The sequence below is a fragment of the Vibrio sp. TBV020 genome (assembly GCF_046056895.1).
Taxonomy (GTDB): Bacteria; Pseudomonadota; Gammaproteobacteria; order Enterobacterales; family Vibrionaceae; genus Vibrio.
In genome coordinates this window covers 2,998,276-3,055,946 of record NZ_JBEEAQ010000003.1, presented here as the reverse complement: position 1 = coordinate 3,055,946, position 57,671 = coordinate 2,998,276, and the positions used below count along the sequence as shown (strand labels likewise).

Below are 57,671 nucleotides of genomic sequence, written 5' to 3'. Positions count from 1 at the left end.
TTAGAGCTTTAATACAGTTACTTATCGAACTAGAAAATGTAGTCATATTGTTCACCTTTATCGACGGCCGTTTCAGGCTCTAAGATAGAGTGAAAACTTAAAATAATTCAGTCTGTTTTATTGTTATTGACAGACGATCACACTCTTTAAGTCAAATTCCATTTAATGATAAAAACCAAGTAGATAACTCAATGGTGAATGCTTGTAATAGCTAGTTTTATGTTGTTTTTTATGTGTTACGATACGTTGGAAAGGTATGGGTAGTTCGTGTGTGATGGGCTGCTGGTCTTGGAATTAATTTCGAGGGATAATGATGCAAACTGAGTGTGATAAACAGCTTCCCCAGTTGGAACAATTTGATTTAGAGAACGTAGTATTTAAAGTTGTCGACCCGACGCAACTTCCACCTCGGACGTTTGCAGCATTTGAGGAGTTTTTGGCGGGCTCAACAGTTCCGCATCGTACTTACGTCTATTCACATGACTATTCGAGGTTTTGTTCACTCGTTCGCGAAGGGCATATTACAATCGACGACGATTAGCTTATGTTGTTTGAAAACGTCATACCAAAGCGACGCCTGTAACGCTCGAATTCTCATCGTAAACTCAATTAAAAATGACGACTAATCAAGATCCCTTGGAGTGGGAGATCCCCTAGCAGAGGCTCATTTATGGTTAACGTCGCTCTTGGCTAATTGCTTTTCTAAATTTTCTTTGATTTGTACTAATTCTGCGTACCCTCGATCGCCGCAGAATCCATCCATTTCATTTTTGATTAGGTGTAACAATATTTTAATTTGGTCGTCGTTTAGTTTCATTGTTTCAGCCCTTGATTTGAGGTGTTTTATCTTAGCAGACGTCTATAAAGCTAGGGCATATGCCGCGAACAACTGGAGCCAAGCCACACTGAATGCAATAAGGGAAAGCTGGCACGTTGTGGCGGCTATTGCTGTTCCAATTACAGTTGTCCTGATTACCACAGTTATTGCGCTAATTTTGAGCTTAACTTAAGGTAATAGGGAAGTCCAAAGCTAACTAGAGTTAATGGTGTATCCAGCCATAGTTAATCATACGAAATGATACTCTCAATTGAAGCGACAGCCTTCTTAGCTAGAATTTCTCTCTCCATCTCCACAACCGCATCTTCACCAAGTTTGTCAACGAGGTGCTTGCGAGCTATATCATCAAATGGCCCATTCGAGCCAGACTCCCTTTCTTCCTCAGTTTCCCTCCAATCAATTGCAATAGATACGTAATGCATCATGTTACCGACACTCACATGCCCAGTAAGCAACGTTATGCGTTTCAAAATAATTTTAGCAAGCTCATGTGAACCCTTACTGGCCTTTTGCGACTTTAATTCTTGATAGACTAACAGTGTGATATAGCGGTGCCTGAATAGGTGAGGATGACGTTTATACTGGCTCTTATATTTTCTTGTGAAAATCTCATAGAAATAACTTGAAATCATTTCACCAGTCATGGGGTCGTGGGAGTTTGGTTGAATAAACAACTTATTGAATTCGATGCGGTTTACGGGTGGTAACCCTTTACCTAGACGGTCGTTTTCTGTGACGATGTATTCATCGTAGAACTTTACGACTCTCTGAGCTACCTCAAATGGTATCGGAACAATCCTAACCTTACCTTTATTTCCCCCCTTGGTAGTTCGGAGGTTTAGCCAAGTCAATTCCCCTTGGGTTTGATATATTTTTGACTTGTTATAGATAGCTTCTGCTGCTGCAAGGCTTTTTCGGTCGAGGGTTAGTTGGTTTAGGCGTATGATCTCTTCAACGTCTATTTTGACGCCTCTAATCGCTGCGTTCGTTTGCGTTCGCAATAACTCAATTGTGTGTGTATCAATTGTAGCTATCTCACTGACGCGAGCACCTGTTGCCTCAAGTAGTTCAAGCAAAACAGACAAAAGCTCAAATGCATATACATCACCTGACTCTTCCAATTTATCTAGATCGTCATAGAGGCTCTCTATTGCCGCTTCCGTGATCGGATATCTCGACGGATAAGTCTCTGTATGGGGTATCGCATTGTGGTGAAGGTATGTTTTATTATATCTATTGTTGCGCCACTCAGCATTAACCTGTCCTTCTTTCACTTCAGAATCGAGTCCATTCGTCGATTTATCTGCTATTGCCAGAAGGGTGTAATCCAGCTTATAGGTATCCTGAATAAATTTCAGAAACTTGAGTGCTGCTTTTAGCCGTGCAGCGATAACATTACGTTCAAGTCCAAACTTCTCTTCCAAGTATTTTACATAGTCATAAATGTGCTCATCAGTTACAGATCCTATAGGAATGGATTGCCCTTGGATTCCCTCACCTTTCCAATTTTCATATTCATCTAGATACTCTAGAAAGAGTTCAATAAAGCCCTTAACTGTACTTTTGGAAGACGGGCTAACATCTTTTGATATTAGGAAGTCGGTAGCAAACCAGTTGATATCGCCATTCCTGTAAAAGAAGATTGAAGCATCTATTGCTTCGCCGTTAGCATCGGAAATAGCTTGTTTAACGTCGAGCTTCAAGTCACGGATCACAATTACTTCCCTTTAGCAGAGAAAGAAAAAACGTTACTCTCAACAGTTACATCACCAAGCTCATCCGCAATCTGCTCTAAGTTATCGATTACACTTTTGACATCAGGAACTATTGCTTTCCTGTCTTTGAGCAGGCTCTGGTGGTGCTTCTCATAATAACCTTTTAATGAGCGGCCACTTACGTCACGCTCTTTCAGAAGAGATGCTAAATGCAGATTTTCCGATCTTAGGGTTAACACCTCTCGTGCGAGGGACGCGACAATTTCTGATTGCTGTTTGATAATTGCATTAAGTTCCGCTTTGCTTTTAATCTTCGAACTCGACTTCTTTGAAGAAGCCTTCTTCGTAGTGGGATTAACCTCATCTTTCAAAAATGCAATTTTTTTTCTTAGGTAATCTTTGCAATCTACAACAGTATTTGGACTACCAGTGAATTGAGGATCGATGTCAACAACCTTAACCCCTTTTTTGGCATAGACAGCTGGGTATGTTCTCCTCTTGATCCCTCGTTCACTGTCCTCGTATTCAAGAAGAGCATTCATTGATTTGTGTGCCACGAACCCTTCTGGAACACCGTTACGAATAAATTCATTTAGCATCTCAATACGCAACTTCACCTGTGTAATAGTATCGCTACGTGCTTGCACACTAATATGATTTACCGAAATTTCTTTTTTATTATTCACCGGTTTTCTCATCTAAACCCTCCATGTATAAGATGACCTCACCATCCTCTGTTGTATACTGATGAATGGTTGCTCCGTCAGCTATCCGAACCTGTATAAACTGCTGAACCGACTCGTTTGATAAGTTGTTAAATAACTTTTTAGTTTTAGCCGTAATCGCAGATTCCACTTGCGATGTGTTGATATCTTTGTTGTAAAGTGCATCAAGAACGGCAAACGCTCGCTCTTCCGTTAACTCTTCATTGCCAACTTCTTCAAGCAGATAGTGCCATGTTTCTTCTGTGCTTCGGTGACCCATAAGCCAAGATAGTGCGGGGAAGTCTTCTAAATTTGAAAGGGAGTAATACGCCTTTGCGCCAAAACGTCGAAGTACATGTGTTCTCGTTATGTAAAACCTTGATTTTACTCTATTTACCATCATAGTGGGAACTTCTATAAAGTCGCCGAATTCACAGAGTAGGTTGATAAGCATATCTCGTGACATTTTTTTGTTTTTCGGTGGTTCACCACAACCATTAGAGGTGTACTTTGACGCGAAGATAAAAGGAGATTCATCTTCATCATAGTAATGGAGGTTTGATTCGGCCAGTAGAGTAACGGCATCAGCTACAACATTAGGCACAGGTCTACCAGTTACTAAATTAGACTTATCTGTTGGATCGGCCTTTCGAATACCAAAATGTAGTTCGCTTCCTCCCCATAACCCCTCATTTATTAAGTGGGATTCTTTAAGCTCAAGAACTTCGGAGTATCGTTTAATACAAAATGTATGAATGAGAATATATGATGCAGCCACTAGCATTCTGTATGCTTGTAGGACTGTGACATTGTTTCTGCGATCATGGGGCGTAGCACCAGAACCCAGCTCGTTGTATCGCGTAACGTTGTAGTAATTTGTAAAATCATTATTAGGAATGACTACTTTCTCGGGACACCTGTCTTCAAAAATATAATCTCTTCGGTACTTTGGGTTCTCTTGGTGAATACGCATTAGCTGCTCTTCGCAATCTCTTTTAGTATCAACAATGCTTTCACCATATTGAATCACAAGTGAAATTGCGGCATTCAAATAATATAGGGCTATGTCCGATGGAATGTTCGGGGTACGTGATTTTGCCTTAATGTACTTACCTTCGAATGCTTCAGTGATTTTAACTTCGGGGCAATGATACTCTGTTAATTCAGGTAAGTAGGTCGCGTAATTTGCGAGTAGCTTTGGGGCAGAAGTCAAGCTGTCAAATGTTGTTTTACCAATGCATAGATCATCCGAGTCATCTTTGCTGGGACAAGCATTGGGGAACTCTGTATGCTTGTTTCGACGCTTTTTGCCAGTCAACGCCAATGTCAATGTTGGGAATAATTCTGTGAGTTGATTTACAATTAATTTGCGAGTGAAGTCTGTAATTTTTGATTTTTTAATGGAGATATTTTCTAGAAATTTAGTAATAGAAATGCCGTCTCTTTGGTCTTCTTTGAGGCTACTGATCAGGAGTGCATCTTCAATCTCTTCTTGGCTGAGTGTTCCTAGTTTTGTAAAAACCTCATCAATAAAGCCAATAGCTTTGTCTGCTCGACCGATAGCGATGTCGAGATGGAATTGCTCTACATCTGCCTTGGTAAGCAGGTTGAATCCATGTTCAGCAACATTATCTTCGCCATACACCTTAATCAAAAATAGAGCTAGAGTTTTTAATGATACTGCCTGATCTCGCATGCTGGATGCTCTAGTTACAACAGATTCACCTTGCTCTAAAGCAAGGTGACCAGAGCGACTCATGCACAGTATTTTTTTTATTGTATTTACAACCTTTAAAAATTTAGGGTCTGCTAAATTACATTCAGAGTTTGGGATGTGAGCGTCAAATGGAATTGGTGTAGGTGTTTCACTACCGTTGTCAATTAGCCATTTGGAGTCAGGGAAATCGCTCAATAGCCATGAAAATCTCCACTCAGATATATCGTCGGAGAGGAAAGACCAATCGGCGCCTTCGAGTAACTTTAAATTTCTTATATTAATTAAACCCATCTTCACGCTCTCGCTTTAGTTATTTTCATGCTCTTAAAATCAGTTCGTTCATATAGCCGCTCCCCTTTTTGTGCAATCCGTTTCAGCCCTCTGCTGGCATTTTCATTAATCCAAGCTTTCAGGGGCAAGTAGAGGACTGACAGTTCTTTTATGTTATCACTGACGTCTCCGTTAAGAGAAAGCTCATAACACGCTTTTATTACTGCAATATTTTCGGGGCAGATGCTAAGAGTGATCTTTTGAGTAGTATCGGAAGACGATGGTCGAGACTCCATGCTTGCAATTTGACTCACTACAGTCCTCCAATGCGGTACACGTTTGTCTAATAGACCTAGGTATTTATTTAACTCTCCCTCATCTTTTAAATTAAGTGCGGCGATTTGAAACGGCTCAGTGTCAGTCGCAGCAGCAATAAGTACATTTTGAAAACGGCGAACTTTTTGATTGTACACAGCGATTCGTATTGGCTCGGGTATGTAGTTATTAAGCGCGACGACCTCTGAGTTGCCTAAGTATTTCGCTGCAACCCTAGGGTCTCCACCTGAGTTGAACCAACGTATCACTCCTTCTGTAGCTCTCAATTTTTTTGCATTTGGTTCATATTTCAATACTTCATCTATATCAGCTTGTGAGACTCCCTCGCACCAATCTGGGTTTTTCTCTAGGTAATCATTAGCGTTTCGAAGTAAATTTTTAAAACCCCACTTGAATGGGAGTGATGACATTGGAGCTACAAGGCCTGTTTGAGTAGGTGAGTGGTAAAGAAACAAGCTTTTCGTATCTGAACCATCAACCAAAGAACGATGGTGGGCTGTGGCATCTACAAGATAATTAAAGGCTTTTTGAATATATGGAGTCGCTACTGCATGGTCTAGTTTTCGAGATATATTGGCTTTGGCACGAGCTTTATGGTATTTGATCCGAAACCCACCATCACCGACTACTTCAAAAAAGTCACTCATACTAGCGAAGCTTGTAAGTTTCAGATTACGTAGTGAATCAACGTTAATTCCACTTTCAATTATTATAATATTACAAGCAGCAACGGCAGAAATGCTCGAAATACCAAAGTGTTCACGCAGTTCATGTTGGTTTCTTGTGAATCTATATAAACTGTTATTACCGCCGACAAAATTACGATTTATAAGACCGTTTTGGCAGTGTGCGATATAGGCAATTAGGTTTGTATAGCCGCATTCGCCGTCGCTTAAGTAGTCAGAAAATAAACTTAATTTCTGACCAGATTTATAGGCAGTTTGCGTTGGGTGCAGCAGATCGTCATTTTCCCAAAACTTTTCAGCACCAACTTTCTTCTTCGCTTCATTACCAAAATTCAATCTTTGGATTGCATCTTCTAAATACTGTTTAGAGATGTTGTAAATAACATCACGGTTATCGATCATTGTATCGACAAGGTGTTTTATAAAAGTATCTGGATCTGTTTCAAGTGTAAGGGTGACGCTCTCATTTCTTACTTCTTTTGAAAGGTTTAAGTCACCAAGTAATTTAGACTTTTCGTTTTCAATGTTGGTAAAGACATCCCTTGAGATACGTCGAGGTTTGGGGATTGGAGAGCCGCTCGGTAGACCTTTTACGGAGTTAGAGCTGAGTTTCCTGAGAGCTAGCCACAGCGCTCTGACTTCTGAAATTACGGTATTAGGACTTTTATCTTTTAGCTCATTCTCAATAAACTGCTCATTCCACGCGGAAAAGCAAACCGCGACATCAGCTCCACCTTTGATTGCAAGTTCGTTTTCGAAACAGAACTCAAAGAAATTGTTGATGACGCGAATCCCCCTCGACTTATAGCTTTCGCTTTTTCCAGAAAAAATTTTAACTAAATTTTTATTCATCTTAAATGCATAACTTTCACTTAAGACTGTATAGGTATGTATACCATTTTTTATGTATTCTTCATTATCCACTTAGAGTTCTTGCCTTATAGATTACTCGTACACTTACCTTATACATGAAAATGTGTTTTTGGCTGAGGTATGTTGCATTTTACCTATGTAAAGCTAAGATATATATAGAAAATTTTGATTTGTTGGTCTTAACTTATCGTTTTTGTTTTCCGATAAAATTTACAAGCTCGTATGCTTTCTCAAGCAATGCGTAAGCTAACAGGTAACCTAAAGCAGTCTAACTGTATGTGTATCTTCATTAACCAGATTCGTATGAAGATTGGTGTAATGTTTGGTAACCCAGAAACAACAACAGGTGGTAACGCACTTAAGTTCTACGCATCTGTTCGCCTTGATATTCGCCGTACTGGTTCTATCAAAGAAGGTGACGAAGTTGTTGGTAACGAAACTCGCATCAAGGTAGTTAAGAACAAGATTGCTGCACCATTTAAGCAAGCAGAAACTCAAATCCTATATGGCGCAGGCTTTAACCGTGAAGGTGAACTAATTGACCTAGGTGTTAAGCACAAGCTAGTTGAAAAAGCAGGTGCTTGGTACAGCTACAATGGCGACAAGATCGGTCAAGGTAAAGCGAACGCTGGTAAGTTCCTACGTGAGAACCCGCAAGCTGCTCAAGCTATCGATGCTAAACTACGTGAAATGTTACTTTCACCAGCTGAAATTCAACCAGACGATGCTGAGCTAGGCGAAATGCCAGAGCAAGAGCTATAAGCTAGCTCATTACTAATTATCTAAGCCCTGCCTATGTGCGGGGCTTTGTTGTATTTAGAATTTAGATATTTATTTCAGATGTTCCAAAGAAAGCCACCGACATTATCGAGCAAAGAAGCCGCTATTCAATTGCTAAGTCGCCGAGATCATGGTGAATACGAGCTATACCAGAAACTGAGCCTAAAAGGGTATGAAGAGGATGCCATTCAAGAAGCGGTGAACTTTTGCCTAGACCATAATTATTTGGATGATCTGCGTTATGCCAAAAGCCAAATTCGCCAACATGTTTATAAAGGACATGGGGAAAGACGTATTAGACAAGAGTTGAACCAAAAACGTGTGCCTGAATCCATGATCGAAAAAGCGATGGAAGAAGAACCACAGGACTGGTTTGAGTTAGCAAAAAGTGCTGCGGAAAAGAAATTTAAGGGAATTAAGGCTAAAGACCAAAAAGAGTACGCGAAACAAGTCCGGTTCTTGCAATATCGAGGCTATAGCTTTGAGCAAATCAGCTATGCACTCAGCACAGAAAATGAGGATTAACGCTAAAAATTCTCGCCAATTTGGCTATTTAGTTTCAATTCCTCATACAAAAAGCTCTTTTATGCAAGAAAACTAGTCGTAGCGTTAACCATGATCTACAATAGCGCAAAATTCTAACTCGACTATTTTCAGGAAGAGCTGCATGTACATGAGCACTGATGAGGTTCGTAACGCGTTCCTTAAGTTCTTTGAAAGCAAAGGACACCAAATCGTAGACAGTTCATCGTTGGTTCCACATAACGATCCAACCCTGCTATTCACAAACGCAGGTATGAACCAATTTAAAGATTGCTTTTTAGGCGCCGAAAAGCGTGCCTACACACGAGCAACTACGGCTCAGCGTTGTGTACGTGCGGGTGGTAAACATAACGACCTTGAAAACGTTGGTTTCACGGCTCGTCACCACACATTCTTCGAAATGCTAGGTAACTTCAGCTTCGGTGATTACTTCAAAGAAGACGCAATTGCGTTTGCTTGGGAGTTCTTGACTAAGACACTTGGTCTACCAGAAGAAAAACTACTGGTTACTGTATATGAAACAGATGACGAAGCATTCGAGATCTGGAACAAGAAAGTAGGCGTTCCTGCAGACAAGATCGTTCGCATTGGCGACAAAGAAGGTGGTAAGAAGTTCGAATCAGATAACTTCTGGACAATGGGTGACACAGGTCCTTGTGGTCCATGTACTGAAATCTTCTACGATCATGGTGAGCACATTTGGGGTGGTCGTCCGGGTACTCCTGAAGAAGATGGCGACCGTTTCATTGAGATCTGGAACAACGTATTTATGCAGTTCAACCGTCATGCTGATGGCACGATGGAAGCTCTACCTAAGCCTGCTGTTGATACAGGTATGGGTATTGAGCGTATTTCTGCAATCATGCAAGGCGTTCACTCAAACTACGAAATCGATGTATTCCAAAAGCTAATCAAAGCGACAGCAGAGGTCGTTGGTCACGAAGATCTATCGAACCAATCGCTACGCGTTATTGCTGATCACATCCGTTCTTGTTCATTCCTAATCGCTGATGGTGTAATGCCTTCAAACGAAGGTCGCGGTTACGTTCTACGTCGTATTATCCGTCGTGCAGTTCGTCACGGTAACAAACTAGGTGCACAAGGCGTATTCTTCCACAAACTTGTGGGCGTGTTGGCTGAAGTAATGGGCAGCGCAGCTGACGAACTTAAGAAGCAGCAAGCAGTTGTTGAAAAAGTACTTCGCATCGAAGAAGAAAACTTTGGTCGCACACTAGAGCGCGGCATGGTTATCCTTAACGAAGCACTAGATGTACTTGAAGGCAAAGAGCTGGATGGTGAAACAGTATTTAAGCTTTACGACACTTACGGTTTCCCGGCTGATTTAACTAACGATGTTGCTCGTGAACGTGATTTCACTATCGACGAAGCTGGTTTCGAGAAAGCGATGGAAGAGCAGCGTCAACGTGCTCGTGAAGCAGGCCAATTTGGTACTGATTACAACGCAACAATTAAGTCTGAAGTAGCTTCTGAGTTCTGTGGTTATACAGGTACTGAAGGTAAGAGCAATGTAGCTGAAATCTTCGTAGAAGGTGAAGCGGCTGAATCTCTATCTGCTGGCGATAAAGCGATTATCGTACTTGGTGAAACGCCATTCTACGCAGAATCAGGTGGTCAGTGTGGTGATGCCGGTGTGCTTAAAACAGAGTCGGGTCTTTTCAAAGTTGAAGATACTCAAAAGTTAGGTAACGCAATTGCGCACCATGGTGTTCTAGCTGAAGGCGTACTAGCGAAAGGCGATGAAGTTGAAGCGATTGTTGATGCAGAGCGTCGTGCTTCTGTTTCATTAAACCACTCAGCAACGCACCTTTTACATGCTGCATTACGTAAAGTATTGGGTGAGCACGTTGCGCAGAAAGGTTCTCTTGTTAAGCCTGAAAACCTTCGTTTCGACTTCTCGCATCTAGAAGCAGTAACACCTGCTGAACTGAAAGAAGTAGAGCGTCTAGTTAACGCTCAGGTTCGTCGTAACCACTCTATCGAAACCAACATCATGGACATCGAGTCTGCGAAGCAGAAAGGTGCAATGGCTCTATTCGGTGAAAAGTACGACGACGAAGTTCGCGTACTGTCTATGGGTGAGTTCTCAACTGAGCTTTGTGGTGGTATTCACGCAGAGAGCACTGGTGATATTGGCCTATTCAAGATTACTTCTGAAGGTGGTATCGCAGCAGGTATTCGTCGTATCGAAGCGGTGACGGGTGAAGCGGCGTTAGATGCTATCGAGGAGCAACAAGCTAAGTACGAAGAGAAGCTTGTTGAGTCTGCACAAAAAGCGAAATCTCTAGAGAAAGAAATCCAAAAACTGAAAGATAAGATGGCTGCGGCTGAAAGCGCAAACATCATGGGTAAAGTTCAGGATATCAACGGTACGAAAGTACTGATTGCTGCTCTAGAAGGTGCCGACAATAAGAACCTACGTACTATGGTTGATGACATCAAAAACCAAGTAGGTAGTGGTGTTATTCTACTTGCTAACATCAACGACGATAAGATTGGCCTGATTGCAGGTGTAACGAAAGATCTTATCGGCAAAGTTAAAGCGGGTGACCTAGTTAAGATGGTTGCTGAGCAAGTTGGTGGTAAAGGCGGTGGTCGTCCAGACATGGCTCAAGCAGGTGGTACTGATGTAGCAGCGCTACCTGATGCGATTCAGTCTGTACAACCATGGCTAGAAGAACGCCTATAAATCTAACTTTATAAAATATTACGCTCAATCACTTGTTTGATTGAGCGTAATTTTTTTGTCCCAACCAAGTGGTTTAATTGGCACAATACTCAGTGCCAAGAGAATGACTTGGTTTTTGTTATTACTACTACAGGCAATATTCAACATATTGAATGTGGTTCGAATGAGACTTCTATCTCGGGAAGGTGAAGACTGGTGAATAAGCCCCTTATCGTGCAAAAGTTTGGTGGAACGTCAGTGGGTTCGATCGAAAGAATCCACACGGTTGCTGAACACATCATTAAGGCGAAAAATGATGGCAATCAAGTTGTCGTAGTTGTATCTGCAATGTCTGGTGAAACAAACAGACTAATGGATCTAGCTAAGCAGGTAGATAGTGTTCCTACTGCTCGTGAACTTGATGTTTTGCTTTCTGCTGGTGAGCAGGTGTCGATGGCGTTACTTGCAATGACACTGAACAAAATGGGCTATGCGGCTCGCTCGCTTACCGGAACTCAAGCAAATATTGTGACGGATAATAATCACAATGATGCGACGATTAGACACATTGATACCACGGTGATAAATCAGCTATTAGAACAAGACCAAATTGTCATAGTAGCAGGCTTTCAAGGTATCAATGAAAATGGGGATATCACTACGTTAGGCAGAGGTGGTTCTGATACTAGTGCAGTAACACTTGCTGGCTCATTAAACGCGACCGAGTGTCAAATCTTTACCGATGTTGACGGTATTTATACTTGTGATCCACGAGTGGTACCAACGGCTCAGAAGTTAGATGTGATTGACTTTCCTTCTATGGAAGAGATGGCGCGTAAAGGCGCAAAAGTTTTGCATTTGCCATCAGTTCAATACGCCTGGAAGCATAATGTCCCATTACGTGTGCTTTCAACCTTTGATACCAATGGTGGTAGCTTAGTGAAAGGACAGAAGTGCTCATCTTCCGTATGTGGTGTCGCGATTCAGCGCGATATGTGCCTGATTAAAATCGAGCCTGAAATGCTATCAGGACTGAAAAAACAGTGTCAAATGTTGGGTGTGACGATTTGGAATGTGATCGAGCATCCAGAATGGATAGGTGTTGTTGTAAAAGATGATGCTTATTCAAAGCTGGAACTGGTTTTCAAAGGAAAAATCCGTAATAGTGAAGCAGTAAGTTTATTGACCGCTGTAGGCCTACAAGTCGAAGGACTGGTTGAAAGGTCGTTTGCTCTTCTTACTGAGCAAGATATCCATGTCAAACATTATGCGGTGAATACTCAGTCACTTATGTTGGTACTGTTACCAGAATGTGTCGACAAAGCAGCTAACATACTGCATGATGCTTACATAACTTCTGCAGAGGCAGTCGATTGCCTGCAAAAACATGCCTTTTTAGGCTAGATTCGAGCCACAATTGAGTTTACGAAAATATAACTTTTGTTGGATAATAGCCTCGTAGCAAGATAAATCAGAGATTACTCAAGGAGCACAGAATGCTAATTTTAACTCGCCGCGTTGGCGAAACTCTAATGATCGGTGACGAAGTAACAGTAACTGTACTAGGTGTTAAAGGTAACCAAGTACGTATCGGTGTAAATGCACCGAAAGAAGTGTCTGTACACCGTGAAGAAATTTACATGCGCATTCAGGCAGAAAAAGGTAATGGTAACGTTGCATCTGGCAACTACTAATTACAAAGAGAGGCTGACATTTTGTCAGCCTTTTTTGTATGTGAAAGGCATCTATTTATAGGAAAAAGAGCGAATTAGCACCGCTTTGATTAAATAGCCAACGGTTGGAAGACTTTTTGCTATTTTTGCCAAGAAAATGTTTGACATATTTTTGGTAAATCGTAATATGTGCCTCCGCAAGACGGTGAGGTGGCCGAGAGGCTGAAGGCGCTCCCCTGCTAAGGGAGTATACGGCTTGATACCGTATCGAGGGTTCGAATCCCTCCCTCACCGCCATTCTTGCATCTCTTCTTTTGAAGAGCTTTAAAACAACTTTCTTTAGCAAGAAAGCATAGCGCGTCCTTAGCTCAGCTGGATAGAGTACCTGGCTACGAACCAGGCGGTCGGAGGTTCGAATCCTCCAGGACGCGCCATAATTTCCTTACCAGGGAATAAAACGGTGAGGTGGCCGAGAGGCTGAAGGCGCTCCCCTGCTAAGGGAGTATACGGCTTGATACCGTATCGAGGGTTCGAATCCCTCCCTCACCGCCATTAATTGGCCTATGGTCAATTTTTTTGTTTTTAAAGCTATTTAAATTTGAGAAGAGAAAAAAGTGTGATATGCTTCGCACTTCTCGTTTTCGAGAACATTGCGCGTCCTTAGCTCAGCTGGATAGAGTACCTGGCTACGAACCAGGCGGTCGGAGGTTCGAATCCTCCAGGACGCGCCACTCTTTAGGTTTTCTTGTCACAAGATTAGAGACCCTGATATTGACTTAAGTTGATATCGAAAACTGCGCGTCCTTAGCTCAGCTGGATAGAGTACCTGGCTACGAACCAGGCGGTCGGAGGTTCGAATCCTCCAGGACGCGCCACTCTTTAGGTTTTCTTGTCACAAGATTAGAGACCCTGATATTGACTTAAGTTGATATCGAAAACTGCGCGTCCTTAGCTCAGCTGGATAGAGTACCTGGCTACGAACCAGGCGGTCGGAGGTTCGAATCCTCCAGGACGCGCCACTCTTTAGGTTTTCTTATCATAAGATTAGAAACCCTGATATTGACTCAAGTTGATATCGAAAACTGCGCGTCCTTAGCTCAGCTGGATAGAGTACCTGGCTACGAACCAGGCGGTCGGAGGTTCGAATCCTCCAGGACGCGCCACTCTTTAGGTTTTCTTGTCATAAGATTAGAGACCCTGATATTGACTTAAGTTGATATCGAAAACTGCGCGTCCTTAGCTCAGCTGGATAGAGTACCTGGCTACGAACCAGGCGGTCGGAGGTTCGAATCCTCCAGGACGCGCCACTTATTTAAAGCCCTGCTAGAAATAGTAGGGCTTTTTTGTTTACACTGCTGTAACATTTTTAAAACAACTTAACTATAAGTTACTGTTTCATAATGTTGTTTTGCACTTCTCTTCTTTTTAATCGAGTTACCTTAACTAACCTGACATAACGTAATAAAACTCGCAGTTATTTATGCTTGTTAGAACGTATATTGCAGATTTATGTGATTTACGTGTCGAATAATTCCCTAGATCTGTGCTTTATCCTCAATAGCCCCTTAAACAAAATTGACAAAGTTTAACCAATCGAGATAATCCTAAGCCTCTTGTCAGGATTTTATTGAATATTCTGGCAGCAAGATCACCGACAGATTGTTGGTTAAGCGTTAGCGCTTTGCTGTGATAAAACACGAAGTTTTTAGCAAGCGGCTAATGTCGTTGTCAGGATGACACAGAAAGGATGCAAAAATGGATAATATTGGAAGCCTGCTAGTAGATGCTGCAACCCTGATGCTTACAGGGATGGTTGTAGTGTTTATATTCCTCACTATTCTTGTCTATCTCGTTCGGCTCATGTCAAAACTGGTACCTGAAGAAGTACCTGCGCCGATCGCTACACCAAATCAAAATAATAAAGTTCAATCACCTTCATCTGCTGTTAGCCCAAATGTCGTGGCGGCAATCTCTGCCGCGGTACATCAGTACCGTACTTCGACAGCTAAGTAGTATTTGTAAGGATTAAAAGGAGTTAATGAGCATGTCTAAACCACTCGCTTTAACAGACGTGGTCCTTCGTGACGCCCATCAATCGCTGTTTGCGACTCGTATGCGTCTTGAGGATATGTTACCTATCGCAGAGGAACTGGATAAGGTCGGTTACTGGTCTTTAGAAACATGGGGCGGAGCGACATTTGATGCCTGTATTCGATTCTTGGGTGAAGATCCTTGGGAACGTCTACGCGCATTAAAGAAAGCAATGCCAAACACACCAATGCAAATGCTATTACGTGGCCAGAACCTACTGGGTTACCGCCACTATGCTGATGATGTGGTTGAAAAGTTTGTTGAGCGTGCCCACGCCAACGGTATGGATGTTTTCCGTATTTTTGATGCAATGAATGATGTACGCAACTTCGAGAAAGCGGTAAAAGCTGCGGTTGATGTTGGCGCACACGCTCAAGGTACACTCTCTTATACGACAAGCCCAGTACATAACACAGATACATGGGTAGACTTGGCGAAGCGTCTTGAAGACTTAGGTTGTCATTCGCTATGTATTAAAGATATGTCTGGTCTGCTGAAACCATACGAAGCTGAAGATCTTATCTCACGTATCAAGGCCTCGTGTGATGTTCCACTTGCACTCCACTGTCATGCAACTACCGGTCTTTCAACAGCGACAGCAGTTAAAGCGGTAGAAGCGGGTGTTGATATTCTTGATACTGCTATTTCATCAATGAGTTGTACTTATGGTCACACGCCAACTGAAACTGTTGTAGCTATGCTACAGGGCACCGAGCGTGATACCAACCTTAAACTAGACCAAATCGAGCCTATTGCTGCTTACTTCCGTGAAGTTCGTAAGAAATACGCCAAGTTTGAGGGACAACTGAAAGGTGTTGATTCACGAATTCTCATCGCTCAGGTTCCTGGCGGCATGCTAACCAACATGGAAGGTCAGTTAAAAGAGCAAGGCGCAGCGGATAAGCTAGATGAAGTACTCGAAGAGATCCCTCGCGTACGTGAAGATCTAGGTTTTATTCCACTGGTAACTCCTACGTCACAGATCGTTGGTACACAGGCTGTAATCAACGTGTTGACGGGGGAGCGTTACAAGAGCATCACCAAAGAGACAGCTGGTGTTCTAAAAGGTGAGTATGGCGCAGCACCTGCACAGGTGAACGAGGCTCTACAAGCGAAAGTTCTTGATGGTGCAGAAGCGATCACGTGTCGTCCTGCTGATCTGCTAGAGTCAGAGCTTGATAGCCTAACTGATGATCTACTATCAAAAGCGAAAGCAGACGGTATCTCTCTGGCAGAAGATACGGTCGATGACGTACTGACTTATGCATTGTTCCCACAAGTCGGTCTCAAGTTCCTTAAGAACCGTCATAACCCAGATGCATTCGAGCCAGCTCCTGGCAAAGAGGAAGCTGTACAAGAAGCGCCTCAAGCTCAACCAGCACAAGGTTGTATCGAGACCTACAGCGTCAAAGTTGATGGTCAGGTTTACGATGTAGAAGTAGGCCCTCAAGGCCAGCTAACATCAGTTACACCATCTGCTGCTGTGCCTCAACAAGCGGCTGCCCCAGTTGCTCCAGCAGGTAACTCAGAGACGGTTCCGGCACCTTTAGCTGGCAACATATTCAAAGTCAACGTCCAAAGTGGCGCTCAGGTAGCTGAAGGGGATGTGTTACTTATCCTAGAAGCGATGAAGATGGAAACCGAAGTTCGAGCAGCCCGTGGTGGTATCGTTCAAGATCTTCACGTCAAAGAAGGTGATTCTGTGACGGTTGGTGCTCCACTGCTTAGCTTGGCGTAAGGGGCGATCATGGAAGGATTAATGACCTTATGGTCAGAAACAGGGATCGCTAACTTTGAGTTTGGCCAGATCTGTATGATCTTGGTTGGGTGTACATTGCTGTTTTTGGCGATTCGTAAGGGGTTTGAGCCTTTACTATTATTGCCGATTGGCTTTGGTGCAATCTTAGCGAATATACCTAACGCAGGTTTCACTGATGAGGGTGGCTTACTCTACTACGTTTACTATATCGGGATTGAGTCTGGGATTTTCCCACTTCTGATTTTCTTGGGTGTAGGGGCGATGACGGACTTCGGTGCTCTTATCGCGAACCCGAAAACCTTATGGTTAGGAGCAGCTGCCCAGTTCGGTATTTTCGCTACCTTGTTTGGTGCAATCTTACTTAACTATGTGCCGGGCATGGAATTTAGTATGCCGGATGCAGCATCGATTGCGATTATCGGTGGTGCAGATGGTCCAACCGCTATCTTCCTTGCGAGCCAGCTTTCTCCGGATCTGTTAGGTGCTATTGCGGTAGCTGCATATAGCTACATGGCTTTAGTGCCAATCATTCAGCCACCGATCATGAACGCACTGACAACGCCAGAAGAACGCAAGATCAAAATGGCTCAGCTACGTCATGTAGGTAAAGGTGAGAAGATCTTATTCCCACTAGCTGTATTGTTGATGACGATCTTATTCCTACCATCAGCAACGCCACTGGTTGGTATGTTCTGCCTAGGTAACTTGATGCGTGAAGCTGGTGTAGTAGATCGCTTATCAAAAACCGCTCAAAACGAGTTGATCAACATTGTGACGATCTTCTTGGGCCTTGGTGTCGGCTCTAAGCTGCAGGCTGAAGAGTTCTTAAACGTAGAAACACTTGGTATTTTGGCGCTAGGCGCTGTTGCGTTTAGTATTGGTACAGCCGGTGGCGTACTGATGGCTAAGCTACTTAATAAGTTCTCGAAAGAAGACATCAACCCACTGATTGGTGCCGCTGGTGTATCAGCAGTACCAATGGCAGCTCGAGTAGTGAATAAGGTTGGTCTTGATGCGAACCCGCAAAACTTCTTGTTGATGCATGCAATGGGACCTAACGTGGCCGGTGTACTTGGTTCAGCGGTTGCAGCTGGTATTTTGTTAGCGTTGGTTGGTTAAAGTGACTTGACGTTAATAAATGGTCAATTTGAGAGCAAGTGGCTAACTTGCGGTCAATAAATGGTATATATTCAAAGGGATGCTTTCGCATCCCTTTTTTGTATCGATAGGGAATAAAAGAAATGGAAAACAAACAAATCGCTATCTCTAAATTTGGAGACCCTGACGTTCTCGTTGTTCAAACTGCGGCAATACCAGAACCCCAAGTCGGGGAAGTGCTAGTCAAAGTCCACTTTGCTGGTGTAAACCCTATCGATGTAAAAACACGGGCTGGATTAGGTTGGGCTGCTTCTGAAAACAAAGATAACCTTCCTTGGGTTCCTGGTTATGATATTTCTGGTGAAGTGGTCAAGTCCGGCGATAGCGCTGAACGTTTCGCTGTTGGTGATAATGTTGCTGGCTTTATTGGCTTTCCGCTCGCGGGTGGTGGCTACAGTCAATATGTTTGTGTGCCAGAGTCGGTGTTAAGTCTTGTGCCTGATGCGATTACTCTGGAAGCTGCTGCTGCACTCCCTTTGGCTGGTCAAACGGCAATACAAGCACTAGATAAAGCAGGGGTTAGTGAAGGGGATCGAGTACTTATTCTTGCTGGTGCCGGTGGTGTTGGTCATATTGCAATTCAGGTGGCAGTTGCTGCTAAAGCAGAAGTATTTACGACTTGTAGTGAAGCAAATCTTGATTATATGGCCACGTTAGGTGCTCATGCTGTGAATTATCAATTTGCACCAGTTTCAGAGCGAGTTGAAGAGGCTGATGTACTGATTGATCTCGTTGGGGGAGATGCAGCATTAGATGCACTTAAATGCTTGAAAGATGGTGGTAAAGTTGTCACAGTGCCGACCTTAACTGCAGAGCTTATCTGCGAAAAGGCAAAGTTACTTGGCTTTGAAGCTTCAGGAATGTTAGTCGATCCTAACCCTGAACAATTAGATGCTCTGCTTTATATGGTGAGTGTTGGACTCGTGAAGATGGAAATTCAGCAGGTCTTTGCTTTGGATGAAGTGAGTCACGCTCATCGACAAATCGAAACTGGACATACGAGAGGCAAGATCTTGCTTGATATGCAATGCTAGAAGCGTTTAACAGCGCTTTTGAATCCTTCGCTCTATGGTTTTCTGATTCTGCACTTTGGGTACTGTTTTTTAGCGGTTTCCTCAGTGCCACGTTACTGCCTGGTGGTTCTGAGGCAGGTTTAATCGCTACACTCAGCTTAAACCAGTACTCCACTTCCATGATTATTTTAGTCGCCACCTTGGGCAATACCTTAGGTGGCTTGACCAATTATTGGCTTGGCTTATGGCTGCCAAACCGAACTCAAAACGAAAAACATGGTCATAAAGCATTATTGTGGCTCAATAAATATGGTTATTGGTCTCTAATTTTTAGTTGGTTACCCATCATTGGTGACCCATTATGTTTGGCTGCTGGCTGGCTTCGTATGCGATTTTGGCCTTGCTTTTGGTTGATTTTGATCGGAAAAGCACTTCGTTACACAGCGTTGGCAGCGATTTTCTACGGATTTTTTTAAGGGGATGTCATGAGAAAGATTTGGCTTGGTGCATTTTCTCTCGTCGCACTTTATGGTTGTTCTTCCAACAACCTCTCTTCAGTTCCATTTTTCTCCTCATTACCGGACGGGGTCACACTTGTTGAAGAAGTGGAGGCTCAACCTGGTAAAGCTATGATCCCGTACTCTAAATATGAGTTGGATAATGGCTTAACGGTTATCTTATCTCCAGATGATTCAGATCCTCTGGTTCATGTTGATGTTACCTATCATGTGGGATCAGCTCGAGAAGAGGTGGGTAAATCCGGATTTGCTCACTTCTTCGAGCATATGATGTTCCAAGGCAGCGAGAATGTTGGTGATCAGCAACATTTCAAAATCATTACCGAAGCTGGCGGGACGTTAAATGGTACGACAAATCGTGACCGCACTAACTACTTTGAAACTGTGCCGTCTAACCAGCTAGAGAAAATGTTGTGGTTAGAATCTGATCGCATGGGCTTTTTACTCGATGCAGTTTCACAGCGTAAATTTGAGATTCAACGCGATACGGTGAAAAACGAACGTGCCCAGAACTACGACAATCGCCCTTATGGTTTGATGTGGGAAAAAATGGGTGAAGCGATGTACCCAGAGGGACACCCTTATTCGTGGCAAACCATTGGTTACGTGGAAGATCTTGATCGTGTAGATGTGAATGATCTCAAAGCCTTCTTCTTACGCTGGTACGGACCAAATAATGCGGTATTGACCATTGGTGGTGATATCGATACTGAGCAAACGTTAGAGTGGGTAAGTAAATACTTTGGTTCTATCCCACAGGGTCCAGAAGTAGACCAAGCTCCAAAACAACCGGCGAGTTTATCTGAAGACCGCTACATAACACTGGAAGACAGAATTCAACAGCCGATGCTAATGATTGGTTGGCCGACGGAATACAATGGTGCAGAGGATCAGGCATCGCTTAATGCGCTTGCCAATGTATTGGGTAGTGGTGCTAACAGCCTGTTGTATCAAAAATTAGTGAAGACGCAAAAAGCCGTCGACGCAGGAGCATTCCAAGATTGTGCTGAACTGTCATGTACTTTCTACGTTTATGCTATGGCTCCATCTGGAGAAAAAGGAGCGTTAGAGCCGCTCTATCAAGAGTTGATGCAGACTTTAGCTGAATTTGAAGCTAAAGGGGTTGATGATGAGCGACTAGAGCAGATCTCGGGTATGGCTGAAGCCAATGCGGTCTTCGCTTTACAAAGTGTGCGTGGGAAAGTGTCTCAATTGGCATCAAATGAAACCTTTTTCAATACACCAGATCGTATTCAGACCCAGTTAGAACAAATTCGCTCAGTGACCCCAGAATCAGTGATGGAGGCCTATAAGACTTACGTCAATGGTCATCATAAAGTCGCGCTCAGCGTGGTATCACGAGGCAAAACAGAGTTAGCTGCTGCAACAGCGAATTTTGTTACACCACCAAGAACCTTGCCTAAATATCAAAAGATTACCGATGAACAGCTAGCTTATCGTAAGGCAACTGACGATTTTGATCGTTCAGTCATGCCAGAGGTGGCTGAAGGAGTGAAAGCGCAGATGCCAAAACTCTATCGCTTATATTTTGATAATGGTGCGGAGCTGCTTGGGACGGTAAGTTCTGAAACACCTACTGTGCAGTTAGAAATTAGTTTCCCTGCGGGAGAGCGTTATGTGCAGCGTGGGAAAGAAGGCCTAGCGAATCTTACTGCTGCAATGATGCAAGAAGCGACACTCGATTCCTCATTAGAAGAACTTGAAGCTAAGTTAAATAAGCTTGGCAGTAGTATTTCGATAAATGCGGGTAACTATACGACTAGTATTTCAGTATCAAGCTTAGAGAAGAACCTTACAGAGACTCTCGCCCTGGTTGAAGAAATACTATTCAAACCTGCTTTCCGCGAACAAGATTTTGAACGTGTTCAGAAGCAGATGCTAGAAGGTCTGGTATATCAACATCAAAAGCCAAGCTGGTTAGCTTCACAAGCAACACGTCAAGTGCTGTTCTCTGGCTCAGTCTATCAGCGTCCGAATGATGGTACAGAAAGCTCAGTAGCTCAGTTAACACTTGATGATGTCAAAGCATTCTACAAACGTCACTACACACCACAAGGTGCGCAGATTGTGATTGTTGGTGACATATCTAAACGTCAAGTGAAGCAAGATCTTGCGTTCATTGAAAACTGGCAAGGTGAAATTGCCCCGTTACTAAGACGGCAGTTAGTTAAACCCTTACAGGAACAGAAAGTCTATTTGATTGATAAGCCGAGTGCACCCCAAAGCGTGGTGCGAATGGTTCGACAAGGATTACCTTTCGATGCAACAGGAGAGGTGTACTTATCGCAACTGGCGAACTTCAATCTTGCTGGTAACTTTAATAGTCGTATTAACCAGAACCTCCGTGAAGATAAAGGTTACACCTATGGGGCGAGTGGGTATCTAGCGTCAAATCGTGAAGTTGGTGCGATAGTCTTTTCGGCTCAAGTCCGTGCAGATTCAACCATTCCATCGATCAAAGAGATGCAAAAAGAACTCGCGGAATACAGCCTGAAGGGAATGACTGACGATGAAATGAAATTTTTGCGTTTAGCGGTCGGTCAACAAGACGCACTAAAATATGAAACGCCTTCACAGAAAACAGGCTTACTTAATAGTATTTTGGCGTATAGCCTAGATGAAGATTACTTGAAACAACGTAATGAGATTGTCGAAACGGTCAGTAAACAGACGTTAGATGAGCTTGCGAGTAAGTGGTTCAACCCTAATGACTATCAAATTATAGTCGTTGGTGATGCGAAAACGCTGAAACCGCAACTAGAAAGTTTACATATTCCGATAGAAGAGCTTGAAATCATCCGTTAGAGTACACATAACATAGTGCATAACGAAAGGGTGACATTGCTCACCCTTATAAAATATTGTTTAGCCAGTTTGGTATAAGTACCAAACCACTGATATAAGCGAACCTCATTTTGACTGAATTTGCTGCGCGACTTGAGCGAGTTGCACAAAACCCAGAAGTATTGAAGAGTTTTGGACGTGGTGTGGAGCGTGAGACGCTACGCTACCAACAAGATGGTCACCTCGCTACAACCCCTCACCCAAGTGAGTTAGGTTCGGCTTATGCCAACAATTGGATCACTACAGACTTCTCAGAGTCTCTGTTGGAATTCATTACGCCGGTATCGTCTGACATTGCCACGCTAAAAGCGCAGCTAGAAGATATTCACCACTTTACTCAAACTAAGTTGGGTGAAGAAAAGATGTGGCCACTTTCTATGCCATGTTTCGTTGGTGATGAAGATGACATTAATTTAGCCCAATATGGTTCATCTAACTCAGGGAAAATGAAAACGCTTTACCGTGAGGGTCTGAAAAGACGTTACGGAAGTCTAATGCAGATCATTTCTGGTGTTCACTTCAATTTCTCATTCCCAGAAACATTTTGGGATCAACTGTTTGGTGACCAATCAGAGCAAGAACGTCAGGACAGTAAGTCTGAAGCTTACTTTGGACTCATTCGTAACTACTACCGTTTTGGTTGGTTAATCCCTTACTTCTTTGGTGCATCGCCAGCGTTATGCTCTTCATTTATCCAAGGAAGAGAAACGAAACTGCCTTTTGAAAGTATTGGTGGCACGCTATATCTACCTCATGCGACCTCTCTACGTATGAGTGATTTAGGCTATACCAATAGTGCGCAAAGCTCGTTGAAGATTGGTTTTAACAGCTTAGAAGAGTATTTGGATGGTTTAAATACAGCTATCCGAACTCCTTCTGATGAATTTGCCGAAATTGGTGTCAAAGTAGATGGTGAATATCGTCAGTTAAACAGCAATGTACTGCAGATTGAAAATGAACTGTATGCGCCGATTCGTCCAAAGCGTGTAGCGAAAGCTGGCGAGAAACCATCTGAAGCGTTAGGTCGCGGAGGTGTTGAGTACATTGAAGTTCGTTCTCTAGATGTAAATCCATATAGCTCAGTTGGTATCACTGAAGATCAAGTGCGTTTCTTAGACCTGTTCCTAGCGTGGGCAGCACTGACCGATTCTGAACCAATGGACTATTGTGAACAGGCATGCTGGCGCGAGAATTGGAATAAAGTCATTGTAGAAGGCCGTAAACCTGGCTTAGAGCTTCAAATTGGTTGCCAAGGAGAAGTGCTCACTCTTCAAGATTGGGCTAAGCGTGTTTTTGTAGAGCTAGTGCAGATTGCAGAACAAATGGATGCTGCAAATGGCGGTGATGAGTATCAAGCGGTTTGCTTCAAACTGTTGTCTTGGATTGATAATCCGGAACTTACGATCTCAGGCCAGCTTCTAGAAGATACTAAGCAGCATGGTGGCCTTGGTGAGGTTGGTTGTGCGCTAGGTAAGCAGTACCGAAATCAACACCTTGAACACCAGTATCGCGTCTACAGCGAACAGGAAATGGAACAAGAAGTAGAGCGTTCGTGTGTCGCACAAAAGCAAGTTGAAGAGGGCGACAGCTTAAGCTTTGATGACTTTCTTGTTGACTACTTTGCTTACTTAAAAGCGTAAGGCTGAGTGTGAAGAAAATAGTGCTGCTCATTCTAGGAGCAGCGATGCTAACTGGCTGCGCAACAGCACCACCTAAAAATCAGTCGAATCTTTGCGAAATTTTTCGTGAGAAACCTAGTTGGTATGATGATGCGGTTGATATGCAAGAAGAGTGGGGAACGCCTATTCAAGTTGCGATGGCTTTTGTAAAGCAAGAGAGTAGCTATCGTCATGATGCTCGTCCGCCTAAGGATTATCTACTAGGTTTTATTCCTTGGGGGCGTGTGAGCAGTGCGTATGGTTATGCTCAGGCACAAGATCCAGCATGGGAAGACTTCCAGAAAGCCACCAATCATGGTGGTTCTCGTACAGATTTTGCTGATGCATTAATGTTTATTGGCTGGTATACCCATGAGACTCAAAGACAATTAGGTATCTCTAAGTGGGATGCTTACAATCAGTATTTGGCTTATCACGAAGGGCGAGGTGGCTATAAAAGGAAAAGCTATCAAGCAAAACCAACATTGATAAAAATTGCTCGTCGTGTTGAGCAACAAGCGAAAGATTATGGTTGGCAACTTAAACAGTGCCGACAAGAACTCGAAGACAATCGAAGCTGGTTCTTTTAAGAGCAGTTTATATGGAGAAGGACAATGCCGTTATTAGATAGTTTTACTGTAGATCACACACGCATGAATGCACCCGCTGTACGTGTAGCAAAAACCATGACCACCCCAAAAGGCGATACAATTACGGTATTTGACCTACGTTTTACTGCACCAAACAAAGATATTTTATCTGAAAAGGGCATCCATACATTAGAGCACCTATATGCCGGCTTTATGCGTAACCACCTAAATGGTGATAGCGTAGAGATCATTGATATCTCGCCAATGGGTTGTCGCACAGGCTTTTATATGAGTTTAATCGGTACTCCTCAAGAGCAGCAGGTAGCAGATGCTTGGCTGGCAGCAATGAAAGATGTACTTAAAGTAGAGAGCCAGAACAAAATCCCTGAACTAAATGAGTATCAATGTGGTACGGCAGCAATGCACTCTCTTGATGAAGCGAAGCAGATTGCTGAAGCGATTTTAGAGGCTGGTATTTTAGTGAATAAGAACGATGAGCTAGCATTGCCAGAAGAGATGTTAAAAGAGCTTAAAGTTGACTAGTTCACTATTCACGATTTCAAAGTAAAAAAGGAAGGCGATTGCCTTCCTTTTTAGTATTTGCTTGGGTGTTTGTTAGTTTGCTTTTGGTAACACTACGACTTGAGTCTTTGCCCAAATATCGTGAAACCCACGTTTTTGAGGATCAAGAGGGACAGTAAAGTTTGCTAACCCAAAGCCAGAGGTGCCAATACGAATCAGTGCCTGAGTAACAGAAACAGCAGAGCCGTTATTGCTACGAAGATGTAGCTTCCAAGCTCTCATTCCTAATGTCTGTCCTGCACGAGTCCAGAAGAAAACAAAGAAGTAAATCCAAACAAACGCTAAGTAAGCTGTGTAGATAGGACTCCAAATTGGGTGATTAGTTAGAAAGTCGCTGACGTCCGCATAACTACCTACACTAAAAATACCCATAGCCATTAAGGCATGAAGAATCGCAATCACGAGGCCCGCGGCCATCATTTCGACTGCGATGATAATCAGTCCATCATAAAAAAGTGCTCCCAGACGACGAAATAGTCCAGCTGGTGGCAAAGTGTCAGTTGTTGACATAAAACCCACTTACCAAAATAAAATAAGGCGAAAGAATAAAGCTTCAGGTTAGAACTGAAAAGAGAGCTTGCGCACAGCTTATCAATTTATGGCGATTTTATCAGCAAACGGCAAGTAATTCAGGCTTTTGCACTTGCACGAATCATGGGCATACGTATAATGCCAAACATCAGAGGGCAAAGCCCAAAGATGCCGGTATGGTGAAATTGGTATACACGACGGATTCAAAATCCGTTGCCTTCGGGCGTGGCGGTTCAAGTCCGCCTACCGGTACCATATTTAAATGACAAAGCCTCGACGAAAGTCGGGGCTTTGTTGTATCTGGGATATGGGTAGAGTTGGCTTCGCGATGACGGCAGGACTGCCCGATTTCACAAGTCGTTACACAGCTCGGCGTGTTAGTGCTTTACATCTTGTGCCATGCAAGGAACAATTCCCTTAAAGTGAATACAGCATGACAAAATCGTTAGGTAATTATGAATAACACGACGACGAAAAAATCGAATCCTCTATTTGAGATTCTTTTTAACGTTTTTATCCCTTCCATCATTTTGATGAAGTTAAGTGGTGAAGAACATTTAGGGACGGTAATGGCGTTGGTCGTTGCATTGGCGTTTCCTGTTGTTTATGGCGGGATGGATCTCGTTCGTAATAAGAAGTTTAACTTTATCGCAGCTCTAGGCTTTGTCAGCGTGTTATTGACTGGTGGTATTGGCTTGTTAGAACTCGATACTCGCTGGTTAGCACTTAAAGAAGCTCTGATCCCTGGGCTTATTGGTCTAGCGGTATTAGGTTCTACATTTACCAAATACCCATTTATGCAGAAGATGATTCTTAACGATACCGTGCTAAATCTGCCTTTGATCACAGAACGTTTGAAAGAAAATGGCAAGTCACAGGCATTTGACCGTTGTTTAATGTCCTCAAACTACCTTTTTGCTAGTACCTTTGCATTCTCTTCGGCTATGAACTATTTCCTAGCAACCTGGATTGTAACTAGTCCAGCTGGAACTGCTGAGTTCAATGAAGAGTTGGGTAAATTGACACTGTATAGTTACCCAATCATCGCTATTCCAAGCATGTTGATGATGTTTGGGATTTTCTATTATGTCTGGCGTCAAATTAGAGCTATGACGTCTTTGGAAACTGAACAGATCTTCCATACCAAATAGAACCGAATTAATGATAAGCCCAGTGTAATTGCTGGGCTTTGTTGTTTTTAATGGATGAAACATTTCTTAAGCGTAGAGATAAAGTTTTATCTCGGTCACTAAAGTGGCATTTTGGTCATTGATTGATGACAAAATCTTCAAGTTTTCATGCGACTTTTCAATTGCTTGCCTATCTTTAAAGAATGGAAAGTATATGGAGATTCGAATGTATAAACTCACCCCGTATTTGTTTTTTTCTGGTCGCTGTGAAGATGCGTTGGAGTTTTACCGAAAATGCTTTGGTGGCGTAGTACTCAGCAAGCAGTTATTTAAAGATGCACCTCAAGCTATAGAGGGAGCAGACCCGAACTGGGTGATGCATGCAGAGCTCGAAGCGTTTGGCATGAAATTCATGTTATCTGACGGTTTGGTTGCTAGAGAACTTGGTGGCAACAATATCGCACTATCAGTTGTTTTCGATGATCTTGATGAACAGGCGAGAATATATGACAAGCTCCTAGAAGGTGGCCATGTGATGATGCCTCTAGAAGATACTTTTTGGGGGGCTCGTTTTGGCAAAATAGAAGACCAGTTTGGCGTTCGCTGGATGTTGCATTGTGATTTGGTCAAATAGTAGAACCTAGATTCAGCTCATGAGACGCTATTGATCTCTCATTCCTATCTAAGAGTAGTGAATTCGTATTCTCATTACTCTAAAATTATAAATTAGTTGAAGATTGATAAGTTGTATATATCGTGGCAAGTATAAAAATCACAGTAGACAGACTACAGCCAGGGTTGCATATTCGACTCCCTTGTAAGTGGAATGAGCATCCTTTCTTATTTAATAGTTTCAAAGTTAAAGATGAAGAAACTATTCGTTTGATTCGCCACCTAGGAATCAAACACGTCTTCATTAATCCAAGTCAAAGTGATACTGAGCCTTTACCTCCTTCTCCAACAAATGAGCCTGTTAGTGAAAAACCGGACGCAACGGAATTAGAAGCTAAGAAGCTATGGAAAGAGAAGCAAGATCGAATTGAAAAACTCAGTTCTTACCGTCGTCGAGTTATCAACTGTGAAAAAGAGTTTGAGCGATCGTTGTCACGCATGCGCGCGGTAATGAATAAAATTCGTAATCGTCCTGAGCAAGCCGTTGATGAAGCAAGTCAGTTAGTTAACGATATTGTCGACAAGCTATTGAGTGATGACAACGTGACGCTTCATCTTATGAACGGCAAAAGTGAATTCGAAGATATCTACTTTCATTCCTTAAACGTTTCTGTTGTGGCAATGATGATTGCCAAGGCGAAAAAGCTCAGTGCTCAAGAGATAAAAGATATCGCTTTTGCTTCATTGTTTCATGACATGGGTAAAGTAAAGGTTCCGACAGCAATTTTACGTAAGCAGACAGCGCTATCAGAGCCTGAGAAAAACTATCTAAAACTACATACTAAATATGGATTAGAGATCGCCGCTAATATGGAAAGCTTTCCGGAAACAGCGCGAACCGTTATTGCTCAACACCACGAGTTGAATGATGGGTCAGGCTACCCTGAAGGACTTAAAGAAGAGGCCATCGACCCAATGACTCAAATTGTTGCTGTTGCGAACGCTTATGACAACTTATGTCATAGCAATATTCCAACAGAACAAAAAATTCCTTATGTGGCACTTTCTCATTTATATAAGAACTGCAAACATCTTTATAATAATGAGAACCTCAGCCTTTTGATTAAGTTCATGGGTATCTATCCACCAGGTACAGTCGTTCAACTCTCAAATGATATGGTAGGACTGGTGATTTCGGTAAATGCTAGAAACATTCTTTTCCCTAATGTCCTTATCTATGATCCTTCCGTTCCTCGGACTCAAGCTCCAATTATCGATCTTGCAGAGAAAGAGATAAAAATAGTAAATGCAGTTTTACCTAACAAGCTACCTGATAAAGTGCGTGAGTACTTAAACCCGCGCTCGAGAATTTCTTACTTCTTTGATTCAGATGACTAGTTATCCACAGGGAAATGTGAATAACGTTAGGGTAAGTTGGGTGTAAATAAGGCTTTGAGTGACATTTGCGCACTTGAGCCTTTTTTATTGAAAAAATGCATTTTTTCTCTTGCCTTAAAAAAGTAACTCCCTATAATGCGCTTCCACTGACACGGCAGACGCCACAAGGCTTCAGCGGTGATACAGTAAAGCCAATCAGCAAAATTTCAGATTGAAAAGTTTGAAATAAAAAATTCAAAAAAGTGTTTGACACTTGAGAATGAAACGCTAGAATGGCTGCCTCTTCCGAAGTGATGTAAGTCACAAAGAAGAGAAGCTCTTTAAAAATATAGACCTATCAATCTGTGTGGGCACTCGTTGATGATAATCCAATTAGAAGCTTCGGCTTCAAATTAGGTTTCAATGAAACGAAGTGACCAACGAGTCGAAAGACTCAGCACAGTCAATTCAAACATTACTTTATGTAATGTTCAGTATTCATTGAGCCGACAAAATCTTAAATTGAAGAGTTTGATCATGGCTCAGATTGAACGCTGGCGGCAGGCCTAACACATGCAAGTCGAGCGGAAACGAGTTATCTGAACCTTCGGGGAACGATAACGGCGTCGAGCGGCGGACGGGTGAGTAATGCCTGGGAAATTGCCCTGATGTGGGGGATAACCATTGGAAACGATGGCTAATACCGCATAATAGCTTCGGCTCAAAGAGGGGGACCTTCGGGCCTCTCGCGTCAGGATATGCCCAGGTGGGATTAGCTAGTTGGTGAGGTAAGGGCTCACCAAGGCGACGATCCCTAGCTGGTCTGAGAGGATGATCAGCCACACTGGAACTGAGACACGGTCCAGACTCCTACGGGAGGCAGCAGTGGGGAATATTGCACAATGGGCGCAAGCCTGATGCAGCCATGCCGCGTGTATGAAGAAGGCCTTCGGGTTGTAAAGTACTTTCAGCAGTGAGGAAGGTGGAGTCGTTAATAGCGGCCTCATTTGACGTTAGCTGCAGAAGAAGCACCGGCTAACTCCGTGCCAGCAGCCGCGGTAATACGGAGGGTGCGAGCGTTAATCGGAATTACTGGGCGTAAAGCGCATGTAGGTGGTTTGTTAAGTCAGATGTGAAAGCCCGGGGCTCAACCTCGGAATTGCATTTGAAACTGGCAGACTAGAGTACTGTAGAGGGGGGTAGAATTTCAGGTGTAGCGGTGAAATGCGTAGAGATCTGAAGGAATACCGGTGGCGAAGGCGGCCCCCTGGACAGATACTGACACTCAGATGCGAAAGCGTGGGGAGCAAACAGGATTAGATACCCTGGTAGTCCACGCCGTAAACGATGTCTACTTGGAGGTTGTGGCCTTGAGCCGTGGCTTTCGGAGCTAACGCGTTAAGTAGACCGCCTGGGGAGTACGGTCGCAAGATTAAAACTCAAATGAATTGACGGGGGCCCGCACAAGCGGTGGAGCATGTGGTTTAATTCGATGCAACGCGAAGAACCTTACCTACTCTTGACATCCAGAGAATTTTCCAGAGATGGATTAGTGCCTTCGGGAACTCTGAGACAGGTGCTGCATGGCTGTCGTCAGCTCGTGTTGTGAAATGTTGGGTTAAGTCCCGCAACGAGCGCAACCCTTATCCTTGTTTGCCAGCGAGTAATGTCGGGAACTCCAGGGAGACTGCCGGTGATAAACCGGAGGAAGGTGGGGACGACGTCAAGTCATCATGGCCCTTACGAGTAGGGCTACACACGTGCTACAATGGCGCATACAGAGGGCAGCAAGCTAGCGATAGTGAGCGAATCCCAAAAAGTGCGTCGTAGTCCGGATTGGAGTCTGCAACTCGACTCCATGAAGTCGGAATCGCTAGTAATCGTGGATCAGAATGCCACGGTGAATACGTTCCCGGGCCTTGTACACACCGCCCGTCACACCATGGGAGTGGGCTGCAAAAGAAGTGGGTAGTTTAACCTTCGGGGGGACGCTCACCACTTTGTGGTTCATGACTGGGGTGAAGTCGTAACAAGGTAGCCCTAGGGGAACCTGGGGCTGGATCACCTCCTTATACGATGATTATTGCGATGAGTGTTCACACAGATTGATGGTTTATGTAGTTTAAGAGACGATACTGGGTCTGTAGCTCAGGTGGTTAGAGCGTTCGCCTGATAAGCGAGAGGTCGGTGGTTCAAGTCCACTCAGACCCACCAATTTCCTTTGGAGATTGGCACACAGTATCAACACCTGATGGGGCTATAGCTCAGCTGGGAGAGCGCCTGCCTTGCACGCAGGAGGTCTGCGGTTCGATCCCGCATAGCTCCACCATCTTTAAGTGTTCTTTCACAAGAATCTTTAAACATGGTTTTCATTAGAAAATCTGCTCTTTAACAATTTGGAAAGCTGACAAATCAACAGTTTATTGTTGATTGTAAAGTTCTCAATGTTTGTCTTTATGACAAACACCAATACAACACATTCAAGTGTTCTTGGAATTTGAGTCCGGCAAAATCGAGTCTGCACATGTATAAAAATGCAGACAACTTTGGTTGTTTAACAACATCCTCAAGATTCGCTTCGCGAAACTCTTTGGGGTTGTATGGTTAAGTGACTAAGCGTACACGGTGGATGCCTTGGCAGTCAGAGGCGATGAAGGACGTATTAACTTGCGATAAGCCCAGATTAGGCAGTAAAAGCCACTTGAGTCTGGGATTTCCGAATGGGGAAACCCACATGCATAAGCATGTATCATTAACTGAATACATAGGTTAATGAGGCGAACCGGGGGAACTGAAACATCTAAGTACCCCGAGGAAAAGAAATCAACCGAGATTCCGAAAGTAGCGGCGAGCGAAATTGGACTAGCCCTTAAGCTTTATATGCGTTAGACGAACGGTCTGGAAAGTCCGGCGATACAGGGTGATAGCCCCGTAGTCGACAACGCACATTCAGTGAAATCGAGTAGGGCGGGACACGTGATATCCTGTCTGAATATGGGGGGACCATCCTCCAAGGCTAAATACTACTGACTGACCGATAGTGAACCAGTACCGTGAGGGAAAGGCGAAAAGAACCCCTGTGAGGGGAGTGAAATAGAACCTGAAACCGTGTACGTACAAGCAGTAGGAGCACCTTCGTGGTGTGACTGCGTACCTTTTGTATAATGGGTCAGCGACTTATATTCAGTAGCAAGGTTAACCATCTAGGGGAGCCGTAGAGAAATCGAGTCTTAACTGGGCGTCGAGTTGCTGGATATAGACCCGAAACCAGGTGATCTAGCCATGGGCAGGTTGAAGGTTGAGTAACATCAACTGGAGGACCGAACCGACTAATGTTGAAAAATTAGCGGATGACTTGTGGCTAGGGGTGAAAGGCCAATCAAACCTGGAGATAGCTGGTTCTCCCCGAAATCTATTTAGGTAGAGCCTCGGACGAATACTACTGGGGGTAGAGCACTGTTAAGGCTAGGGGGTCATCCCGACTTACCAACCCTTTGCAAACTCCGAATACCAGTAAGTACTATCCGGGAGACACACGGCGGGTGCTAACGTCCGTCGTGGAGAGGGAAACAACCCAGACCGCCAGCTAAGGTCCCAAATTATAGCTAAGTGGGAAACGATGTGGGAAGGCTTAGACAGCTAGGATGTTGGCTTAGAAGCAGCCATCATTTAAAGAAAGCGTAATAGCTCACTAGTCGAGTCGGCCTGCGCGGAAGATGTAACGGGGCTAAGCTATAAACCGAAGCTGCGGCAATGACTTTTAGTCATTGGGTAGGGGAGCGTTCTGTAAGCCGTTGAAGGTGTGTTGTAAAGCATGCTGGAGGTATCAGAAGTGCGAATGCTGACATGAGTAACGATAAAGGGGGTGAAAAACCCCCTCGCCGGAAGACCAAGGGTTCCTGTCCAACGTTAATCGGGGCAGGGTAAGTCGACCCCTAAGGCGAGGCCGAAAGGCGTAGTCGATGGGAAACGGGTTAATATTCCCGTACTTCTTACAATTGCGATGGGGGGACGGAGAAGGCTAGGTGGGCCTGGCGACGGTTGTCCAGGTTCAAGTGCGTAGGCTTAAGAGTTAGGTAAATCCGGCTCTTTTTAAGGCTGAGACACGACGTCGAGCACCTACGGGTGTGAAGTCATTGATGCCATGCTTCCAGGAAAAGCCTCTAAGCTTCAGATTGTAAGGAATCGTACCCCAAACCGACACAGGTGGTCGGGTAGAGAATACCAAGGCGCTTGAGAGAACTCGGGTGAAGGAACTAGGCAAAATGGTACCGTAACTTCGGGAGAAGGTACGCTCTTGACGGTGAAGTCCCTTGCGGATGGAGCTATTGAGAGTCGCAGATACCAGGTGGCTGCAACTGTTTATTAAAAACACAGCACTGTGCAAAATCGTAAGATGACGTATACGGTGTGACGCCTGCCCGGTGCCGGAAGGTTAATTGATGGGGTTAGACTTCGGTCGAAGCTCTTGATCGAAGCCCCGGTAAACGGCGGCCGTAACTATAACGGTCCTAAGGTAGCGAAATTCCTTGTCGGGTAAGTTCCGACCTGCACGAATGGCGTAATGATGGCCACGCTGTCTCCACCCGAGACTCAGTGAAATTGAAATCGCTGTGAAGATGCAGTGTACCCGCGGCTAGACGGAAAGACCCCGTGAACCTTTACTACAGCTTGGCACTGAACATTGACCCTACATGTGTAGGATAGGTGGGAGGCTTTGAAGACGGTACGCCAGTATCGTTGGAGCCGTCCTTGAAATACCACCCTTGTAGTGTTGATGTTCTAACGTTGACCCCTGAATCGGGGTTGCGGACAGTGCCTGGTGGGTAGTTTGACTGGGGCGGTCTCCTCCCAAAGAGTAACGGAGGAGCACGAAGGTGGGCTAATCACGGTTGGACATCGTGAGGTTAGTGCAATGGCATAAGCCCGCTTGACTGCGAGAATGACAATTCGAGCAGGTGCGAAAGCAGGTCATAGTGATCCGGTGGTTCTGTATGGAAGGGCCATCGCTCAACGGATAAAAGGTACTCCGGGGATAACAGGCTGATACCGCCCAAGAGTTCATATCGACGGCGGTGTTTGGCACCTCGATGTCGGCTCATCACATCCTGGGGCTGAAGTCGGTCCCAAGGGTATGGCTGTTCGCCATTTAAAGTGGTACGCGAGCTGGGTTTAGAACGTCGTGAGACAGTTCGGTCCCTATCTGCCGTGGGCGTTGGAAGATTGAAGGGGGCTGCTCCTAGTACGAGAGGACCGGAGTGGACGAACCTCTGGTGTTCGGGTTGTGTCGCCAGACGCATTGCCCGGTAGCTAAGTTCGGAATCGATAACCGCTGAAAGCATCTAAGCGGGAAGCGAGCCCTGAGATGAGTCTTCCCTGACCCCTTGAGGGTCCTAAAGGGTTGTTCGAGACTAGAACGTTGATAGGCAGGGTGTGTAAGCGTTGTGAGGCGTTGAGCTAACCTGTACTAATTGCCCGTGAGGCTTAACCATACAACACCCAAAGGGTTTTGATGGACTCAAAGAAAGAACATTGAATGTGTAAGAACTCCAGCTTTTCAAATTAAAGAATTTGCTTGGCGACCATAGCGATTTGGACCCACCTGATTCCATGCCGAACTCAGAAGTGAAACGAATTAGCGCCGATGGTAGTGTGGGGCTTCCCCATGTGAGAGTAGGACATCGCCAGGCTTTAAATTTAAGAGAGCCCGTTTGAAAAAACGGGCTTTTTTAGTCCTTAAAGGACATCTTGATGCTGATATAGCTCAGGTGGTAGAGCGCATCCTTGGTAAGGATGAGGTCCCCAGTTCGAGTCTGGGTATCAGCACCAGTTACTGTTTGTTTTATGCTTTTATCAAGAGCCTAAATCAAAACGTAAAGAATTTTACTTGGCGACCATAGCGCTTTGGACCCACCTGATTCCATACCGAACTCAGAAGTGAAACGAAGTAGCGCCGATGGTAGTGTGGGGTTTCCCCATGTGAGAGTAGGACATCGCCAGGTTCTAACTTAGACTCAAGAGTCTAACCAATGCGGAGCGGTAGTTCAGTTGGTTAGAATACCGGCCTGTCACGCCGGGGGTCGCGGGTTCGAGTCCCGTCCGCTCCGCCACTTATTCCAGACCTCAGCAGAAATGCTGGGGTCTTTTTGTATGTGCGGTATTATTTTGGTCTTCGACCAACGAGTCCCGCTTGAGCGCAAGCCCGGCCACTCCGCCACTTATTCAGACAAAGCCCTAGCAGAAATGTTAGGGCTTTCGTCGTTTTATAAGCCCGTTGCTGACGCAACGGGCTTTTTGCTTTCAAAGGAGAAGTAAAAACTTTCTAGCGGTGCGAGACTTCTTTCCTTAGAACTTTGATTCAAAAGGCATTTACTGTCATTCCATAGAACGACGAAGGAGTGAGTAAGGAATCTCGCTGGCTTTTCAAACAGCTATCAAACTCTTTGTTCCATACTGTCGAGAATGACAATAATAAAAAGGACTGGCACTATTCCCAGCCCTCTTGGAATTTTCTATTTCACTACTTTTTATCGTTCAAATCCCAGTCGTATTCATAACTAAACTTACCATTGAGGTTGGCTAATTCAGGACGATATTTCGCTAAGTGCTGAACCAACTCTTGCTTGCTACCGAAGTCATCAGAGAACCAATCATAGATTGATGAAAGCTGAGTCTTGTTACCAGTGATCAGCACACCTTTATCACTATTAATAAACTCTTGAGCTGCTATTTCGAGAAGTTGCTCTGTGTTCTCAGAAGTAAATGCGTTTGGTTGTAAGTTAGGACAACCTAAACTTGCACAGTTAACCGCGTAATGAGTACGTGGATCATTCCAGATAGGACGAAGAATTCGATGCTCTATATCATTCAGAGTGAGATCCTTACCTGCAACTGTCGCTACTTCATCTCCCCAAGGGCCAAAACTAAACAATCCACCTAACTTAGTTATTGATTTCACCGGGTAGTCATCAAGGATTAAATCGACGGTAATCGCATTGTAGAGGTTGACCCAATACGCATACTGCTCTTTTAGCGAATATTCACGAGGATCAATCTTTTCAAGCGATTCGATATACTGATTTAACTTCTGCTTATCTTGGTTTGAGACAGAACCATATTTTACTAACGTGTAGCCTCCATCTTTAACTAAATAGTTATCAAGAAAGTTCTGCCAATCTTGATGAGAAATCGTTGTCGTATTCTCTTGATTGGATTGCTGCCAAAAAGCCCACAGTTCAGACTTTGGTACCGCGAATAGATGAAATGAGGTAAGAGTTAGTAGTAAAGCAATGATGCGTATCATTAGGCAAAATCCTTTAGTCGAAAGCGCTTTAATTAACAGACCTAACTAAGCGCGAATTTGTTTCGTTAGAAACAAAAAAGGTTAGCCTTAGCCAACCTTTTCATCATCTTTCTGTGTAAAAGCTTACTTCAGGAAGTTTGGTATATTTGCTTCAAAAGCAGCAATCTTATCTTCGTGCTGTAGCGTCAAACCGATGTTATCTAACCCGTTTAATAGACAATGGCGACGGAACTCATCAATTTCAAATGAGTACTCTTTACCATTAGCACGAACGACGTTTGCTTCTAGGTCTACTTCAACCTCAGCCCCTTCGTTTGCTTCGACGAACTGGAAGATTTCATCCACTTCTTGCTCAGTTAGACGTACTGGAACCATTTGGTTATTGATTGAGTTACCGTAGAAAATATCGGCGAAGCTTGGTGCAATCATCGCTTTGATGCCGTAATCCGCTAGTGCCCATGGTGCGTGTTCGCGTGAAGAACCACAACCAAAGTTTTCACGAGCGAGTAGAATCGAAGCACCTTGGTATCGAGGAGCGTTCATCACGAACTCTGGGTTTGATTGCTCACCAGCGTCATCTAAGAAACGCCAGTCATGGAATAGGTGCTTGCCAAATCCTAGTCGAGAAACCTTCTGAAGGAACTGCTTAGGAATAATTGCATCGGTATCGACGTTCGCTGCATCTAAAGGAACAACTAAGCCTGTGTGTTGTTTAAAACCTGACATCTATTTGCTCCTTAGTCTAATTCACGAATATCAACAAAGTGACCAGCAATCGCTGCTGCAGCTGCCATTGCAGGGCTGACTAGATGGGTACGACCATCACGGCCTTGGCGACCCTCAAAGTTACGGTTTGAGGTTGATGCACAACGCTCGTGTGGACCTAAGCGGTCATTGTTCATTGCTAGACACATTGAACAGCCTGGCAAGCGCCACTCAAAACCAGCATCTTTGAAAATTACGTCTAAACCTTCCGCTTCTGCTTGAGCTTTAACTTGCTCAGAACCAGGTACGATAAGTGCTTGTACGTTATCTGCGACTTTACGACCTTTTGCAACTTCAGCGGCTGCACGCATATCTTCGATACGTGAGTTAGTACAAGAACCAACGAAAACTTTATCTACTTTGTAGTCAGATAGCGCTTTACCCGCTTCTAGACCCATGTAAGCCAATGCTTTTTCAGCCGATGCTTTTTCTACTGGGTCAGCAAAGCTTTCTGGAGCAGGGATTGCTTCATCTACCGCAATAACTTGACCAGGGTTAGTACCCCAAGTTACTTGTGGTTTGATGTCAGCAGCGTTAAGCGTTACTACGGCATCGAACTCTGCATCGTCATCAGTTTTTAGAGACTTCCAGTATTCGATCGCAGCGTCTAGATCTTCACCTTGAGGTGAGAACTTACGACCTTTGATGTATTCGAATGTCGTTTCATCTGGAGCGATTAGACCTGCTTTTGCGCCTAGCTCGATCGCCATATTACATACTGTCATACGACCTTCCATCGTAAGATCAGTAATCGCTTCACCGCAGAACTCAACAACGTAGCCAGTACCACCTGCCGCTGTTGTTTCACCGATGATTGCTAGCACGATATCTTTAGCAGTGATGCCAGGTGCTACCTTGCCTTTCACTTCGATCTTCATCGTTTTAGCGCGTGCTTGTTTTAGCGTTTGGGTTGCTAGGACGTGCTCAACCTCAGAAGTACCGATTCCGAATGCTAGCGAGCCGAACGCACCGTGTGTCGCTGTATGCGAATCACCACAAACAATAGTCATACCAGGTAGAGTAATACCTAGCTCAGGACCCATCACGTGCACAATACCTTGGTACTTGTGGTTGATGTCATAAAGCGTTACGCCAAACTCTTCACAGTTTTTCGATAGCGTCTCCATTTGGATACGTGCCATCTCACCTGAAGCATTGATGTCTTTGGTTTGCGTTGAAACGTTATGGTCCATAGTTGCAAATGTTTTGCTTACTTGGCGAACCTTACGACCTTTCTCACGTAGACCATCGAACGCCTGAGGAGACGTTACTTCGTGAACTAAGTGTCGGTCGATGTAAAGAATCGGGTTTTCACCCTCAGCGGCTACGGCGACGTGTGCGTCATAAACCTTTTCGTATAAAGTCTTACCCATTATCACTATCCTGTGTGTAGCTCCTGACAACGGCTTATCAGGAGCGAATAATTATTATCTGTCTGCTTAAATCAAGAATTTAGGATGTACTCAGCGATTTTATCGCCCATCTCTGAAGTCGATAGCGCTGGCTTGTCTCCTGATAGGTCGCCTGTTAGTTCACCTGCTGATAACGCTTTAGATACTGCTGCTTCAATATCTTGCGCCGCAGCTTCTTCACCTAGGCTGTAACGTAGCATTAGTGCAGCAGATAGGATTTGCGCTACTGGGTTTGCAATGTTCTTACCTGCGATGTCCGGTGCACTGCCGCCTGCTGGTTCGTATAGGCCGAACTTACTTTCGTTTAGTGATGCAGACGGAAGCATACCCATAGAGCCTGTGATCATTGCACACTCATCAGAGATGATATCGCCAAAGATGTTTGAGCAAAGCATTACATCGAACTGAGCAGGATCTTTGATTAGCTGCATGGTTGCGTTATCGATGTACATGTGTGAAAGCTCAACATCTGGGTAATCTTTTGCGATTTCTTCAACCACCTCACGCCATAGGATCGAGCTTTGAAGTACGTTCGCTTTATCGATAGAACATACTTTCTTGTCACGTAAGCGCGCAGATTCAAATGCAATCTTAGCGATACGTTCGATTTCGAAGCGGTGGTAAACCTCAGTATCGAATGCTTTTTCGTTTGGACCTTCGCCTTCACGTCCTTTAGGTTGGCCGAAATAGATACCACCAGTCAGCTCACGAACGACAACGATGTCAAAACCGTTGCCAGAGATATCTGCGCGTAATGGTGAAAAACCTTCTAGACCTTTGTGGATCTGTGCTGGACGCAGGTTACAAAATAGTTGAAAGTGCTTGCGTAGCGGAAGTAGGGCTCCACGTTCAGGTTGATCATTTGGTGGTAGGTGCTCCCACTTTGGGCCACCAACAGAACCGAACAGTACCGCATCTGATTCTTCACATGCTTTTACTGTACTTTCTGGAAGCGGGCAGCCGTGGTTATCGATAGCGATACCGCCAACATCGTGCTCGTCGCGAGCAAAACTAATACCGTGCTTTTTCTCAATCGCATCTAGAACTTTATGCGCTTGAGCCATAACTTCTGGGCCAATGCCGTCACCTGGTAAAACGGCAATGTTGTATGATTTGTCTGTCATGTTATTCCTTTAATTTTTATGTCTTCCAGAGACGACTCGCATCCCTGGAGTCTTACTTATACTGTTTCGATTTTCTTTTGTTTGATCTCTGCGATCTTATCAGCACGGTGGATGCTGTTTATTACGTGAAGTAGTGCTTGGCCAGATGCTTCGACGATATCGGTAGAAACACCGGTACCGTGATATTTGCGACCTTTATAGTTGGCAATAATATCTGCTTGGCCTAGTCCGTCTTCGCCTTCACCTTTAGCCGTTAAATCGAACTTATCTAAAACAATATCATAACCAGTTATACGATAGATACACTGGTATAGCGCATCAACAGGGCCGTTACCGACAGCCGCTTCAGATTGCTCTTCATCACCACATTGAAGTTTGATACTGGTGGTCGCCATTACACTGCCAGATTGCACACTTAGGTAGTTCAATTTGTAGAAATCGTCTTCTTCACGCAAGTTAGAGAAGTGCATTAAAGCTTCTAAGTCGTAATCGAAAACTTGTCCTTTACGGTCAGCTAACTTCAAGAAGTCTTCATATAGAGCGTCTAGGTTGTACTCGTCATCTTTGTAGCCCATGGTATCCATGTGGCTCTTCACGGCAGCGCGGCCGCTGCGGCTTGTTAGGTTTAGAGCTTGATTCTTAAGGCCAATCGACTCTGGTGTCATGATTTCGTAGGTGTTTTTATTTTTAAGCATGCCATCTTGGTGGATACCTGAAGAATGGCTGAATGCATTCGCACCTACGATTGCCTTGTTATCTTGAATCGGCATATTACAAAGCTGACTGACTAGCTTACTGGTACGGTGGATTTCATCATGCTTTAGACCAGTATGAACACCAAGTAGTTCTTGGCGAGTCTTGATGATCATCGCGATCTCTTCTAGTGAGCAGTTACCAGCTCGCTCACCGATGCCGTTGATAGTGCCTTCGATTTGACGGGCGCCGGCTTGAACTGCGGCAATAGAGTTTGCTACAGACATGCCTAGGTCATCGTGACAGTGAACTGAGATGATCGCTTTGTCGATGTTTGGTACACGGTTGAATAGAGTTTGGATAATACCGCCAAACTCATTTGGTACTGTGTAGCCAACTGTATCTGGAATGTTGATGGTATTTGCGCCTGCGTCAATCGCAGCTTCAACCATACGACATAGGTTGTCGATTGGTGTACGGCCTGCATCTTCACAAGAAAATTCAACGTCGTCAGTGTACTTACGAGCATGTTTTACTGCTTTTACACCCATTTCGACAACATCATCGTAACTACGACGTAGTTTGTCTTGGACATGAACAGTAGAAGTAGAAATAAACGTATGAATTCGGAACTGGTCAGCTACTTTTAATGCTTCAGCTGCGGCATCGATGTCTTTCGCAACGGCACGCGAAAGGCCACAGATACGGCTGTTTTTAACATTACGAGCAATGGTTTGTACTGATTCGAAATCACCAGGTGATGAAACTGGGAAACCCGCTTCAATAACGTCTACACCGAGTCTTTCAAGTGCGTAGGCAATTTGCAGTTTTTCTTTAACCGTCAAGCTTGCTGACAACGCTTGTTCGCCATCACGTAGTGTGGTGTCGAAGATAATGACTTGATCGTTCATGAGTGCTTCCTTAGTGATTCGATGCTTATTGCACCAGTTAATCGTTTACTTCCAGTATTTTGGTATAAAAAAACCCGCATCTAAGTGCGGGTTCTGTGTAATTCTGTGTGGTTATTTTTCTTCCACAGCCTACCCGCGCGATGTTTTCACGATAAGGAGGAGGCTCAGCAGGAAAGAAAAACGGTTCATCATTGTTAACGATTCCTTTAAGGGCGTTAAATAATCCACATATTTAAGTTAACAAATTAGTACCGCACTCAAGAGGTCACGTCAACCCTAAAGTTACTTTTTTGTGCAAGTCAGATCAGTTCAGCAGAGAATCCTACAAAATCAGCAATCTTAACGACAGTTTTCATTAACTTTATGAATTAATTACCTTAGAAGCTATTTCTGAAGTAAACATTAATCTTGGGTTCATTTGTGGTTTCTTATTATGAGGAGGCTTTGGGGGTGACAAGATAGGAGTTTGTGTCACATGCGTTTAGTGCAGCCGCTTATTAGATTCGATCTCGCCTTTTCAACATTTTGTTTATCGAATCGCTTTAATATTCCGCTCTCGGTCATTAGTCGTTGGGTATCACGCAGTGGAGATGGGCCACTGTATATCTTAATCGCATTAATGGCTTACCAATTCGATAATGCGCTTGGTAGCGTGTTTGTCAAAACTAGTATTTTGGCTTTCGCAATCGAGTTGCCAATCTATTGGATGATCAAAAATACTACTCGCAGGCGTCGTCCATTTGAGTGTTCTGATTCGCTTAGCTCTTTTATACAGCCCGCTGATCGTTTCAGCCTTCCTTCTGGGCACACTGCTGGGGCTGTCTTAATGGCAACAATGCTTAGTGCTTTCTTCCCAGTGCTGCTGCCAATAGCTGTAGTATGGGCATTTGCTGTTGGGGCTGCGCGCGTGATGCTCGGCGTTCATTTCTTTAGCGATATTCTAGTTGGTGCTGTACTTGGTTTTACAGCGGCTCAACTTGCATTGTTATTGACAATGTAATCGAAACTCAGTGAAAACTTCACGAGCTTGTCACCAACCCACTTTAGCTTGAGCGTAACACCGTATAAGAGGAGTCGGTAATGCGTTCAATTGAACCAATAGCAAAAATGGATCTAGCATTTTCTCTGTTTTGCCTCCAGCACAGGTTTTCTCAACCCTTATCCCGATTAAGTAAGGCTATCTCACATACTGGAGATGGCCACTTATATGCATTGTTTGGTTTACTTGCATTTGTGATGGGCGGGGATAACGGTCAACTATTCTTTATGGTCGGGTTATTAGCGTTTGCTATCGAGCTGCCGATCTATTGGCTGATTAAAAATATCTTTAAACGACGTCGTCCACATGACTGTTCTGAGCTAGTGACCTCATATATAACGCCAAGTGATAGATACAGCTTACCTTCCGGCCATACGGCGGCGGCATTTTTGATGGCAACTTTAGTGAGCGTTTGGTATGTCGATCTTTCGACGTTTGTTTACACATGGGCTTGCTTGATTGCGAGTTCGCGAATTCTGCTCGGTGTCCATTTTCTTACCGATATCATTCTTGGCGCTGGATTAGGTATTACGAGTGCCATCCTTGCTATTAGCTATGTCGGAGGAATGTAGATGAAAATCCTTTATGGGGTACAAGGAACTGGAAATGGACATATTGCAAGAGCTAGGGCGATGTCTAAGCCTCTTTTAGAGCAAGGGCTGCAAGTTGATTATTTATTTACGGGCAGAGCAGAAGACAAGTACTTCTCTATGGAGGAGTTTGGTTCATTTCAGACTCGTCGCGGATTTTCCTTTGTGACAGAGAGAGGCAGTATTAGCTACTTCAAAACCATGATGTCGAATAACATCTGGCAGTTTACTAATGATGTAAGCAATTTAGAGCTCTCTGAGTATGATCTTGTTCTGAATGATTTTGAGCCTGTCTCTGCTTGGGCTGCCAAAAAACAGGCAATCCCTTCAATCAGTATTTGTCACCAGAACGCTTTTCGTTATGCCGTGCCGCTACAAGGAGCAAATTGGTTAGATAAGCAAGTCATCGAGCATTTTGCTCCGGCGGATCATCATATTGGTCTTCATTGGCATCACTTCGATCAACCTATTTTACCCCCAATTGTTCACCCTTCTTGTTACCCAACCCAAGAAGAGCCGTTGGTATTAGTTTATCTGCCATTTGAAAGCGTTAACGATATAACCGAGTTGCTCCTTCGCTTTACCACTCAGCCTTTTGTTTGTTTTCATCCTGAAATTATTGAGCACAAGAAAGTTGATAATATTGATTTCTATCCATTGGGCTTACAAACATTTCAAGCTTACTTGAGCTGCTGTAAAGGCGTGATTACCAATGGGGGATTTGAATTGCCTTCTGAGGCGCTGACTCTCGGTAAAAAGCTACTCTTGAAGCCCTTAGTTGGGCAGTTTGAGCAGGTAAGTAATGTAGCAACTTTGGAAGAGTTGGGCTTAGCAACAAGGATGGATATTCTTGATGCCGCGACAGTAAGGCATTGGTTGGACGAATCAAGGGCAGAGAGTGTGACTTACCCTGATGTTGCAGCGGCATTAGCTGCTTGGATAAAGCAAGGGGAGTGGGAAGATACTACTGCCTTGAGACAATCCCTATGGGAAAAAGTTGATTTTCCAAGCTATGCGACTCGAATCTAGAATGCTTCCTTCTTCACCAAACAGCATCACTCATTGATGCTGTTTTTGTATCTACTTTCGAAATAATAGCCTCGGTTAATGTCTGACACCGTGGTGTAACACTTGGAATTAATATCAAATATTTATATATCAGTGTGAAATCTAACTATTTACCTTTTTTTATAAATGGTCTAATTAATTGTTGTATAAATGATTTTTTAAGGGATAAGTAAAAAATAATGATTAATTGTCAATCTTATTGCTAATCGCTGAATGATTCGCCGATAGTAGAAATTCGTCAGCAAACATCTAACAAATAAATATAACGGATGAGACGAGACTTGGGTTTTCTATTCCAACTCAAATTGAACTAAGAACCATTTACGCTGAAGAATTAAGAGGCTTGCCTAATGATTGACAAGAAAGAGTCTATGAGTGCTATCGCTAGCTACCGCATGGAAAGTACTTTACGTGGAGTAGATTTAAACCTATTAACTGTTTTTGATGCTGTTATGCAGGAACAAAACATTACTCGTGCAGCGCACAACCTTGGCATGTCTCAGCCAGCAGTAAGTAATGCTGTAGCGCGTCTAAAAGTGATGTTTAATGATGAACTGTTTATGCGCCAAGGACGTGGTATTCAACCAACTCAACGTGCTCGCCAATTATTTGGTCCTGTTCGTCAAGCACTACAGCTAATTCGTAACGAGCTTCCTAGCTCAGTATTCTCTCCAGAAACATCTACGCGTCTATTTAAGCTAGCTATCTGTAGTCCATGTGATATGCGTTTCGCTCCGAACATTATGTCAACGATTCACGAAATGGCACCGAATGTTCAACTACACTTAGATGCTGAATTTGATCGTCAGCTGGCTGAGCGTATGCGTTACCAAGAAATCGACTTCGTTATCGATTATGCTCGCTTCGATGAGCAAGGTTTCTCTAGCACAGAAATCTTCCAAGATGAGTTAGTCGTTGTTGCTTCAAAAGGACACCCTCGCATTCAAGGTGCTGTTACTGCGGACTCATTACTTCGCGAGCGTCATGCGAAACTGTCTAAAGTTCATGGTCAACGTAGCTTCTCAGAGCAAGCGTACCGCGAACTAGACGTACAAGCTTACTATGAAGGCACAAGCTTAAGTAATGTTCTATACGTTGTAGGTCAGTCAGAGCTTGTGACAATTGCACCACGCTGGATGGTTGAGAACGCAGCGAATAAAGATCAGCTGCAAGTGATCGATTTCCCGTTTGAAAATGGCAAGATCAGCGGTTTCCTAAGCTGGCATGAGTCTAGCGAGAAAGACAAGGGTCACATCTGGCTACGTGATCAACTAATGATGATTTGTGGTGAAGTGGTTGCGTTAGATTAATCAACTCAATCATCGAAATCGTAAAACCTCGGATGGTGAATACTGTCCGAGGTTTTTTATTATTTATATTGATAACTTTGACGCTCATCAGTTGCCTTTTCTAGTCCGAAATGTACACTTGTGCGCTGATTAAAGCTTACATGTGTAAGCTAAAGGTAGACAAAGAATGGCCGACTTAGATTTTCATATCGTAAAACGAATTAGAGACCAAATTGCCAAGGGCAGCGACCGTATTGCACTTAAACATAAAGTGGGCAATATGTGGAACGGCATTAGCTGGAAGCAGTTTGGTCAGCAAGTTGATTCTCTATCACTTGCTCTATTGGCTCATGGAATCAGAGTTCAGGACAAGATCGGTATCTTCTCCAATAACATGCCACAATGGACAGTGGCAGACTTTGCAGCACTTCAATTACGTGCCGTTACTGTACCTATTTATCCAACCAATACCGCCGCTCAGTCAGCATATATTTTGCAAGATGCAGATGTACGTATTCTGTTCGTTGGTGAGCAGCCTCAGTTTGATGCTGCCGTTTCTATTTTCGACCAATGTGAGCAACTAGAACTGATTGTTGCGATGTCAGATGACATTGAGCTTGGCGATTTTGAACATGCGATTGGCTGGCAGCAGTTTATTGCCAAAGCTCAAGCAGAGCAGCAAGGTGAGCTAGACGAGCGTTTGGCTCAAGCTAACTTTGATGACCTTCTAACGCTTATTTATACGTCAGGCACAACGGGGCAGCCAAAAGGTGTAATGCTTGATTACGCCAATATTGGAGCGCAATTAGAAGGTCACGATCAGCGTTTGAGTTTATCTGAGTCTGATGTATCACTTTGCTTCCTACCTCTTTCTCATGTTTTTGAGCGAGCTTGGACTTTCTATGTTCTTTATAAGGGAGCAACCAACTGCTACTTGCAAGACACGATGCAAGTGCGTGAGGCCCTAAGTGAAGTTCGCCCTACTGTTATGGCAGCGGTTCCTCGCTTCTACGAGAAGATCTTCTCTGCAATTCATGAAAAAGTTGCCAAAGCACCATTTATTCGCAAAGTTCTATTTACTTGGGCAGTGAATATGGGTGCAAAAATGGCGGTTTGTCACCAAGAAGGCCGTAAGCCATCTGTGATGCTGAAGAAATCACATGCACTTGCAGATAAGTTAGTGTTATCGAAACTACGTGCGCTGTTAGGTGGCCGAATTAACTTCATGCCATGTGGTGGTGCGAAGCTTGATGAGACCATCGGCCGCTTCTTTCATGCTATCGGCATTAACGTGAAGTTAGGCTACGGTATGACGGAAACAACGGCGACAGTTTCGTGCTGGGATGACAAATGCTTTAACCCTGACTCTATTGGTATGTCGATGCCAGGTGCGCAAGTTAAGATCGGTGAGAACAATGAGATCTTAGTTCGTGGCCCAATGGTAATGCGTGGTTATTACAAAATGCCTGAAGAGACGGCGAAAACGTTTGATGAACATGGGTTCTTAAAAACGGGTGACGCTGGTCATATCGATGAGAACGGCAACCTATTTATCACTGATCGTATCAAAGAGTTGATGAAAACCTCGGGTGGTAAATACATTGCTCCTCAGATGATCGAAGGTGCGATTGGTAAAGATCACTTCATTGAACAAATTGCGGTAATTGCTGATACTCGTAAGTTCGTTTCTGCTTTGATCGTTCCTTGTTACGACTCACTGGAAGAGTATGCGAAAGAGCTCAACATCAAATATCACGATCGTGTCGAGCTTATAAAGCATCACCAGATTGTTGAGATGCTAGAAAAGCGCGTTAATGATCTACAAAAAGAACTGGCGAAGTTTGAACAGGTGAAAAAGTTTAAGCTATTGCCAAAAGCGTTCTCAATGGATGATGGTGAGTTAACACCAACACAGAAACTTCGTCGTAAAGTCATTAATGATAAATATCAGGACGAAATCGAAGAAATGTATAGTGATAAGCCAGACAAAAAGTAGTTTTTCACAAAGTTAATTTTTCGATTGCTTAATAATCCCCCAACGTACTTTTAGTGCTTTGGGGGATTTTTTTTAGCACTTTGGATTTAATAAACTGTTCACTTTTTGCAGGCTGATGAGATTTATGAACGATATTATCGAGTGTATTTATTGCTTTTAATGGGGTAACTATCTATTTAGTGGCATTGAGGTAGGCTGTTTTTATGATTTATTTCCAATAAATAGCATATTGTTTAAAGTGAGAGAGACATCTCATTAGACCCATTGATAATAAAACGTTACATTTGTTGCGTGAACTTGTTTGATTTTAACTTCAGGCAAGACATAGCCGAAAAAGTGGAAGTATTTCGATTAGGCTACGAATAAGACCTAGACTATGTAAAACCAGTCCACAGTGTTGACCTTACGCTTTGGTAAACTGGTTAAGGAGAAAAGTATGGCAGCAATGTTGTCCGGTGCAGAGATGGTGGTTCAATCTCTGATCGAAGAAGGCGTTGAACAGATCTTTGGTTACCCAGGTGGCTCTGTTCTCGATATCTATGATGCACTTCATGCAAAAACAGACCAAATTAAACATGTACTGGTTCGTCATGAACAAGCAGCAACGCATATGGCTGATGGCTATGCGCGTGCTACCGGTAACCCCGGCGTAGTACTTGTCTGTTCTGGCCCAGGCGCAACCAATACCATCACGGGTATTGCGACAGCGTACATGGACTCTATCCCTATGATCGTAATTTCAGGTAACGTTCCAAATAATATGATTGGTAACGATGCCTTCCAAGAGTGTGACATTGTGGGTGTATCTCGCCCCGTGGTAAAACACAGTTTCTTGGTGAAGAAAGCAGAAGATATTGCAGAAACCGTAAAGAAAGCCTTCTATATTGCGACAACAGGCCGACCAGGCCCGGTTCTTATCGACTTACCTAAAGACGTGATGAACCCGCAAATCAAATTGCCTTATGAGTATCCTGAGTCCATTTCGATGCGCTCTTACAAACCAACGACAACGGGTCATAAAGGGCAGATCAAGAAAGGTCTTAAAACGCTTCTTGAAGCGAAAAAGCCCGTTCTTTATGTCGGTGGTGGTGCGGTGATCTCTGAAGCCGAAGAGCATCTTACTAAATTGGCAGAAGCACTTAACCTACCTGTTGTTAGCACGCTAATGGGTCTTGGCGCGTTCCCGGGCATGCACAAAAATGCTCTGGGTATGTTAGGGATGCATGGTGTATATGAAGCCAATATGGCAATGCACAATGCTGATCTTATCTTTGGTGTTGGCGTTCGCTTTGATGATCGAACAACTAACAACTTAGAAAAATACTGCCCGAATGCGAAGGTAATGCACATTGACATTGATCCTTCATCGATCTCTAAAAACGTCAAAGCAGACGTACCTATTGTTGGTTCAGCAGAAAAGGTTTTAGAGGCAATGGTGAGCTTGCTAGAAGAGCAGGGCAGTACCAATGATCAAGAAGCGTTAAATCGCTGGTGGGACGAGATCCAGGTATGGCGTGATCGTAAGTGCTTGTCTTATGAAACCTCTCCTGAGCGAATCAAGCCTCAGCAAGTTATTGAAACATTACATAAGCTCACTGGTGGTGATGCGTATGTCGCATCAGATGTTGGTCAGCACCAAATGTTTGCCGCATTATACTACCCGTTCAACAAGCCACGTCGTTGGATTAACTCTGGTGGTTTAGGCACGATGGGATTTGGCCTACCTGCGGGTATGGGGGTTAAATTTGCCAAGCCTGATGAAGAAGTAGTTGTTGTAACAGGTGATGGTAGTATCCAGATGAATATTCAGGAGCTATCAACGGCGATGCAATATGATATCCCAGTGAAAATCATCAACTTGAACAACCGTTTCCTAGGTATGGTAAAACAGTGGCAAGACATTATTTACCAAGGCCGCCATTCAAACTCTTACATGAGTTCTGTTCCCGATTTTGCAGCTATCGCTGAAGCGTATGGTCATGTCGGTCTCCGCATTGAATCTCCAGATCAACTTGAGTCTGGTCTAAAACAAGCGCTCGATATGAAAGATCGCTTAGTGTTTGTTGATATCAATGTAGACGAAACCGAGCACGTATACCCTATGCAAATCAAAGGCGAAGGTATGGACAATATGTGGCTAAGCAAAACGGAGAGAACTTAATATGAGACACATTATTTCACTACTAATGGAAAACCAACCAGGTGCGTTGTCTCGTGTTGTTGGTCTGTTTTCTCAGCGCGCGTACAACATTGAGTCATTAACGGTTTCTCCGACAGATGATGAGACACTCTCTCGTTTGAATATCACAACGATTTCAGATGATATGGAGCTTGAGCAGATTCAGAAGCAGCTAAATAAGTTGATCGATGTACTCAAGGTTCAAGAAGTATCAGAGCTTGAACATATCGAGCGTGAGCTGATGATGGTAAAAGTGAAAGCAAGTGGATTTTCACGTGCCGAAGTTAAGCGTACCGCAGATATCTTCCGTGGCCAGATTGTGGATGTGACCGCTTCTCAATACACGGTGCAACTAGCGGGAACCAGTGAAAAGCTCGATGCCTTCATTCAAGCGTTATCTGAAGTGACAGAAGTTTTAGAAGTAGCGCGAAGTGGTGTCGTTGGCATTGCACGTGGTGAGCGAGCTTTAAAAGCTTAATATCTAGCTTCAATAAAAAACCACCGGTAAATCGGTGGTTTTTTGTATCTGGCAATTAGTGATTAGTGCAGGATACGCGCACGAATCGTACCTTCGATACTTTTCAGTTTTGCTAAGGCTTCTTCTGAGCGTTCTGTCTCAACGTCAATGACCACGTAACCAAAGTCAGCGGCTGTTTGTAGGTACTGACCTGCGATGTTAATCCCTTCTTCCGCGAAGATGGTGTTGATTTGCGTCAGTATACCTGGACGGTTTTGGTGAATGTGCAGTAGGCGTGAACAATCACGGTGCTCAGGTAGTGATACCTCAGGGAAGTTCACACTTGAAAGCGTAGAACCGTTATCTGAGTATTTCGCCAGTTTACCAGCAACTTCTACACCGATGTTTTCTTGCGCTTCTTGTGTTGAACCACCTACGTGCGGCGTCAAGATAACGTTATCGAATTTCTGTAGTGGAGACTCAAATGGGTCAGCGTTGGTCTTTGGCTCTGTTGGGAACACGTCGATAGCAGCGCCAGCGATGTGGCCTGCTTCTAGGCTATGACATAGTGCTTCAATATCTACAACAGTGCCACGCGCGGCGTTGATAAAGATTGAACCAGGCTTCATGCGAGCAAACTCTTCTGCGCCCATCATGTTTTTGGTTTCTGGGGTTTCAGGCACATGTAGCGTAATCACATCACACTTATTAAGCAGTTCGCTCATAGTATGAATTTGCGTTGCATTACCTAGCGACAACTTGTTTTCGATATCGTAGAAGTAAACACGCATACCAAGGTTTTCAGCAATAATACCCAGCTGAGTACCAATGTGACCGTAACCGATAATACCTAAACGCTTACCACGAGCTTCGTATGAGTTGTCAGCGCTCTTCTTCCAAATACCACGATGTGCAAGAGCATTCTTCTCAGGTATACCACGTAGAAGCAGAAGAAGTTGACCAAGGACTAGTTCAGCTACACTTCGAGTATTGGAGAATGGTGCGTTAAACACTGGAATACCACGAGCGGCCGCAGCATTAAGATCAACTTGGTTGGTACCGATACAGAAACAGCCGATCGCAACCAGTTTTTCCGCTGCAGCGATAACTTCTTTAGAAAGGTTAGTACGTGATCGAATACCGATGAAGTGAACATCCTTCACAGCTTCTAGTAGCTCTTCTTCTGGCAGTGAGCCTTTGTGATATTCAATGTTGGTATAACCAGCTGCTTGAAGTACTTCTACAGAAGATGGGTGTAGACCTTCGAGCAGGAGGATCTTAATTTTTTCTTTTTCCAGTGAAACTTTGGCCATTATCTTCGTCCTTAAAGTGGGGAAATTGGGGCTTAACTGGCGCACAAAGTATGTAATGTAGTAAAAGCAAACGTTTTGTTACCTTACAAGGTGACGCAAACGTTTTCCTTGTGCGTCTTCTGCTCACTAAGTTAACAAAAAAAATACAGTTTGGGTAAGAAAATTACGGAATAAGGAATAATTAATAAAGGAATAAACAGCAAAACGGCACCAATAGGTGCCGTCTGTAATGAAATAACAAGATTCGCGACTCTATCGCGTTGATTGTTATTACTCTTCGATTTTTGCGCCTTCAGGAGTACCTGTGATCACAACATCAGCACCACGGTGTGCAAATAGACCAACAGTCACAACACCAGGTAGAGCATTAATCTTGTCTTCTAGTTCTTTAGGGTTTGTGATTTTTAGACCGTAAACATCTAAGATCACATTACCGTTATCCGTTGTTACGCCTTCACGGTAAGCAGGGTCACCACCCAGTTTAACAAGCTCACGTCCAACGTAAGAGCGAGCCATTGGAATGACTTCGACTGGCAGTGGGAACTCACCTAAAACGTCAACGGCTTTAGTATTATCAACGATACAGATAAATTTATCTGAAATTGCAGCAACGATCTTTTCACGAGTTAAAGCAGCACCGCCACCTTTAATCATTTCACGATCTGCATTGATTTCATCAGCGCCATCAACATAGATGTCTAGACCAGCAACTTCGTTACAATCAAATACTTCGATTTCTAGTTCTTTTAAACGCTCAGTAGACGCTACTGAACTTGAAACCGCACCTTTGATTTCCTCTTTCATTGTGCCTAATGCATCGATGAAGTGATTCACAGTCGAACCTGTGCCTACACCAACAATACTGCCTTTTTCGACATACTTAAGTGCAGCCCAGCCAGCTTCTTTCTTCATTTCATCTTGAGTCATGCTCATCTCCTAAAAGAGGTTGTATTAACGTTTGCGCGGCGATTATAGCCTTATACGTAGCATACTTGAAGCGATGAGTAAGTGTAGATTCTTACCATTGCCAAATCTTGGTTGGAGTCACAATTTTAGGCAGTGGAACATCCCAAGACTCAATAGGTAGTGCTTCGACATGCTGACAATCATGAGCAAGACCAATAGGTTTAGGGCCTTGACCAGTATTAAACCATGGCGCCAATGTACGATCGTAGTAACCGCCCCCCATGCCTAGCCGATGACCTGATGAATCAAACCCGACTAGAGGCGTGCAAATAATATCGAGCGATTGAGCTGGGATGATCTTAGTTTGATCGAGCTTAGGTTCTGCGATTTGGTACTTATTTAGCACCATTGGTGAATCTGGCGTGTAGTGAAGAAAGAGTAAGTGTCCTTTCGAGAAAGGATGAATCACTGGCAAATAAACGTGTTTACCGCTTTGCCAGAGCTTTTCGATGAGTGGCGCAGTGTCTACCTCTCCATCTGCAGACAAGTAAAGTGCGATGTGCTGAGCAGATAGGACTTCAGGTAAGCGAAAGAATTGTTGGCAAAGGTCGAATCCAGCTTGGCGCTGAAAATCATCGCTTAGTTGTTGACGTTGTTGGCGGATTAATTGACGAAAATCTTGTCGGGAAAGCGTCATGATATTACCCATAGTTATGGGGTAATTAAAGGAGGATACCCCAGAGTGCCGTTGGAGATTTTTGACCCATGAACCAGCTGGTTCAGGGCGGATCAGCAATGGTTACCGTAGGCTTCTCGGTGCATGCCGAGCTTGCTCAATAGCAACCAAGTACTAACCCTTAAGGATTGCTTATCGGCTCAGGGACGTAATCCCCTAACGAACACTCCAGGGTAAATTCTTGTTTTGCGGTAAAGGCTATTGCTGTCCTGGCTTAACTTTACTAATTGCACTGTCTAATGATGCTGAGAGCTGTTCCATTCGCTCATGAAGTGCATTTTGCTCTTGCTTTAAATCGCCGTCACGAGTTTCAAGCTCATGACAAAAGTTTAAGGCAACAAAAGTTAATAGCTGAACTTCATTAGTAATCTTAGTCTTTTCTGCCATTTCTTTCAGGCGGCTATCTAGACGTAGGGCGGCATTAATCAAAGACTCTTCTTGTCCTGCTGGGCAGTTTACTCGAGTTAGTTTGCCTAAGATTTCAACTTCTACCGCTTGATTACTCATATCGACTCTATTATCTGTTGTCTAAGGTGATAAAGCAGACAATCACCGAGGGAGAAACTATAGAAAAACGCCCATTAAGATTCAAGCTTTTCCAGAATCTGTGATGAAAATCAGCGCACAATGACACAGTAATTGGGCAATTTGAGTAAAAGCTACCCACAATTGCGTAATCGTTCGTTTTCGCGTGCTTTGGTAAGTGATACGATTGAGCTTATTTATTTCAATTGGGTCATTCTTATGAGCGACAAACAACTTCCTGATTATCTGACATTTGCGAGCGAATTACAGTCTGCCGGTTTAGCGGTAAATCCAGCTGAACTGCATGGCTTACTAACCGGTATGCTCAGTGGCGGTCTAAGTTTGACGGACAAGAGCTGGCAGCCAATGGTTTTTGACTATGTCAGTGAAGGTATGGGGTGGCCAACAAAATCGCTCAAGCTGGCAGAATCAGCGCTTGATGCAACGATTAGTGAACTGACAGGCTCTGGAATGGACCTTGAAATACTCCTCCCTGATGAAGAAGCGAGTGCATCTCTGTTTGATATCGCTGATGGTTTGGCTGAGTGGGTAAATCACTTTATTTCTGGTTTGGGTCTGGTGAATGCAGAGCTTAAGAAAGCATCAAGTGATGTTAAAGAAGCGCTCGCTGATCTCGAAGAAATTTCTAAGCTCGGAATTGATGAAGACGATGACTTAGAAGAGCAAGCGCAACTTCTTGAGCAAGTGATTGAACACGTGAAAGCATGTGTGTTGACGATTCACGCTGAGTTTGGTCAACGCCCGACGCAACAAGCTGCACCAACTATTCATTAAGTAGGTACGTTCTCATGAAGCAGTTTGATGTGGTTATCGCTGGTGGTGCTATGGCGGGAATGACCTTAGCACTAGCGATTAATAAGTTGTCCTCACAGCCATTGTCTATTGCAGTGATAGAACCGTTTCCGGTTGATCATCAAGCTCACCCTGGGTTTGATTCTCGCTCAATCGCGCTTTCTTATGGAACGGTGAATATTCTTAAACAGTTTGAACTTTGGGAAGAGATCGCGCCCGTAGCAACTCCGATTACACACATTCATGTCTCAGATCGTTCTCATGCGGGAATGACAGATATTACAACGGACGAGCTGTCTGTTGATGCGTTGGGGTATGTGGTTGAGCTAGCGGATGTTGGTCGTATTTATCATCATCAAATTGAGCAAGATGAGCACATTGAACTGATTCATGCTTCCGTGCAACAAGTTACCCGTCAGCAAGGTAACGTGAGCTTGGCATTAAGCGACAACCAAATGGTGGAAGGTAAGCTATTGGTTGCTGCTGATGGTGCGATCTCAACCTGTTGTCAGCAAGTCGGTTTACCTCTTTCTGAACATGACTTTGACCAAGTGGCGGTTATCGCCAACATTACGACTCAGCAAGCTCATGAAGGACGAGCATTCGAGCGATTCACAGAGTCAGGACCAGTTGCGTTACTACCTATGTCTGAAGGACGTATGTCACTAGTATGGTGCCTAAGGCCAGATGCTGCCGACAAGGTGATGAACTATAGTGATGAAGAATTCTTATCTGAATTGCAAGAGAGCTTCGGTTGGCGTTTAGGCGTACTAGAAAAAGTTGGGCAACGTGCGAGTTACCCTCTATTACTGCGTTATCGAGAACAGAACGTGTCGCATCGATTTGCGATTGTGGGCAATGCCGCTCAGACGCTTCATCCGATTGCGGGTCAAGGTTTTAACTTGGGTATACGTGATGTCGCAACGTTGGCTGAAAGCATTGCACAAAATGGGGAAGACGACCCAGGTCAATATCGTGTACTTAAGCAATTTAAGTTGGCGCGTGCAGACGATCGTCATGCAACTATTTCGATGACTTCGTCGTTGGTACATATCTTTTCTAATGATTATTTGTCGATGCGTATCGGCCGTAATGTGGGGCTGTTTGCCATGGATAATCTTGCACCGTTAAAAGCCCCATTACTCCAAAGAACTTTAGGTTTGGTGGCTCGATAAGCCAGCAACAAGGACAATTAAAAATATGATGCAAAGTGTAGATATCGCAATTGTTGGCGGTGGCATGGTCGGCTTAGCACTGGCTGCTGCTTTTAAAGAGACAGATTTACGTATTGCGGTAATTGAAAGCCAAGAGCCTGAAAGTGACCTAAATGCATTGCCGGATGTTCGAGTGTCTGCATTGAGCCGCTCTAGCGAATCTATCTTGCGCAACTTAGGCGCGTGGCAAGGCATTATGCAGCGCAGAGCTGCTCCTTATCGTGCTATGGAAGTTTGGGAGCAAGATAGCTTCGCGCGTATTGAGTTTGAGGCTCAGAAGCTTGCTCAGCCAGATCTTGGGCATATTGTAGAGAACCGTGTGATTCAATTAGCACTACTGGAGCAAGTAAAACAGCAAAGCAATGTGTCGCTGTTTATGCCTTCAAGATGTGCCTCGATGGCGGTTGGAGAAAGCGAAGCTTGGTTGACTTTAGATAGTGGACAGGCTTTGACTGCGAAATTGGTCGTCGGTGCTGATGGCGCCAACTCTTGGGTCAGAAAACAACAAGATATTCCATTAACGCATTGGGATTATGGGCACAGTGCGATTGTCGCTAATGTTCGCACTAAAGAAGTGCATGAACGTATTGCTCGTCAAACTTTTACTCCACAAGGTCCGTTAGCCTTTTTACCGCTGGGTGAAGACAACTTAAGTTCGATTGTTTGGTCAACTGAACCAAACCGAGCGGAGCGTCTTGTAGAGATGTCGAAGAGCGAATTCAACAAAGCGTTGACGACAGAGTTTGATAACCGTTTGGGGTTATGTGAAGTGGAGGGTGAGCGTTTCGCATTTCCACTTAAGATGCGTTATGCACGTGACTTTGTGACTGATCGTGTCGCATTGGTTGGCGACGCGGCTCATACCATCCACCCGTTAGCAGGACAGGGCGTAAATCTAGGGCTACTTGATGCAGCAAGTTTAGCGCAAGAAGTGATTGAGCTTTGGCAAAATGGCGAAGATTTTGGCACTAAGCGTAATCTACGCAGTTATGAGCGCTGGCGTAAGGCAGAGGCTGCGAAAATGATTGCAGCAATGCAAGGTTTCAAAGATCTGTTTGAAGGTAGCAACCCGGCGAAGAAACTAATTCGTGGTATTGGCATGAAGCTAGTTGGGCAATTGCCGGGGGCGAAAGATGAGATAATGAAACGAGCACTTGGCCTTTCGGGGAACTTACCGAAGCTTGCTCAGCGAGCTGTTTTAAAATCGTAAATTACTCTTCGATAGATACTAAAAGGGTTGGCAATTGCCAACCCTTTTTAATTCGTTCTATGCGTAAGCGCAACGCAGTTTCATGACTTCTTTATTAATTTCCTTAACTGCTTTGAAGTGACGCGTTTCAGCTCTTTCCGGTAAAATCAGTTTACCGTTATCGAATTCAAACTTCCCTACGCCATAAATGTAAATTCTTCCCTTGAATAGCCGACTAATGTGTTTAGCAATCATACCTGGTGTATAGCGCTTAAACAGTCTCATACATTTGTCCTTATGTTTAGCAAGCACTGCAAATTATACGAATTATCCACCTGAAATTATGTGATTATGGTGGTGGAATATGCAGTAGAAACTGAATAATTGGATATTTGTGTTGCTGTAGGCAAATCTACGGATAAATATCCATTTTATTGTGATGATTACCCCATTTATGTTCTGGTGATTGAACCCGTTGGGGTGAACGAGCGTTATTAAGCCTTATCTGTGTGACAGATACTTTAAAGAATAGTTTAACTTTTTTGTTAGATGTGATTTTTCGGTGAGTTTTTTCCAAAAAAAAAGCCCGCTCATTGGGCGGGCGAATAGTCACAGATGCATTACACAAAAAGTGGATGTCCTGAAACAATCAGTGGATTCACTTTTTTGTTGGAGAAGGGTTACACATCACTTAAGAGTCACATACCAACTCTTCTAAGCGAGTGCCAAACAAAACCAAAAGGTTCTGCTCGAACTTTAACCAACAAGTTCAGCATACTTCAAAAATACACTTGTGACTACTTATGCTTTAAATTTGAATAATAATTTAATTGGTTAATGTTGCTTGATGCGGAAATGATCAAAGTTTCATGCAAGATTATGCAAATTTGAGAAAGAGGAGCTAGCTCAAAAGTTTAATCACGACAGATGGAGGCGATCTTTGGTTGGCATAACTGGATCAAGTCATCGCAAGCCAATGCAATGCCAGCCATGTTAGAGCCACTACTAATCGTGACTTCTGGTTCATTTAAGATCTGTTGATCAAAAATGATCTCCATTTGTGTGCGCAGCAGTAACGGAACCACAGTGCCTATTTGATACCCCGTCAGACTAGCGACTTGCTCCATAGATACGCAGGTCATACGTCTCCAGTTAAGTAATGCGCGGACTTTTTTCGGATCTACAGATTGATTACCTGGTGCGCAGGCAATGGCGTAGCGATTGCTCATATCTCTAAGCACAATACATTTGACCATCTGTTCTGGGCGAATGCCGCGCTGAGCTGCGGCATCTTCGATGGTTGTCGCTGGTGTTTGATGCGGAAGCAGGCGAAAGGTCACCTGTTCAGCATCTAAATATTGGGTAATATGGGTGGAAAATGAATTACTCATCGTCTTGTAAAGAGTATGGTAATTGTGTGATAGCCCAAGTGTGTTCAGGTTGT

45 protein-coding genes, 13 tRNA genes, 4 rRNA genes, 1 other RNA gene and 1 pseudogene (2 of these 64 only partly in view) are annotated in these 57,671 nt (G+C 43.9%); 45 read left to right on the top strand and 19 right to left on the bottom strand.

What is annotated here, in order from left to right:
* Positions 1–46, bottom strand: partial view of a hypothetical protein gene (locus AAFX28_RS22000; RefSeq protein WP_408690658.1) — the start only. 437 nt of this gene lie to the left of the window's left edge; the window shows 46 of its 483 coding nt (coding positions 1–46); it begins with the start codon at positions 44–46; the stop codon falls past the left edge of the window.
* A 267-nt stretch (positions 47–313) separates the two neighbouring features.
* Here AAFX28_RS22000 and AAFX28_RS21995 point away from each other — a divergent pair, with 267 nt between their 5' ends.
* Positions 314–541: a hypothetical protein gene (locus AAFX28_RS21995; protein ID WP_408690925.1), complete on the top strand. Its 228-nt coding sequence runs from the start codon at positions 314–316 to the stop codon at positions 539–541.
* A gap of 521 nt (positions 542–1,062) precedes the next feature.
* On the opposite strand, the gene AAFX28_RS21990 is transcribed toward AAFX28_RS21995, so the two are convergent.
* The 4 genes from AAFX28_RS21990 to AAFX28_RS21975 are packed head-to-tail and all read right to left on the bottom strand — an operon-like array spanning position 1,063 to position 7,190.
* Positions 1,063–2,553 carry a hypothetical protein gene (locus tag AAFX28_RS21990; RefSeq protein WP_408690657.1) on the bottom strand — a complete coding sequence of 497 codons (1,491 nt, stop codon included), beginning with the start codon at positions 2,551–2,553 and terminating at the stop codon, positions 1,063–1,065.
* A gap of 2 nt (positions 2,554–2,555) precedes the next feature.
* Entirely contained in the window at positions 2,556–3,251 is a 696-nt protein-coding gene (locus AAFX28_RS21985; protein WP_408690656.1) for a hypothetical protein, read from the bottom strand.
* On the bottom strand, positions 3,232–5,265 hold the full coding sequence (locus AAFX28_RS21980) for a hypothetical protein (RefSeq protein WP_408690655.1): 2,034 nt from the start codon (positions 5,263–5,265) through the stop codon (positions 3,232–3,234). Before AAFX28_RS21980 ends, AAFX28_RS21985 begins: the two co-directional genes overlap by 20 nt.
* A gap of 2 nt (positions 5,266–5,267) precedes the next feature.
* Positions 5,268–7,190, bottom strand: coding sequence for a hypothetical protein (locus AAFX28_RS21975; RefSeq protein WP_408690654.1), 1,923 nt, complete (start codon positions 7,188–7,190; stop codon positions 5,268–5,270).
* Between the two features lie 159 nt (positions 7,191–7,349).
* Between AAFX28_RS21975 and recA the strand changes: the two are divergent.
* The 22 genes and pseudogenes from recA to luxS form a co-directional block, all read left to right on the top strand.
* Positions 7,350–7,901: pseudogene (gene recA, locus AAFX28_RS21970) on the top strand (recombinase RecA); the annotation flags it as partial.
* A gap of 78 nt (positions 7,902–7,979) precedes the next feature.
* Positions 7,980–8,444, top strand: coding sequence for a recombination regulator RecX (gene recX / locus AAFX28_RS21965; RefSeq protein WP_408690653.1), 465 nt, complete (start codon positions 7,980–7,982; stop codon positions 8,442–8,444).
* Between the two features lie 142 nt (positions 8,445–8,586).
* Complete coding sequence (alaS, locus tag AAFX28_RS21960) at positions 8,587–11,169, top strand: alanine--tRNA ligase (RefSeq protein WP_408690652.1); 2,583 nt, start codon at positions 8,587–8,589, stop codon at positions 11,167–11,169.
* 195 nt (positions 11,170–11,364) lie between these two features.
* Positions 11,365–12,552, top strand: a complete 1,188-nt coding sequence (locus AAFX28_RS21955; protein WP_408690651.1) for an aspartate kinase — start codon at positions 11,365–11,367, stop codon at positions 12,550–12,552.
* A gap of 92 nt (positions 12,553–12,644) precedes the next feature.
* Positions 12,645–12,842, top strand: coding sequence for a carbon storage regulator CsrA (gene csrA, locus AAFX28_RS21950; RefSeq protein WP_004415691.1), 198 nt, complete (start codon positions 12,645–12,647; stop codon positions 12,840–12,842).
* A gap of 183 nt (positions 12,843–13,025) precedes the next feature.
* Positions 13,026–13,118, top strand: a tRNA-Ser gene (locus AAFX28_RS21945).
* Positions 13,119–13,178: 60 nt separating this feature from the next.
* Positions 13,179–13,255 (top strand) — tRNA-Arg (locus AAFX28_RS21940).
* 25 nt (positions 13,256–13,280) lie between these two features.
* Positions 13,281–13,373 (top strand) — tRNA-Ser (locus AAFX28_RS21935).
* A gap of 102 nt (positions 13,374–13,475) precedes the next feature.
* Positions 13,476–13,552, top strand: a tRNA-Arg gene (locus AAFX28_RS21930).
* Between the two features lie 67 nt (positions 13,553–13,619).
* Positions 13,620–13,696: transfer RNA gene (locus tag AAFX28_RS21925), tRNA-Arg, on the top strand.
* Between the two features lie 67 nt (positions 13,697–13,763).
* Positions 13,764–13,840, top strand: a tRNA-Arg gene (locus AAFX28_RS21920).
* Positions 13,841–13,907: 67 nt separating this feature from the next.
* Positions 13,908–13,984: transfer RNA gene (locus AAFX28_RS21915), tRNA-Arg, on the top strand.
* A 67-nt stretch (positions 13,985–14,051) separates the two neighbouring features.
* Positions 14,052–14,128, top strand: a tRNA-Arg gene (locus tag AAFX28_RS21910).
* 448 nt (positions 14,129–14,576) lie between these two features.
* Positions 14,577–14,834: an oxaloacetate decarboxylase subunit gamma gene (locus AAFX28_RS21905; RefSeq protein ID WP_408690650.1), complete on the top strand. Its 258-nt coding sequence runs from the start codon at positions 14,577–14,579 to the stop codon at positions 14,832–14,834.
* A gap of 31 nt (positions 14,835–14,865) precedes the next feature.
* The gene (oadA, locus tag AAFX28_RS21900) at positions 14,866–16,650 is read left to right on the top strand and encodes a sodium-extruding oxaloacetate decarboxylase subunit alpha (protein ID WP_408690649.1); all 1,785 of its coding nucleotides are present in this window, start codon (positions 14,866–14,868) and stop codon (positions 16,648–16,650) included.
* Between the two features lie 9 nt (positions 16,651–16,659).
* The gene (locus tag AAFX28_RS21895; protein ID WP_053441878.1) at positions 16,660–17,790 is read left to right on the top strand and encodes a sodium ion-translocating decarboxylase subunit beta; all 1,131 of its coding nucleotides are present in this window, start codon (positions 16,660–16,662) and stop codon (positions 17,788–17,790) included.
* Positions 17,791–17,912: 122 nt separating this feature from the next.
* Entirely contained in the window at positions 17,913–18,863 is a 951-nt protein-coding gene (locus AAFX28_RS21890) for an NADP-dependent oxidoreductase (protein ID WP_408690648.1), read from the top strand.
* Positions 18,857–19,318 carry a YqaA family protein gene (locus tag AAFX28_RS21885; RefSeq protein WP_408690647.1) on the top strand — a complete coding sequence of 154 codons (462 nt, stop codon included), beginning with the start codon at positions 18,857–18,859 and terminating at the stop codon, positions 19,316–19,318. The genes AAFX28_RS21890 and AAFX28_RS21885 overlap by 7 nt, the downstream gene beginning before the upstream one ends.
* 9 nt (positions 19,319–19,327) lie before the next feature.
* Positions 19,328–22,186 carry a M16 family metallopeptidase gene (locus tag AAFX28_RS21880; protein ID WP_408690646.1) on the top strand — a complete coding sequence of 953 codons (2,859 nt, stop codon included), beginning with the start codon at positions 19,328–19,330 and terminating at the stop codon, positions 22,184–22,186.
* A 110-nt stretch (positions 22,187–22,296) separates the two neighbouring features.
* The gene (gshA, locus tag AAFX28_RS21875; protein WP_408690645.1) at positions 22,297–23,865 is read left to right on the top strand and encodes a glutamate--cysteine ligase; all 1,569 of its coding nucleotides are present in this window, start codon (positions 22,297–22,299) and stop codon (positions 23,863–23,865) included.
* 8 nt (positions 23,866–23,873) lie between these two features.
* A complete protein-coding gene (locus AAFX28_RS21870; RefSeq protein WP_408690644.1) occupies positions 23,874–24,473 on the top strand; it encodes a hypothetical protein in 600 nt (199 codons plus the stop codon).
* A 24-nt stretch (positions 24,474–24,497) separates the two neighbouring features.
* On the top strand, positions 24,498–25,016 hold the full coding sequence (gene luxS / locus AAFX28_RS21865; RefSeq protein WP_408690643.1) for an S-ribosylhomocysteine lyase: 519 nt from the start codon (positions 24,498–24,500) through the stop codon (positions 25,014–25,016).
* A 72-nt stretch (positions 25,017–25,088) separates the two neighbouring features.
* Here the strand turns inward: luxS and AAFX28_RS21860 are convergent, their stop codons facing one another.
* Complete coding sequence (locus AAFX28_RS21860) at positions 25,089–25,565, bottom strand: RDD family protein (RefSeq protein ID WP_408690642.1); 477 nt, start codon at positions 25,563–25,565, stop codon at positions 25,089–25,091.
* A gap of 191 nt (positions 25,566–25,756) precedes the next feature.
* On the opposite strand from AAFX28_RS21860, the gene AAFX28_RS21855 reads away from it, so the two are divergent.
* The 12 genes from AAFX28_RS21855 (at position 25,757) to AAFX28_RS21800 (ending at position 34,815) form a co-directional block, all read left to right on the top strand.
* Positions 25,757–25,841 (top strand) — tRNA-Leu (locus tag AAFX28_RS21855).
* 200 nt (positions 25,842–26,041) lie between these two features.
* Positions 26,042–26,737 (top strand): VC0807 family protein, encoded by a 696-nt coding sequence (locus AAFX28_RS21850; protein ID WP_408690641.1) that lies wholly within the window; start codon positions 26,042–26,044, stop codon positions 26,735–26,737.
* Between the two features lie 205 nt (positions 26,738–26,942).
* The gene (locus AAFX28_RS21845) at positions 26,943–27,350 is read left to right on the top strand and encodes a VOC family protein (RefSeq protein ID WP_408690640.1); all 408 of its coding nucleotides are present in this window, start codon (positions 26,943–26,945) and stop codon (positions 27,348–27,350) included.
* A gap of 122 nt (positions 27,351–27,472) precedes the next feature.
* Complete coding sequence (locus AAFX28_RS21840; protein WP_408690639.1) at positions 27,473–28,726, top strand: HD-GYP domain-containing protein; 1,254 nt, start codon at positions 27,473–27,475, stop codon at positions 28,724–28,726.
* A gap of 498 nt (positions 28,727–29,224) precedes the next feature.
* Positions 29,225–30,777: ribosomal RNA gene (locus AAFX28_RS21835) — 16S ribosomal RNA — on the top strand.
* 65 nt (positions 30,778–30,842) lie between these two features.
* Positions 30,843–30,919, top strand: a tRNA-Ile gene (locus AAFX28_RS21830).
* A 39-nt stretch (positions 30,920–30,958) separates the two neighbouring features.
* Positions 30,959–31,034 (top strand) — tRNA-Ala (locus tag AAFX28_RS21825).
* A gap of 273 nt (positions 31,035–31,307) precedes the next feature.
* Positions 31,308–34,197, top strand: a 23S ribosomal RNA gene (locus AAFX28_RS21820).
* A gap of 82 nt (positions 34,198–34,279) precedes the next feature.
* Positions 34,280–34,395 (top strand): 5S ribosomal RNA (gene rrf, locus AAFX28_RS21815).
* A gap of 63 nt (positions 34,396–34,458) precedes the next feature.
* Positions 34,459–34,534: transfer RNA gene (locus tag AAFX28_RS21810), tRNA-Thr, on the top strand.
* A 57-nt stretch (positions 34,535–34,591) separates the two neighbouring features.
* Positions 34,592–34,707, top strand: a 5S ribosomal RNA gene (gene rrf, locus AAFX28_RS21805).
* The 16S, 23S and 5S rRNA genes sit together here with 4 tRNA genes alongside, the layout of an rRNA operon.
* Positions 34,708–34,738: 31 nt before the next feature.
* A tRNA-Asp gene (locus AAFX28_RS21800) sits at positions 34,739–34,815 on the top strand.
* A 410-nt stretch (positions 34,816–35,225) separates the two neighbouring features.
* Here AAFX28_RS21800 and AAFX28_RS21795 read toward each other — a convergent pair.
* From AAFX28_RS21795 to leuA, 5 genes are all read right to left on the bottom strand, one after another.
* The gene (locus AAFX28_RS21795) at positions 35,226–36,008 is read right to left on the bottom strand and encodes a DUF547 domain-containing protein (protein WP_408690638.1); all 783 of its coding nucleotides are present in this window, start codon (positions 36,006–36,008) and stop codon (positions 35,226–35,228) included.
* A gap of 123 nt (positions 36,009–36,131) precedes the next feature.
* Positions 36,132–36,734, bottom strand: coding sequence for a 3-isopropylmalate dehydratase small subunit (leuD, locus tag AAFX28_RS21790; protein WP_408690637.1), 603 nt, complete (start codon positions 36,732–36,734; stop codon positions 36,132–36,134).
* An 11-nt stretch (positions 36,735–36,745) separates the two neighbouring features.
* A complete protein-coding gene (gene leuC, locus AAFX28_RS21785; RefSeq protein WP_408690636.1) occupies positions 36,746–38,146 on the bottom strand; it encodes a 3-isopropylmalate dehydratase large subunit in 1,401 nt (466 codons plus the stop codon).
* A 71-nt stretch (positions 38,147–38,217) separates the two neighbouring features.
* On the bottom strand, positions 38,218–39,309 hold the full coding sequence (gene leuB, locus AAFX28_RS21780; protein WP_408690635.1) for a 3-isopropylmalate dehydrogenase: 1,092 nt from the start codon (positions 39,307–39,309) through the stop codon (positions 38,218–38,220).
* A 56-nt stretch (positions 39,310–39,365) separates the two neighbouring features.
* Positions 39,366–40,913, bottom strand: coding sequence for a 2-isopropylmalate synthase (gene leuA / locus AAFX28_RS21775; protein ID WP_408690634.1), 1,548 nt, complete (start codon positions 40,911–40,913; stop codon positions 39,366–39,368).
* A gap of 475 nt (positions 40,914–41,388) precedes the next feature.
* On the opposite strand from leuA, the gene AAFX28_RS21770 reads away from it, so the two are divergent.
* The 7 genes from AAFX28_RS21770 (at position 41,389) to ilvN (ending at position 49,552) form a co-directional block, all read left to right on the top strand.
* On the top strand, positions 41,389–41,913 hold the full coding sequence (locus tag AAFX28_RS21770) for a phosphatase PAP2 family protein (protein ID WP_408690633.1): 525 nt from the start codon (positions 41,389–41,391) through the stop codon (positions 41,911–41,913).
* 80 nt (positions 41,914–41,993) lie between these two features.
* On the top strand, positions 41,994–42,524 hold the full coding sequence (locus AAFX28_RS21765) for a phosphatase PAP2 family protein (protein WP_408690632.1): 531 nt from the start codon (positions 41,994–41,996) through the stop codon (positions 42,522–42,524).
* Positions 42,525–43,571: an MJ1255/VC2487 family glycosyltransferase gene (locus AAFX28_RS21760; RefSeq protein ID WP_408690631.1), complete on the top strand. Its 1,047-nt coding sequence runs from the start codon at positions 42,525–42,527 to the stop codon at positions 43,569–43,571.
* 389 nt (positions 43,572–43,960) lie between these two features.
* The gene (gene leuO / locus AAFX28_RS21755; RefSeq protein ID WP_408690630.1) at positions 43,961–44,920 is read left to right on the top strand and encodes a transcriptional regulator LeuO; all 960 of its coding nucleotides are present in this window, start codon (positions 43,961–43,963) and stop codon (positions 44,918–44,920) included.
* Positions 44,921–45,086: 166 nt separating this feature from the next.
* Positions 45,087–46,895, top strand: coding sequence for an AMP-dependent synthetase/ligase (locus AAFX28_RS21750; protein WP_408690629.1), 1,809 nt, complete (start codon positions 45,087–45,089; stop codon positions 46,893–46,895).
* Between the two features lie 436 nt (positions 46,896–47,331).
* Positions 47,332–49,056, top strand: coding sequence for an acetolactate synthase 3 large subunit (locus AAFX28_RS21745; protein ID WP_408690628.1), 1,725 nt, complete (start codon positions 47,332–47,334; stop codon positions 49,054–49,056).
* Between the two features lies 1 nt (position 49,057).
* Positions 49,058–49,552: an acetolactate synthase small subunit gene (gene ilvN, locus AAFX28_RS21740; protein ID WP_408690627.1), complete on the top strand. Its 495-nt coding sequence runs from the start codon at positions 49,058–49,060 to the stop codon at positions 49,550–49,552.
* Positions 49,553–49,614: 62 nt separating this feature from the next.
* Here the strand turns inward: ilvN and serA are convergent, their stop codons facing one another.
* The 5 genes from serA to AAFX28_RS21715 all read right to left on the bottom strand — a co-directional run bounded on the left by serA (position 49,615) and on the right by AAFX28_RS21715 (position 52,993).
* Positions 49,615–50,844, bottom strand: a complete 1,230-nt coding sequence (gene serA / locus AAFX28_RS21735) for a phosphoglycerate dehydrogenase (protein WP_408690626.1) — start codon at positions 50,842–50,844, stop codon at positions 49,615–49,617.
* Between the two features lie 270 nt (positions 50,845–51,114).
* Positions 51,115–51,771 (bottom strand): ribose-5-phosphate isomerase RpiA, encoded by a 657-nt coding sequence (rpiA, locus tag AAFX28_RS21730; RefSeq protein WP_408690625.1) that lies wholly within the window; start codon positions 51,769–51,771, stop codon positions 51,115–51,117.
* Between the two features lie 91 nt (positions 51,772–51,862).
* Positions 51,863–52,447, bottom strand: coding sequence for a 5-formyltetrahydrofolate cyclo-ligase (locus AAFX28_RS21725; RefSeq protein ID WP_408690624.1), 585 nt, complete (start codon positions 52,445–52,447; stop codon positions 51,863–51,865).
* A 33-nt stretch (positions 52,448–52,480) separates the two neighbouring features.
* A non-coding RNA gene (gene ssrS / locus AAFX28_RS21720) (6S RNA) lies at positions 52,481–52,664 on the bottom strand.
* Positions 52,665–52,684: 20 nt separating this feature from the next.
* Positions 52,685–52,993 (bottom strand): cell division protein ZapA, encoded by a 309-nt coding sequence (locus tag AAFX28_RS21715; protein ID WP_408690623.1) that lies wholly within the window; start codon positions 52,991–52,993, stop codon positions 52,685–52,687.
* A gap of 237 nt (positions 52,994–53,230) precedes the next feature.
* Here AAFX28_RS21715 and AAFX28_RS21710 point away from each other — a divergent pair, with 237 nt between their 5' ends.
* The 3 genes from AAFX28_RS21710 to AAFX28_RS21700 are packed head-to-tail and all read left to right on the top strand — an operon-like array spanning position 53,231 to position 56,248.
* Complete coding sequence (locus AAFX28_RS21710) at positions 53,231–53,806, top strand: YecA family protein (protein ID WP_408690622.1); 576 nt, start codon at positions 53,231–53,233, stop codon at positions 53,804–53,806.
* 14 nt (positions 53,807–53,820) lie between these two features.
* On the top strand, positions 53,821–54,999 hold the full coding sequence (gene ubiH / locus AAFX28_RS21705; protein ID WP_408690621.1) for a 2-octaprenyl-6-methoxyphenyl hydroxylase: 1,179 nt from the start codon (positions 53,821–53,823) through the stop codon (positions 54,997–54,999).
* 25 nt (positions 55,000–55,024) lie between these two features.
* On the top strand, positions 55,025–56,248 hold the full coding sequence (locus AAFX28_RS21700; RefSeq protein WP_408690620.1) for an FAD-dependent 2-octaprenylphenol hydroxylase: 1,224 nt from the start codon (positions 55,025–55,027) through the stop codon (positions 56,246–56,248).
* A 57-nt stretch (positions 56,249–56,305) separates the two neighbouring features.
* Here AAFX28_RS21700 and AAFX28_RS21695 read toward each other — a convergent pair whose 3' ends face one another.
* The 3 genes from AAFX28_RS21695 to ygfZ all read right to left on the bottom strand — a co-directional run.
* Positions 56,306–56,512: a DUF1107 domain-containing protein gene (locus tag AAFX28_RS21695; protein WP_004415633.1), complete on the bottom strand. Its 207-nt coding sequence runs from the start codon at positions 56,510–56,512 to the stop codon at positions 56,306–56,308.
* 629 nt (positions 56,513–57,141) lie between these two features.
* Positions 57,142–57,618 (bottom strand): aminoacyl-tRNA deacylase, encoded by a 477-nt coding sequence (locus AAFX28_RS21690; RefSeq protein WP_408690619.1) that lies wholly within the window; start codon positions 57,616–57,618, stop codon positions 57,142–57,144.
* On the bottom strand, positions 57,611–57,671 hold the 3' end of the coding sequence (gene ygfZ, locus AAFX28_RS21685; protein ID WP_408690618.1) for a tRNA-modifying protein YgfZ. Its footprint extends 908 nt past the window's final position; only the last 61 of its 969 coding nucleotides appear in the window; the start codon falls outside the window, past its right edge; the stop codon is at positions 57,611–57,613. The genes AAFX28_RS21690 and ygfZ overlap by 8 nt, the downstream gene beginning before the upstream one ends.

What these genes read in the sequence shown, in the direction of transcription:
- leuD (WP_408690637.1), bottom strand. Translation starts at nt 36,734, where the DNA reads ATGTCAGGTTTTAAACAACACACAGGCTTAGTTGTTCCTTTAGATGCA.
- AAFX28_RS21850 (WP_408690641.1), top strand. Translation starts at nt 26,042, where the DNA reads ATGAATAACACGACGACGAAAAAATCGAATCCTCTATTTGAGATTCTT.
- AAFX28_RS21695 (WP_004415633.1), bottom strand. Translation starts at nt 56,512, where the DNA reads ATGAGACTGTTTAAGCGCTATACACCAGGTATGATTGCTAAACACATT.
- AAFX28_RS21980 (WP_408690655.1), bottom strand. Translation starts at nt 5,265, where the DNA reads ATGGGTTTAATTAATATAAGAAATTTAAAGTTACTCGAAGGCGCCGAT.
- AAFX28_RS21745 (WP_408690628.1), top strand. Translation starts at nt 47,332, where the DNA reads ATGGCAGCAATGTTGTCCGGTGCAGAGATGGTGGTTCAATCTCTGATC.
- AAFX28_RS21895 (WP_053441878.1), top strand. Translation starts at nt 16,660, where the DNA reads ATGGAAGGATTAATGACCTTATGGTCAGAAACAGGGATCGCTAACTTT.
- luxS (WP_408690643.1), top strand. Translation starts at nt 24,498, where the DNA reads ATGCCGTTATTAGATAGTTTTACTGTAGATCACACACGCATGAATGCA.
- leuA (WP_408690634.1), bottom strand. Translation starts at nt 40,913, where the DNA reads ATGAACGATCAAGTCATTATCTTCGACACCACACTACGTGATGGCGAA.
- AAFX28_RS21760 (WP_408690631.1), top strand. Translation starts at nt 42,525, where the DNA reads ATGAAAATCCTTTATGGGGTACAAGGAACTGGAAATGGACATATTGCA.
- AAFX28_RS21995 (WP_408690925.1), top strand. Translation starts at nt 314, where the DNA reads ATGCAAACTGAGTGTGATAAACAGCTTCCCCAGTTGGAACAATTTGAT.
- AAFX28_RS21905 (WP_408690650.1), top strand. Translation starts at nt 14,577, where the DNA reads ATGGATAATATTGGAAGCCTGCTAGTAGATGCTGCAACCCTGATGCTT.
- AAFX28_RS21700 (WP_408690620.1), top strand. Translation starts at nt 55,025, where the DNA reads ATGATGCAAAGTGTAGATATCGCAATTGTTGGCGGTGGCATGGTCGGC.
- rpiA (WP_408690625.1), bottom strand. Translation starts at nt 51,771, where the DNA reads ATGACTCAAGATGAAATGAAGAAAGAAGCTGGCTGGGCTGCACTTAAG.
- ubiH (WP_408690621.1), top strand. Translation starts at nt 53,821, where the DNA reads ATGAAGCAGTTTGATGTGGTTATCGCTGGTGGTGCTATGGCGGGAATG.
- ilvN (WP_408690627.1), top strand. Translation starts at nt 49,058, where the DNA reads ATGAGACACATTATTTCACTACTAATGGAAAACCAACCAGGTGCGTTG.
- AAFX28_RS21890 (WP_408690648.1), top strand. Translation starts at nt 17,913, where the DNA reads ATGGAAAACAAACAAATCGCTATCTCTAAATTTGGAGACCCTGACGTT.
- AAFX28_RS21795 (WP_408690638.1), bottom strand. Translation starts at nt 36,008, where the DNA reads ATGATACGCATCATTGCTTTACTACTAACTCTTACCTCATTTCATCTA.
- AAFX28_RS21710 (WP_408690622.1), top strand. Translation starts at nt 53,231, where the DNA reads ATGAGCGACAAACAACTTCCTGATTATCTGACATTTGCGAGCGAATTA.
- AAFX28_RS21880 (WP_408690646.1), top strand. Translation starts at nt 19,328, where the DNA reads ATGAGAAAGATTTGGCTTGGTGCATTTTCTCTCGTCGCACTTTATGGT.
- AAFX28_RS21845 (WP_408690640.1), top strand. Translation starts at nt 26,943, where the DNA reads ATGTATAAACTCACCCCGTATTTGTTTTTTTCTGGTCGCTGTGAAGAT.
- leuB (WP_408690635.1), bottom strand. Translation starts at nt 39,309, where the DNA reads ATGACAGACAAATCATACAACATTGCCGTTTTACCAGGTGACGGCATT.
- csrA (WP_004415691.1), top strand. Translation starts at nt 12,645, where the DNA reads ATGCTAATTTTAACTCGCCGCGTTGGCGAAACTCTAATGATCGGTGAC.
- AAFX28_RS21770 (WP_408690633.1), top strand. Translation starts at nt 41,389, where the DNA reads ATGCGTTTAGTGCAGCCGCTTATTAGATTCGATCTCGCCTTTTCAACA.
- AAFX28_RS21715 (WP_408690623.1), bottom strand. Translation starts at nt 52,993, where the DNA reads ATGAGTAATCAAGCGGTAGAAGTTGAAATCTTAGGCAAACTAACTCGA.
- leuC (WP_408690636.1), bottom strand. Translation starts at nt 38,146, where the DNA reads ATGGGTAAGACTTTATACGAAAAGGTTTATGACGCACACGTCGCCGTA.
- AAFX28_RS21690 (WP_408690619.1), bottom strand. Translation starts at nt 57,618, where the DNA reads ATGAGTAATTCATTTTCCACCCATATTACCCAATATTTAGATGCTGAA.
- AAFX28_RS21860 (WP_408690642.1), bottom strand. Translation starts at nt 25,565, where the DNA reads ATGTCAACAACTGACACTTTGCCACCAGCTGGACTATTTCGTCGTCTG.
- AAFX28_RS21750 (WP_408690629.1), top strand. Translation starts at nt 45,087, where the DNA reads ATGGCCGACTTAGATTTTCATATCGTAAAACGAATTAGAGACCAAATT.
- oadA (WP_408690649.1), top strand. Translation starts at nt 14,866, where the DNA reads ATGTCTAAACCACTCGCTTTAACAGACGTGGTCCTTCGTGACGCCCAT.
- alaS (WP_408690652.1), top strand. Translation starts at nt 8,587, where the DNA reads ATGTACATGAGCACTGATGAGGTTCGTAACGCGTTCCTTAAGTTCTTT.
- serA (WP_408690626.1), bottom strand. Translation starts at nt 50,844, where the DNA reads ATGGCCAAAGTTTCACTGGAAAAAGAAAAAATTAAGATCCTCCTGCTC.
- leuO (WP_408690630.1), top strand. Translation starts at nt 43,961, where the DNA reads ATGATTGACAAGAAAGAGTCTATGAGTGCTATCGCTAGCTACCGCATG.
- AAFX28_RS21885 (WP_408690647.1), top strand. Translation starts at nt 18,857, where the DNA reads ATGCTAGAAGCGTTTAACAGCGCTTTTGAATCCTTCGCTCTATGGTTT.
- AAFX28_RS21765 (WP_408690632.1), top strand. Translation starts at nt 41,994, where the DNA reads ATGCGTTCAATTGAACCAATAGCAAAAATGGATCTAGCATTTTCTCTG.
- AAFX28_RS21725 (WP_408690624.1), bottom strand. Translation starts at nt 52,447, where the DNA reads ATGACGCTTTCCCGACAAGATTTTCGTCAATTAATCCGCCAACAACGT.
- recX (WP_408690653.1), top strand. Translation starts at nt 7,980, where the DNA reads ATGTTCCAAAGAAAGCCACCGACATTATCGAGCAAAGAAGCCGCTATT.
- AAFX28_RS21985 (WP_408690656.1), bottom strand. Translation starts at nt 3,251, where the DNA reads ATGAGAAAACCGGTGAATAATAAAAAAGAAATTTCGGTAAATCATATT.